Raw genomic sequence first — 57,671 nt, 5'->3', positions numbered from 1 at the left:
AAAGGAATGGCACTTTGCGTACTATCCATACCATAAACCGAACTTAAATAGGCCGGTGTCCAAAATAAATAGAACCACCAAACGCCATCGGTCATAAATTTACCCACAATGAAAGCCCACGTTTGACGGTATTTGAAACATTCTTTTAATGAAAAAGTAGCGTCTTTTTCCCCTTGTGTTTCCACAGGAGCATCAACTTGATCTTGGTTGATATAGGCTAATTCTTCTGCATTTACTTTCGGATGAACTTCCGGTTTTTTGTAGAGAAATATCCATAATCCCATCCAAACAAAACCTAATGCACCAATGATGATAAACGCCATTTCCCATCCTAATGCTTTGGCAATAAAAGGAATGGTTAGTGGTGCTGCTAATGCTCCTACTGTTGCTCCGGCATTAAAAATACTAGTCGATAATGCTCTTTCTTTTTTAGGAAAATATTCCGCCGTAGCTTTAATTGCGGCAGGAAAATTTCCGGCTTCACCGACGGCCAATACAAATCGGGCAAAAATGAATAAGGTGACACTCGTACTAATGACTAACGAAGTATTATTAATTGTACTGATGATTTCTTTTGATTCGGCGAAACCTACAAACCAATTTCCGGTGATGTAACCGGCCGTTGCAATTCCGCAAAAAGCATGTAAAACGGCACCGACAGACCAAATTCCGATTGCCCAAAGAAAACCTTTTTTGGTATCGATCCAGTCCACAAATTTTCCGGCAAACAGCATACTGATGGCGTAAAAAATTGAAAACAATGCAGTGATATTTCCGTAATCATTGTTGTTCCAATGAAATTCAGGCTGAATGAAATCCTTCCACGTAAGTGAAAGCACTTGTCTGTCTAAATAATTAATGGTAGTCGCAAAAAATAATAAACTACAAATGGTCCATCTGAAATTTGTTGCTTTTTTAGAAGTGGTTTCTTGTGTCATAAGGTTTATTTTTTAGGCTAATTGCGTCCTGCAGTATTAATTATTTTATGTTTTAACTGATTTGTTTGATTAGTTTTTCAAACAATTCAGCACAATTTTCTTTTATATTAAAATTGGAATTTTCTTGATTTATTTCAATAAAAACGACTGGTAAATATCTTCTTTTGGAAACATTTACTTCATTTTCGATGTTTTTATTGATAGTTAAAACGATAGCGGCATCAACACTTCCATCGTTTATATCGTCCAAATAATGTCTGATTTTTGAAATTTCTTCAAAAGATTGAAACAACATAATTCGATAACCTTTTTTAGAAGCACATTTTTGAATATCATACAACATTTCACTATAAAGTGCATTATTAATTCTGGGAACAATAATCGCAATGATACTGGATTTGCTACTTCGTAGAGCTAATGCATTTTTATTTGGTCGATAATTCGTCTTAAGAGCAAATTCTTGAATAATCTTTTTGGTATCGACATTAATATCATTCTTATCATTCAACGCTTTTGAAATGGTTGAAATCGAAAAACCGGTTAAATGTGATATTTTTTTTAATGTCGTCATTTTTAAAATTGTTTTTTTTTCCTGTTGAGTGCTTTCGGTCAAATTTCGTTGATGATTACACTCAACAGGGTGTTAAAAAAATTCTATTTTATAGATTGAATTACTTCTAATACTTTTTTGGTTTCAGCTTCAATTGTGGCATAATCTTGGTCGGCCATTAATTGCTTACTGATTAATTTGCTTCCCATTCCAACCGCAGAAACGCCTGCTTTGTACCAACCTGAAATGCTTTCTTTGGTTGTATCCACTCCGCCGGTTGGCATAAATAATAATTTTGGAAAAATATCTTTAATACCACTCAAAAATTCTGGTCCAAGCATATTTCCGGGGAAAAGTTTGATGAATTTAACTCCGGCATTTTCAGCGGCGATAATTTCGGTTGGTGTCATACAACCCGGGCTGTAGAATAAACCCTTTTCAATCAAAAAAGTCGCTACTTCAGGAACAAATCCGGGACTGATAAAGAAATCGGCACCTACATTTAGAAAATCATTTGCCTGATCTAAATTTTTGATAGTTCCAATTCCAAGTAATAAATCCGGCATTTCGGCATTTCGAACTTCAACCATTTTAGCAAAGTTTTTTAAAGCAGCTTCACCACGATTGGTATATTCTACGGCTTTAATTCCTGCTCGATAAATGGCTCTCAATACTTCTATTGTAACGTTTTCATCTGCATTGAAATACAACGGTAAAATACCTTGTTTTACAATCGCTTCAGAAACTTTTTGACTATTACTCATCTTTTAAATTTTTACTTTAAATACTAATTTTTTTATTACATCATCACCAATCATTGGAGCGTGCACATCTTCAGGATAAAATATAACAAATTGATTATCGGTTAATTGAAAAAACATATCCGGTTCGTCATTAAAAAATAAAACATCTTTTTCAGTGCTGTATTCTCCGTTTGGTGTCACACATTTTTCTCTTGGTTTCCAAGCGATTGTTTCTACTCCTTTTGCACAAAATTGGATATCGATATTTTGATTGTGGCATTCAAATTTGGCTAAACTTTCTTCTTTCGTTTTTCCTTTTTTATTGCTAACGATTACTTTCAAACCATCCGTAATTTCAATTGTACCATCTTCTAAAGAAGCAATGTCATTTTCGTTCAAAAACTCAAATGCTTTGGCAAACAACGGATGTAAGCCCGTATATTTTGATGCGTTATTTAATGTATCTACTATCATAATTATCTTGCTACACGGCCTGAAGCATCGCCTCCCATTAATTTTTGAACTTCATCAACTGTAACCAAGTTTGCGTCACCTTTGATCGTGTGTTTCAAACAAGAAGCAGCTACAGCAAAATCCAATGCGTTTTGATCATCATCTGGATACGTTAATAAACCGTAGATTAATCCACCCATAAAACTATCGCCGCCACCTACTCTATCCACAATATCTGTGATTTGGTATTGACGTGTTTGGAGCATTTCTTTTCCATCGTATAAAACTCCCGCCCACGTATTGTGTGAAGCCGAAATTGAACCTCTCAACGTTGTAATTACTTTTTTAGCTCTTGGGAATTTTTCCATCATTTGTTTACAAACAGATAAAAATGCTTCCGCTTTTACATCGTGACCGTGCGTTTGAACTGCTGCTCCATCCGGTTTGATTCCGAAATGCATTTCTGCATCTTCTTCGTTTCCTAAAATAACATCACAGTAAGAAGTTAGTTCTGTCATAATTGCTTCTCTGTCGCCACCGTATTTCCATAATTTAGCTCGGTAATTCAAATCGGTTGAAATGGTAACACCCATTTTACTGGCTACTTTCACAGCTTCTAAACAAACATCGGCAGAACTTTGAGAAATGGCAGGCGTAATTCCGGTCCAATGGAACCAACTTACACCTTGAAAAACTTCTTCCCAATTGATCATTCCTGATTGAATTTCCGCCATCGAAGAATGTGCTCTATCATAAACCACTTTACTTCCTCTACTTACAGCTCCTGTTTCTAAGAAATAAATTCCTAAACGATCGCCACCCCACACAATTTTATCGACACCAACGCCTCTTTTACGCATTTCCATCATGGCACATTGACCAATATCATTTTTTGGTAAACGGGTTACAAAATCAACCGGAATTCCATAATTAGCTAATGAAACAGCTACGTTTGATTCTCCACCACCATATACAACATCAAAATTGTCTGCTTGTGAAAATCTTAAAAATCCTTGTGGTGCTAATCTTAACATTATCTCACCGAATGTTACTACTTTTTTTGACATTATTTTAAAATTTTGTTATTATGTAATTTGTTTCAGGTTTCAGTTTTCAGGTTATCTCGACACTCTTCCGCCGCCGGAACCTCCCATTAATGCTTTAATTTCGTTGACCGTTGCTAAATTGATGTCGCCCGAAATAGAATGCTTTAAACAAGTCGCTGCTGCTGCAAATTCCAATGCGGTTTGATTATCATCCGGCCAAGCAATCATTCCATAAATGATTCCGGCCATAAATGCATCACCGGCACCAATTCGATCAATTATGTGTGAAATATTGTATTTCTGTGAATGCAATAATTCCTTTCCATTCCAAAACGAAGCACTGATTCCGTTTGAAGAAGCATTTGCATCCATTCGTTTGGTGGTTACTATGTTTTTTAATTTTGGAAAAGCGTTCATCCAATTCGAAAAAATTTCTTCTTGGGTATCCTTTTCATTGACTTTTATTCCTAACACTTTTTCCGAATCATCAATTCCGCCTAAAAGTAAATCGCAATGTTTTACTAGATTTGGCATTATTTCGTTGGCATTTTTACCGTATTTCCATAAGGTTGGACGATAATTTAAATCCGCTGAAATGGTCAATCCCATTCGTGAAGCAACAGTTAAAGCTTCTTCACAGATTTCTGCTAATTCAAGTGTTAATGATGGTGTGATACCCGACCAATGAAACCAATCGGAATCTTTGAACGCATCTTCCCAATTAATCATTCCTTTTTTTAAGGTTGAAAACGAGGAATCTTCTCTGTCATACACCACTTTTCCCGGTCTTTCGGACGCACCTTGTTCAAAATAATAGATGCCGAGCCTTTTTCCTTGTATAAACGAAATGGGTTCAACACCAAAAGAACGTAACATACTTAGCGATGATTCGCCTAATTCATTTGGAGGAACAGCCGTAATGAATTTAACTGAAAGTCCAAATTTTGATAACGAGGCAGCAACATTCGCTTCGGCACAACCATAATACAAATCAAACGACCTTGCTTGCGTGAGTCGTAAATGACTTGGCGGTGAAAGCCTGAGTAAAAGTTCTCCAAATGTTACGACTCTGCTCATTTATACTTTTATAAAATCTTCCCGCATTGGGCTAAAAACATCAATTAATAAACCGTCTTCTAAACAAATGACACCGTGTTCCAGGTTTGGAGCAACATAGAACGAATCTCCTTTTTGTAACAACTTGGTTTCATTGTTAATTGTCACTTCAAATTTGCCTTCTGCAATATGAGTGACTTGCGAATGGATGTGATGATGCATCGCACCAATTCCACCCTTTTTAAATTGCACATTGACCATCATTACCGATTGATCGTGTCCAACAATTTGTCGCTCGATATTATTATCAATAGTTTCCCAATTAGTTGATTTATTTTCGAAAAATGCTTTGCTTTTAGCCATTTTCAATTACTTAAAATTAAAATAGTTTTTGGCGTTATTGTAACTAATATCGGCTACCATCTTCCCTATCCATTTCATATCATTTGGCAATTCGCCTCTTTTGATTTCATCGCCTAAAAGATTACATAAAACTCTTCTGAAATATTCATGTCTTGGAAAAGATAAAAAGCTTCTGGAATCGGTTAACATACCAATAAAACAACTGATTAATCCCATATTTGACAAGGCATTCATTTGTTTTGTCATTCCGTCTTTTTGGTCTAAAAACCACCAACCGGAACCAAATTGCACTTTTCCCTTGATGCTTCCATCATTGAAATTTCCAATCATGGTTGCCATAACTTCATTATCGGCAGGATTTAGATTGTATAAAATGGTTTTTGTCAATTTATCTTTAGAATCCAACGCATTCAACAAAGCAGAAAGATTTCTGGCTTGCGAAAAATCGCCAATCGAATCCCAACCTGTATCCGGTCCTAAAACTCGATGCATTCTGGCATTGTTGTTACGCAAAGCTCCCAAATGGAACTGTTGCACCCAACCGTGTTGATTATAATTTTCACACAAAAACAATAAAATGGCTGTTTGGAATTTAGCATCTTCTAAAGTAGAAATCGGTTGATTTTTTCTTCTCTTTTCAAAAATTGAATTGATTTCACTTTCGGTATAATTTTCAAACTGAATTTGATCTAATCCGTGATCGGATAATTGACAACCATTCTCATTAAAATAAGCAATTCTTTTACTTAAAGCATTACATAAATCAGCATACGTATTTATTTCAAAATCAACAACTTTTGATAATGAATCAATATAACTATTATACGTTTCACTTGCAATTAAAATCGCTTTATCAGGTCGGAAAGCAGTACTTACTTTCACTGAAAAATCGCTGTTGGCTAATTGCTTATGGTATGCCAAATCATCCGTTGGATCTTCTGTTGTGCAAACCACTTCGGCGTTCACTTTCTTTAATAAATTCTGACAAGAAAACTCAGAAGTACTTAATTTTTGAGAAGTTTCTTCGTAAATAGCTTCTGCAGACTTTTCATTTAATAATTCATAAATATCAAAATAGCGAGCTAATTCCAAATGCGTCCAATGATACAAAGGATTTCGCATTGTGTACGGAACCGTTTTTGCCCATTGAATGAATTTATCTTTGTCTGAGGCATCTCCGGTAATGAATTTTTCGTTCACACCCAACGTTCGCATAGCTCTCCATTTGTAATGGTCGCCATTAATCCAAACATCGGTAATATTTTTAAATTGATTATTTTCAGCTATTAATTTAGGCGATAAATGATTGTGATAGTCAATAATAGGCTGATTTTTAGAATAGTTATGATACAATTCCTCAGCATATTTATTTTCTAACAAAAAATTATCGTGTATGAATTTCGTACTCATTATACTTGTTTTTTAATCTTCGTTCGATGGTTTTCCGATGGTAGCTAAAATTCCACCATCCACATAAATTATTTGTCCGTTTACAAAATCACTCGCTTTTGACGATAAAAATATTGCTGCTCCCGCCAAATCTTCCGGATCTCCCCAACGTGCTGCTGGAGTACGACTGATGATGAAATCGTTAAACGGATGACCGTCTACTCTAATCGGAGCTGTTTGAGAAGTGGCAAAATAACCCGGACCAATTCCGTTTACTTGAATGTTGTGTTTTGCCCATTCGGTTGCTAAATTTTTAGTGAGCATTTTTAAACCGCCTTTTGCCGCAGCATAAGCCGAAACGCTGTTTCTTCCCAACTCGCTCATCATCGAACAAATGTTGATAATTTTACCTTCTTTGCGTTCAATCATTTGTTTTGCAAGTAATTGCGACATAATGAATGGCCCAACTAAATCCACATCAATCACTTTTCTGAAATCTGCAACCGGCATCGTGATGGCCAATTCTCTTTTGATGATTCCGGCGTTATTCACTAAAATATGAATATCACCTATTTCTTTTGAGATTAGTTCAACGTGTTTAGCGGCATCAATTTCATCGGTTACATCAAATAAATAACCTGTTGCTTGATAGCCTTTGGATTTGTAATACGAAATCGCTTCTTCCATTTTGAATGGCGTGGTTCCGGTGATGATCAATTGAGCACCGGCTTGAGCTAATGCTTCGGCAATGGCCATTCCTAAACCGTGTGTTCCACCGGTTATTAAAGCGTTTTTATGTGTTAAATCGAATAATTTCATCTTATCTTAGTTCGTTTGGTGGACAAATATCCATATCGCTATAATCTAAATTTTCGCCCGCCATTCCCCAAATAAAGGAATAATTGGATGTTCCGGCACCTGAATGAATAGACCATTCCGGCGATAAAACCGCTTGATTATTTTGCATAAAAATGTGACGTGTGTGTTGTGTTTCTCCCATAAAATGAGAAATGGTTTGACCTTCTTCTAAATCAAAATAGAAATAAGCTTCCATTCTGCGGTTGTGTGTGTGAGCCGGCATCGTGTTCCATACATTTCCGGGCAATAATTCGGTTAAACCCATTTGAAGTTGGCAGGTTTGAACAATTTCATTCACAATCAATTTGTTTAAAATTCGTTTGTTAGCCGTTTTTTCTTCGCCTAACTGAATTACAATTGCATTTTCTTTGGTAACTTTTTTGTTTGGGAAATGAGTGTGAGCGGGTGCTGAATTGATATAAAATAAAGCAGGTTTATCTTCATTACTTGAAAAAACAACTTCTTTTGCTCCCATTCCAACATACAAAGCTTCTTTTTTATTTAGTTCAAAAGCTTCTCCATCAACCGTTACCGTTCCTTTTCCGCCTACATTGACAATTCCCAACTCGCGACGATCTAAAAAGTTTTCTGATTTTAAGTACGGAATTGTTTCTAGTTTTAAGTCTTTTGAAACCGGCATAATTCCACCCACAATGTAACGATCGTACATTGAATAGGTTAAATTTATTTCATTTTCTGAGAATAAATTATCAATTAGAAATTGATTTCTGATTTCTTGTGTGTCATATTTTCTAGCATCAATAGGATTTGATGCATATCTAAAACTGAAATTTGTCATACGTATATTTGTTGTAATCGATTACACAAATATAATAATTATTTTTAATAAAACTAAAATATGTATAATTTTTAGAGATAAAAAATAAGATATATGAAAAAAAGTGGACTTAAAACAGCTAAAATCTGATTGTTATAATCAAATCCATAAAAAATCTAACTTAAATTTAGTAGTAGGATTTTCTCAAATCTTCCGTGATGACTTTTTGAAATGAAATGATTTTTTCCGTTAGTAATTATAAACGGAATTTCATCTTTTTTATGAATTTCAATCGAAGTATTTAGTTCTGAGATTTTATTAAATTGAAGATTTCTTAAAGCAATAGTATGCAACATATCGCCTTTTTGAACTGTTTTGGTATAGTATTCCTTTTTATTAAAACAAACAATTCCGGAATCGTAGTCAGTATTTTCTATTTTTAATGGGTAAAATCCACGCAAACCGTCTTCTTGTCGGATGATTTTATAAACGGCTTCCTTCCTACTCCACAAAATCCAAACCATAAGTGTTGGATTTTTTGCAGAAAAAATAAGATTTTGCTCTTTTGTAGTAAATAGTTTATCGAGGCAACCTTTTCGTTGCCAATTGCTTTCTACTCTTGCTAACGCTAAATCGATGACATCATTTCCAATCATTTTTCGGCTAATTTGGTATCGATGATTTCCAACGCTGCTTGAACATTGAGCATTCTTTCCATCGATGCATTGTCAATCACAATATCAAAAGCTTCTTCAATGTCTAAAATAACATCAACCAAATTGGCTGAGTTTATCTTTAAATCATTAATAAAATCTGTGTTTTCATTTAAATTCTCAAAAGCTTCTTGATTTTTAATGTATGGCTTTACAATGTTTTTCAGTTTGAGAATGGTTTCTTCTTTGTTCATTTTCTTTTTTTACGAAGATAAGCAACTTAGCTAAACTTTTTGAAAACAACGCAGGCATTAACATCGCCAAAACCAAAACTAGCTTTTACAGCAATATTGATTTCTTTTTGAAGAAGTTGTTGCGGAATTTTTTCTCTATTAACCAAAGTTTCAATTTCCGGATGCAAATCTTCACAATTAATCGATGGAAAAATAAATCCGTGATGAACTTGCAAAACTGTTGCCACACTTTCAATACTTCCGGAAGCCGAAAGACAATGTCCAATCATTGATTTTAATGAATTAATATATGGGAAATCTGATTTGGATAAATATAAAGCTTTACTCCAATTAAAAATCTCTAAACTATCTTTAGTTGTGGCAGTTAGATGTCCATTTATTGTATCAATTTGATTTGAATTTATATTTGAATTTAGCAACGCATCTTCAATACATTTTTGAACTGCAATTGAGTTTGGAGCGGTCATTGTTCCTTCACCTCGTTGTCCTCCGGAATTGCTGTTTCCACCTAAAACTTCTGCATAAATTGTTGCATTTCTGGCTAAAGCGGATTCTAAATCTTCCAAAATCATTGCTCCTGCTCCACTTCCCGGCACAAATCCGGAAGCACTTGCACTCATTGGTCTAGAGCCTTTTTCAGGTGAATCATTATGTTTGAAAGTACAAACCCGCATTGCATCAAATCCACCCCAAATGTACGGCCCTCTGTCAGAAGTGCTTCCCACCAACATTCGTTTCGCTTGCCCGGAAACAATTCGTTCATACCCCATCAAAATGCTTTCTGTACCGGTTGCACAGGCGGATGAATTGGTTGTTACTTGATTTCCTAAACCTAGTTTGGCCGCCAAATAAGCACTCACGCCACTGTTCATCGTTTGAGCAACAGCTGTACTTCCTAATCTTCTAGTTTGAAAATCGTCAATTTTATAGATGCTTTCCCTGAATTTTTCGATTCCTGAAGTTCCTGATCCAAATATTGTCCCGCTCTCCCAATCGGGATTTTCGTTGTTTTCAATGGATAATCCGGCATCTTTCCAAGCATCTATTCCGGCGATTACTCCATATAAAATTCCGGATGCGTTGAAGTTTTTTAATTCTAATTCTGTAAAATATTCTTTTTTAAGTTCTTCCGCTATTTCAGGTGTTCCCGAAATTTGACAGGAAAACTGTAATCGTACTAATTCTGCATCGTGTTTGATTCCCGAAATTCCGTTTTTGATTGCGTGCAAAAAGTTCTTCACTCCCAAACCATTGGGAGCTACAACGCCTAATCCGGTTATTACGACACGTTTTTTTTGCATTTTATTTTATAATTATTCCTGATAAAGTTCCGCTACAAACTTCTTCTTTTTTGCTGTTCATCATTCGAACTTTGCATTTTAATTTTCCAAAACGGAAATAGACTTTTTCTGAAAAAACGGTGACTTTTTCGTTGGGAAAAACGGGTTTTAAAAATTCAACTTCGGAGGATGAAAAGGCGATTTGCGAAACATCTTCGTTCAAGGTTAGATAAATTCCCAAACAAACCAACCCAATTTGAGCCATAGTTTCGATTAAAATTACACCCGGCGTAATTGGATTATCTTTAAAATGACCTTTATAAAAATCTAACTTTTCATCAAATGTAAATGTTCCTTTTGCTTCATTTTCATCAATTTGAAGCAATTCATCTACAAAAAGAAATGGTTTTTGGTACGGAAGTTTACTTAAAATTAAATCAGTTTCTTTCATTTCAATTTGATTTTAAAGACTTTCACCACCATCTACTTTCACAATTGTACCATTGATCCATTTTGCCTCTTCTTTACAAAGTAGATAAACTACATTGGCCACATCTTCGGGTTCTGTCAATCGTTTAAAAGGATTTCGTTTTATAGCAAATTCTTTAATTTTTTCACTATTCGGAATCAATTGAAGAGATTTTGTATTGGTCACACCCGCTTGAATGCAATTACTTTTGATGCCAAAACCTGCAAATTCATAGGCAATTTGTCTTGAAATGGCTTCCAACGTTGCTTTTGCAGCACTCACAGCTCCGTAATTCGGAATGGGTTTTAGACTTCCTTCACTAGTAAAAGAAATAATTCGGGCATCGTGATGAAATAAATCAGCTTCAAAAACTGCTTTAGTCCAATCGTACAACGAAATTGCCATCGCATTGATAGTTAACAAAAAATCATCGGTTGACAATGAATTTTCGGAAGTCATACTTTTTAAACTTCCTTTTGCAATGCTGTGAATGAGGCATTTTATTTTATTTGAACCAATTTCTATTTTGATTTGATTGATAATTTCTTCTCGCTTTTCTGGTTGTAACGCATCCAAATTAAAACTTAAAAAGGAAATTCCTGTTGATTTTATGATTTCAAATTCTCGTTCAATTTCGGGTAATTCCACTCGAGTATTTCGGTGAATGATGCAAATATTCATTCCGTTTTCGGCTAACTTTTTAGCAGAAGCCAATCCTAATCCGGAACTTCCTCCGAGGATGATTGCCCAAGTATGTTGAAATTCGTTTACCATTCTAATAAAATTCGTTGAGCTGTAAATCCGGGACCGAAACTCAGCATCAAACCTCTTTGACCTAATTTTGGATTTTGTTGCAAAATTCTTTCCAAGACAAATAAAACGGTGGCACTTGACATATTTCCATACAACCGCAAAACTTCTTTGGTGTCGTCGATGTTTTTACCTAAATCTAAAAATAAATCTTCGACTAAATGTACGATTTTTTTCCCACCAGGATGAAAAATTAAATGATCGATATCGGCGATGGATAATTTGTTTTTTTCCAAAAATGGATGAATTATAGCAGGAAAATGTTCGCCAATGGTTTCAGGAACTTCAATATCTAAAACCATTTTTAAACCTTTGTTTGTCAGTTCAAAACCCATCATTTTTTCTTTGTCATAAAAATGATACATGGCTTCGTCAACGATGGTTGGTCCAATTTCATTTTCATAAGAAGACAATAACACGCAGGCCGCTCCATCACCAAAAATCGCAGCACTGACAATGTTTGCCATCGAAAAATCATCCAATTGAAACGTTGCGGTTGGACTTTCAACAGCGATGACAGCGGCTTTTTTATTGGGATTGGCTTTGAGAAAGTTTTTTGCATAAATTAATCCTGAAATACCGCCAACACAACCCATTTCCGTTACCGGAAGTCGAATAATATCTTGTTTTAAATGTAATCGATTAATTAAATAAGCATCGAGAGACGGAATCATAATTCCGGTGCAACTAACGGTAATGATATAATCTAACTCTTCAGGTTTCCAATTGGCTTGACGAAAGGCTTTTTGCAAAACTTGTTCGCCTAAAACAATCATTTCGCGGGAATAAATGGCATTTCGTTCTTCAAATGAAGTGAGTGAAAATACTTCTTCCGGATTCATGATAGAATAGCGTTTGTCAACATTGGCACCTTCAAATATCTTTTTTACTTTTCTAACAAAACGATCGTCTTGACCTGCTAACCAACTATCTAAAAATGGCAGTATTTCTGAAGTTTCACGAGAATATTGAGGAAGTTGTTTGGCAACTGTTTTTATTTTGACGGGCATAATTTATTTTTTATTTCCAAATAATCCATTGGTAACGAAACGCCCATTTCCATTGAATTATTTGTTTTGAAGCGTTAATTTTTTTTGAAAAAGCTATTAATTCTTCCTTTTTGAATCCTTTTAAAATAGAAAGCAAACCGTCTTTTTTGGGCATTTCTTTTAATTGAAAGACAAAACAAACCAATTGAAATAAGTGATAGGCAATGGAACTTCGATGCAAATCATTAATTACAATTCCCAACTTACTTTTTACCAAATAATCTTGTAAAATCATATTAATTTCGTCATCACTAAAATGATGTAATGTTAAGGTAAATAGAGTAATATCTATTTTTACTTCATTAATTTGTTTATGTAAAATATTTTCCTGGATATAGCTGATATTTGTAAATTCTTCCGATAAATTTATGGCTTCTTTAATTGTGAAAGCGTTCGCATCAATCCCAATTAAATCAAATTGATATCCGTTTAAAAGTCCGAATTTTGCAATTTCACGCAACATATCACCATTTCCGCAACCAACATCATAAATGGTAATTGGTTTGGATTTATTGACTGATTTCAGTAATTCTTTTACGCCGTTAATGGTTATTTTATTACCGCCTAACTTTTGATTAATAAATACAATGGTTTGTAAAGCAGTGGTTAATTCATTTCCCTCCATAGAAAAATCATCCATTAATTCTTCTTCTCTGTTGCGAAATTTAGTGTTTACAAACATTATTGAATTGGCTTTCCGTGTGTTTTTTGAATTAGGAAAGGTAGTAATTTTGGGAAGATTATCAGCCATTTCATCATCATTTTACTCAGAACTGGATTGAGTAATAATTTTGAGAGCATTTTTCCCATTTGAATGCGTGATTTAAAATGGAAAATCCACTGATTGGTGTAGTTTATTTCTAATTCCTTGCGATTTATTTTCCCATTTAGAAACTCAATTGTGCATTCGCTGGCTATTTTGGCACTGTGAATTGCCATCGCCATTCCGTTTCCACACAGCGGATGAATTAATCCGGCGGTGTCCCCGAGCATCAAAATATGGTTTTCAACTTGTTTTTTGCTTTCGAAAGAAACTTGACTAATGGTTAATGGTTTTTCAAAAAGCATTTCTGAATTGGCTAAGATGGCTTTTAGTTTTGGGTTTTGATTTAATACCTTCAATTGAAAATCGGAAATAGCTTTGTATTTTTTAAATGATTCATATTTAGTTAGATAACAAATATTAATAATGTCATTCTCCACTTTTGAAACACCGCAATAACCACCTTCAAAATTGTGTAATTCGACTAAATCATTCGGGAAATTTCCCTTGTAATGAGCTTTTACGGCTAACCAAGGGGATTTTTTTTGAATAAAATTACGTTTGAGTTTGCTGTCTAAATTTGATCGTTTTCCAAAAGCTCCTAAAACTACTTTGGCTTGAATAGTATCGTTATTTTCGGTTTGAATGGTAAATGAATCGTTTGAAAAATCAATCTCATTTACTTGTTGATGAATGATTTGACAACCGGATTCTTTGGCTTTTTCATAAAGATAACCATCTAACCGATAGCGACTTATCCCGAATCCACCCAAAGGTAGATGGGCTGAAATTGATTTTCCCGATGAAATAGAAATAGTCGTTTTATCAATTGAAGTTGGATTTAACGTAGAAATATCCAAACCTAATAGCTTGAAATAAGGCAAAACTTCGTTTGAAATAAATTCGCCACAGACTTTATGCTTTGGATAGGTGTTTTTTTCAAATAAGAGAACAGGCTTTCCCGCTTTCGCTAAATGAATTGCCGCAGTTAATCCGGCGAGACCGCCACCGATGATTGCTATTTGGGGAGTTGAGTTCATTTGAGCTAAATTAGCATAAACAATTTATTTTTTTGTTTTTTATATTAAAAATCGCTTGTAAAAATTGTATTAAATTTTAAGCAACCCACGGTTTAAACCTTGAGATAAGTTGGAATCGTGGTATAAATTCCGTTTTTTTCAATGCAAACAACCTACGGTTTTAACCATGGGATAAGTTGGAATCGTGGTATTTCTCTACACAAACATCCCACGGTTAAAACCGTGGGTTAAGTTGGAATCGTGGTATAAATAAGTTGCAAACGTAGATTATAAAAAGAACAAGAGCGACAAAACTCAAACGTGGAGTGTCGCTCTCGTCAACCTAACCAATAAATAAACAAACTTTATATAAACAACTAAAATTTAGTTGACAATGTATTTTTCGTAGTCTTTGGTGTGAACTCTTGCTTTTAAATCGTGAAGCAAATTATACAAACCAAAGAACGTTCTGTTAATGTATAAAAAGTGTTTTGAACCTCTGTTGCCGTTCATTTTTCGCAATTGCGTATCTTTCGAGAACTCCTCACCCATTTTGGCAATGTTTCCAAAGAATTCTTCATCCGAAAAATCAAAGAAATCTCCGTGAAACGGTTGCGTAAACAAACTCAACAACTGATGAAACAACTTGGTGAAATACTCAATTTCTTTCGGCGAATCATCGGTTCGTAATATTTCTAATTCAAACAACTTTTCATTAAACAATTTTGGGTTTCCAATTACTTCCGGTCTTGCCAATTCAAAATACGGCACATAAAACTCTTCCGGAACTTGTTTGATGCAACCAAAATCAATCGCAATTAAATTCGCTTCATCATCAATCAAAAAATTTCCCGGATGCGGATCGGCGTGTACTTGTTTTAAATGATGCATCTGGTACATATAAAAATCCCATAACGCTTGTCCTAATTTGTCACCTTTTTCTCGATCTGAATTGTGAGCCGTAAACTCCGATAAATGTTCGCCATCCATCCAATCCATTGTTAAGATTCGCTTCGACGACAATTCTTCATAATATTTCGGAAATCTCAAATTCGGAATCATCGCACATGCTTCGGCAATGAATTTTCCTTGCTTGAGCTCCAAATCATAATCCGTTTCTTCCATTAATTTATGCTCAACCTCCTTGAAATACTTCTCCGAGTCTTTTCCTTGGAGGTTGAACATTTTAATAGCAAAAGGTTTCACAATTGCCAAGTCTGAACTAATACTTTCCGCTACGCCCGGATATTGAATTTTCACAGCAAGATTTTTCCCATCCTTTGCGGCTTTGTGCACCTGACCGATGCTGGCCGCATTAATTGAATCAGGCGTAAACGAATCGTATAGTTGTTCAGGATATTTTCCCAAATAATTTTTAAATGTCTTTCTCACCAACGGAGCACTCAACGGCGGTACCGAAAATTGTGCCAGCGAGAACTTCTCTACATACGCTCTTGGCATAATGTTTTTCTCCATGCTCAGCATTTGAGCCACTTTCAACGCACTTCCTTTCAGGTTTTTGAGTCCGTCATAAATATCCTCTGCATTGTTTTCGTTCAATTTATCTTTTGTCAAACTCGGATTCACCACTTTTTCGCCATAATAGGCAATGTAGTTTCCTCCTACTTTCAAACCGGTTTTCACCAATTGTCCGGCACGTTCAATTTTATTGGTTGGTATTTTGTCTAGTGTTTTCATATTTTTTTTGGGCGTGTTCCGCCGAAGGCGAACGGGCTATCCGCTGCATCCCGATAGCTATCGGGATCGCTACAACTTCGCAAGCTACGTTGTTGCTGTGGGCTTCCTGCCTGCCGGCAGGCAGGTCCGCTTCTATCCCTCACGCGAATGAGTGCTGTTAATTAAATTTTTCTTTCCAAACAAATTTTCCCAGATCCAATAAACTATCCAATGGAGTGGTATCTAACACATCAAAAGTAGCTTTCACTGCTTTTTCAATCATCACATCTGTTTTTTCAAATCCTTTTGAAGTATCATCCAACCAAAATTTCAATATAAATAAGAACTCTACCCAAGCACCTTCAACATAAAGCGGTTTTGCAATCTTATTGACTTTAAAATCCTCCTCCGAAGTCTGCGTGTCTATCATATCTACGATAAAACTTTTAAAATGGTTTCGAAACGTTTTCAATTGTTGTAAATTTTTCAACATATTCTTTTCTTCCTTCAATGAAAACACGACATAACTTCTGTTTAATGTCAGTATTTCAATCAACGAAAAATAAAGTGTCAATAATTTATTCTTATTCGAATAGGTCAAATAATTTTCATCCGACTCGATTGTGTTTTTAACATTGTCAAAAAATTTCACCCAGATATCTTGCTTCAAAGCATCAAGCGAACCATAAAAAGCATAAAAATCACTTTCTACAATCTTATTATCTTGACAAAACAGATATACATTTTTAGGTTCAGCATTGTGTTGCAATACCTGATCCATATAAATACTTATAATTTCATCGTCGGTAATTGGCTTTTTCTTTGCTGCTGCTTTCTTGGTTGCTGTCATTATTGGTATAATTTATTGATTGTAAAGATACTGCTTTGTTTAACTTTTTTCAAAATTATTTAAACAAAATATTTGTTAAAGTTTTTTCAAAAAAAAAGACCATCTTTTCAGATGGTCTTTTGAATATTTTTATGAGAAATTAGTTTTTCACTTCTTGCTCAGCTTCTTGAATCATTTTTTCGTTAGCTGTAATCGTAAATTCCACACGACGGTTTTTACTTCTACCTTCTACAGTTTCATTTGTAGCAATTGGGTCGTTTGGTCCCATTCCTTTTGTTTTAAAACGAGCAGAGGCTAAACCTTTACCAACTAAATAACTTCTTACAGATGCGGCACGATCTTCAGACAATTTTTGATTGAATTCTAATCTACCAGTACTGTCAGTATATCCGTAAACAACAATATCTGTGTCTGCATAACTTTGTAAAACAGGAACAATCTTATCTAAATTTGCTTTGGCCGTAGCAGTTAACACTGATTTAGACGTTTCAAAATTCACTGAATTTTCACCTAAAACCAATACAATACCTTCTTCAACTCTGTTAACTTCTGCACCCGGTAAAGCTTGTTCAATTTCTCTGGCTTGCTTATCCATTTTGTTACCGATAACACCACCGGCTGCACCACCAACAACACCACCTATCACAGCACCAAGAGCTGTGTTTCCGCCTTTTCCAAGGTTATTTCCTAAAATTCCACCAATCACTGCTCCGGCTGCAACACCAATACCTGCACCTCTTTGGGTATTATTGGTATTTTTTGCTGCTTCACAACCTGTAAAAAGAGTTCCTAAAGCGAATGATGCAACGATACTTAATGATACTATTTTTTTCATATTCTATACTATTATATTAATTAATTTACTTTTTGAAATTGATAAACTACGTCCGTCATCGAATTTCCTACACTTATTCTATCCACTAATTGAAAAGAATTTTCAGTTTGATTGGCTACTTTAAGCACATAACCCTCTCTTACTTTCTTTGCTTTTTCGCCAGCATCTAAAATTTTCATGACAAAATTTCCATCCTTATTTACAAACCAAGTAATTGGCGAACTAAAAGCCGGACAACCCGCTTTTGTTAGAGCCATGTCACCTTTATTGTTGTTAGAGACAAATTTCCATGTGCTTCCCACAAAACATTGTGAGTCGGCAAGATCAAACGAGTTCACTTTAATGTATTCTGACCCGGGATAATTTACGGATGCAATTATCCAATTTCCTTTCATGCCTGCTTCTGTTTTGTTATCCAACTTCGTGGCAGTGTTTGTTTTACAGGACAAAAACAACACGGACAACATACTGATATAAATAATTTTTTTCATTTTTTACTAATTTAAATGTTAGCCTTGCAAAGATAGAGCCAATTTTGTTAAATAAAATTATATAATTTCCACTTTTTTGTCGAATTTATTCTACGTCAATTTGTCATATCTTCACAAATGGTATTGCTTTTGCTTATTCAGAAACCAATAATGTTTAACTTAAAATTCAAAATATGACAACCGGAAAAATTAATGTTTCTGTAGAAAACATCTTTCCTTTAATTAAAAAGTTTTTATACAGTGATCACGAAATTTTTCTTCGTGAATTGGTGTCTAATGCCACAGATGCTACTTTAAAATTAAAACACCTAACCAGCATTGGGGAAGCCAAAGTGGAATATGGCAATCCAAAAATTGAAGTAAAAATCGATAAAGAAAACAAAAAGTTACACATTATCGATCAAGGTTTAGGAATGACAGCCGAAGAAGTTGAAAAATACATCAACCAAGTGGCTTTTTCAGGTGCCGAAGAATTTTTAGAAAAATACAAAGATTCTGCCAAAGATTCAGGTATCATCGGACACTTCGGACTTGGATTTTATTCTGCTTTTATGGTGGCTTCCAAAGTGGAAATCATCACAAAATCATTCAAAGACGAACCGGCCGCACATTGGACGTGTGACGGAAGTCCGGAATTTACCTTAGTTCCAAGCGATAAAACCGAACGTGGAACAGAAATCATCCTTCATATTGCTGAAGATTCATTAGAATTTTTAGAAGAATTTAAAATCCGTGAATTGTTGAAAAAGTACAACAAATTCATGCCGGTGTCAATTAAATTTGGAACTAAAAAAGAAACGCTTCCAAAACCGGAAGACGCTCCTGAAGATTACAAAGCAGAAGAAATTGAAGTTGATAACATCATCAACAACCCAACTCCGGCTTGGACAAAAGCTCCAACAGAGTTAAAAGATGAGGATTATAAAGAATTTTACCGAGAATTGTATCCTATGCAATTTGAAGATCCGTTGTTCAGCATTCATTTGAACGTGGATTATCCGTTTAATTTGACCGGAATTTTATATTTCCCAAAAATGTCTGCGGATTTACAAATTCAAAAAGACAAAATTCAATTATACCAAAATCAGGTTTATGTAACGGATAATGTAGAAGGAATTGTTCCGGAATTTTTGGTTATGCTTCGCGGAGTAATTGATTCGCCGGATATTCCGTTGAATGTTTCGCGTTCGTATTTGCAATCGGATGGAAATGTGAAGAAGATTTCAAACTACATTACCAGAAAAGTAGCAGATAAATTGAAATCCTTATTCAACGAAAACCGTGAAGATTTTGAACAAAAATGGAACGACATCAAAATTGTTTTGGAATACGGAATGCTTTCAGAGGACAAATTCTATGAAAAAGCCGGAGATTTTGTATTGTATCCAACGGTTGATGATAAATTTTTCACTTTAGCAGAATTAAAAGAAAAACTGGCAACCAATCAAACCGACAAAAACGGAAAATTGGTGGTTTTATATGCTTCCAACAAAGAAGCTCAACACGGCTATATTGACATTGCAAGAGAAAAAGGATACGAAGTATTGTTATTAGATAGCCCGATTGTATCACATTTGATTCAAAAATTAGAAGCTGACAATGAAAACTTGACGTTTGTTCGTGTCGATTCGGATCACATTGACAAATTGATTCAGAAAGATGAAACGCAGATTTCAAAATTATCGGAAGAAGAATCGACTAAACTGAAAACAGTTTTAGAAGAATTGGTTCCAAAAGCGACTTACACCGTTCAATTGGAAGCAATGGATAGCAATGCTGCCCCGTTTATGATTACGCAACCGGAATTTATGCGACGAATGAAAGAAATGAGTCAGTCCGGCGGTGGCGGAATGTTCGGTATGGGTAACTTTCCGGAAATGTATAATTTGGTGGTAAATACCAATTCCAATTTAGCCACAACCATTCTTTCAACTGAAGATAAATCGGCTCAAGAACATTTGGTCAAACAAGCGATGGACCTAGCCAAAATCTCGCAAGGATTATTGAAAGGCGAGGAATTGACGGCTTTTGTGAAGAGGAGTTTTGAGATGATTAAATAGTATTAAGACTGGAAGTATTAAGACTTAACCTGTGAGTGAAAACTTGCAGGTTTTTTTGTGAAACAAATTTACCTTTGTCAAAGTTTTGAACTTTGACAAAGGTTTAGAAAATAATTACATTTGAAAATAACTTAATACAAACAAATGAATCTACTAAAAAAATTAGACCTTCTTTTAGCAGACTTGGGAAACCCAGCAGCCATTAAAAGAAACCATATTGATACCGTAACAGAAAGTAAAATAGAAAATGTAAAAGGCGAAAAAATTGCTTCTTCAATTAATGGTGGCATTTGGGCAGAAGTTAATGAACTTTCAGAATACAGTTTTCTCGACATAATCGTTGTTGGCAATAGGAAGATGAAAACATTTGAAGGTTGCGAAATAATCTTTCAAAGTGCTGAAAAAGAGTTAAAACTTATTTCTGATACTAAAGAAATAGAATCAAACTACTCAAATGTTTCCAACCGATTTATAACTGAAATTAGTTTCGACATTACCAACTTGAACATTGATTATATTTTAGAAAGAAAAGCAGAAATAGCAACTTTAAACTAAAAAAAGAAGTTGAAATTTTTAAAATTATCAAATAAATTTAAACCTATAAATCACTCCATCTCTCCCAAATAAACACTCCAAACCTCTTTTTGATTTTCGCCAAACGATTTTAAATTTTCAGAGAAATAAACCTTTTGTTTAATTTCAATAATCATGATTTGTTTGTTTCGTTCGATTTCTAAATAATAGTGATTGATCCAATAATCATTGAAAAATTGAACTTTTTCATTGGTTTTTTTTGTTTGGAATCGAATACTTTTTTCATTTTCCAGAAGATTCAGAAATTGAGTAAGTGTAATTTTTTCTTTTTTAGAGGAAAGAAAATTTACAACAGTAACGTCCTTTTCTTTAAAAAGAGTAAAAATAGTCGTTTTAATTTCATTCTTTAAATCACTGGAAATTGTTGGATTTGTTAATAGTTGAGTATATTCATAAAAATCATTCACTTTTGCAAATGAACTTTCCTGATAGGCATTCAATACTTCCATAGAAAAATTTGCTTTCATACTTTTTTTAGAAAAACCAGCATCTTGAGCTTTTCCAAAAATGGAAATAAAGAACAATCCGATAAGTAAATAATTGATTTTCATACTTATTCTTGTTTTATCCGAATGAATTGAATTTGATTTTCTGAATTATTTTTAATGTCTAAAATCCGCATTTTTTTGATGGTTGAAGTTGGAATTACTAATTTCTGTGAAAATTCTTTTTTATTATAGTATTCGGCTCCTAAATTGTTGGGTAACATCACGATAACTTCTAAATCATCCGATAAAATCTTTTGCAATTGTTCTTTTCGGGTTTGCCAATCTTTGATATCTGATTGCATAAATGCTTTGAGCATCAAGGCATAATCATCGGGCTGCATCAAAAGAATTTGAGTTTCCGTGTTTGATTTGACTATTTCCACTTCCTTTTTTTTGTAAAATGGACTTTCTACACTGATTTTAGTTTCCGGTGAAACGGATTCAATTGTCGCTTTTCCATCTTCTACTTTTACCGGAATTTTCTTATTATCATCAATTTGATAAACTTTCACATCTTCATCAGCTATTTTCTCTTGTGTAAATTCATCTTGAATTTCAATGGTTTTTGAATTTGTTGCCGTTTTATTCATCCAAAAGAAAATAAAAAGAATAATCATCAATCCTACTCCTATTATCCAAAAATGATTTTGTTGCCTTTTATTATTTTGAATGGGTACAATTTCTTTCCTATTTATAAAAACAAACTCATTCCAACCTGAAAATCCGCAAAATTGACATAAAATATCCAACATGTCTTTTCTTGGCAGTTTTTCATTGGTTTCGGGTTTCAAATGCGTATAAATCCATTTTTCACTGATGCGTTGTTTCTGTTTTTCATCAATTAAATCAATCAAATTCTGAATGTCTTGCGAACTGAATTGCTTCCAATTGTCTTGAAAATAAGGATAATGCTTTTGATAGGTCAATAGCACTTCGTTTTTCAATAATTGAAATAATTGTGGTTCGTTCATCATAAAATTGAATTCGAAAATAAAAATACGCTTTTAATTCGATACTGTAAAACTACTGTAAATGTTTAGAAAACCAATTACAATCAGTTGAAAGTTGTTTTGCCAATCCTTTTTTAGAATGTCAAACTACTATTGCACCATAAACTTTTAAATCATAAAAAAATGAGAACAATTCTTTTTATCTCTTGTCTATTTTCAATTGTAATGGTGCAAGCTCAGGGTTCAAATGAGCTTTATGGAAATGCACAACGTACTAACTCGTCATTTCATTTGAACAATAGCGAACACCAGCGTGTTACCCAAACCAAAAACGAAGCGGTTTATCGTATTAAGATTTTAAATAACGTAAAAACCGATGCTTATATGGTGACTTTCGGACTCAATCAAGAAGCTTCAAGTGTAAAGGAATGCAACGCAAAAATTAATCTACGAATTCAAGGTTTTAAAGCAGCTGCCAAGAAATTGGGAGTCAAAGAAGACGGAATTTATATTGATTTTATTACTCAAAATAAAATATATGATTACGAATCAGAAAGCCAAGGTTCGCAAGTAAAAGTGAATCAGGTGGATGCCGGTTATGAAATTAAAAAGAATATTATTCTGCGGTTTTCCACTCAAATTTCGTTTGATGATTTAGTGGAAAAAGCTTCTGATTTTGGAATTTATAACATTATTAAAGTCGATTATATTAATTTGAATGCTGATAAAATCTATGAGCAAATGTTTGAAGAAGCTCAAAAATTAGTTCAAATTAGAAAAAATCAAATGGGTAAATATATTGATGAAGGTGCAGAAGATGTTCCGACTATTCAAGTTAGTTTTGCGGCTTTATCACCAATTTCACAATACAAAAGTTTTCAAGCGTTTGAGTCATCTGAACTTAATTATTCTAATAATTCTCGTTACAATGACAAGCAACTGATTAGAAAGGAAGAACGCAAAAGCAAAACATTCTATTATGATGGTTTAAATCCACAAGGTTATGATAAAATTATGAATGCTGATTCGCCTGTGGTTGGTATGCAATATGTGATGGAAATGACAATGACGTATCGGAAAAAGCAGTAAATACAAAACTCTCCTTTAATTGGGAGAGTTTTCTCTTTTGCTTAATTCTTCTTTAATACTTTTTATTTGTTTTGATAATGTAATTATTATAGGTAAAAAAGCGATTGGTAAAATTGTAAAAATTGGACTTCCCATTTTTATATTCAAAAATATTCCACTAATCAACATAATGCCCATTGCTACTAAAATTAGAATAGAATATGATTTTAGCTTCTTTTCTTTTGTTTTAAGTTGGTCTGTTGTGAGTTTGGATAAATCTTTTTCTTGCATAGAAATTTTATTTATTTTATTAGAAACAAGACTTTGAAAATATTAATTAACGATGAATTTTTTAGTCAAAATTTCATTATCAGTTGTTATTTTTAGAATATACATTCCGTTGCTAAGTTCATTAACATCAATAGTATTGTTAGTCGTTAAATTATCCGAAGCAACTATTTTTCCCATTACATCAATAATTGAATAATTTAATACCACGCCATCATAATTAACTTTTAAAAAATCCCTAGTTGGATTAGGTGAGATTGAAAATGTAGTAGTTATATTTTCATTTACACCTAAAACTCCATATTTGCTAACTGCAAATATGGAATTATCACATTCAAATTCCAAAATATATTCTGATGGTAATGGCAGATTATCAACGATTCCTGTTACTGTATTTACTACTTTCAAATGGCGGTCACCAACAGCATCCACACCTACAAAAATATATGAATTGGTTTCTTGGTCAAATGTTTTATTGCCCATTTCATATCCTGGAGTGTCAACCATATCAACTATTGTTGACACAGTGGCGTCGAGAGGATTTAATATACCAATTTTCACCGAGAATGGTGTTCCAAATTCATATGAATCATTAGACATGGTGTATATTTTATTCGTTTTGTTGCTAAATTCTAATCCATAAAAATCAACAAATATTGAATCCGGAATTGGCAGTATTGTATAAGAAAAAGGTTGAGAATTTACATTTACAGTAACTAGTTCTTTAATGCCATCTTCTTTTAATACAGTGAAATAAAATATTTTTAGATTAGAATCAAAACAGGAAGAATCATGGTAATAACTTCTAAACGAATCAAAATTTATAACACCTAAAGTAGTAATGGCTTGTGTAGAAGGATTAAACATCTTAAATTCAGGATTGTTAGGGTCTGTAAAATCATAACTATAAACTAGACCACTCTCCATATCAACTTCACTTCCACCATTGTATATGCTACTTTGCGGAGAAACAGTTACTATTTGAGAATTGGTATCATAACTAAAAAGTTTATTTTGATATTCACCTGAATCATACTGAATTGCATTGACATAGAATTTTCCGCTTCTAACATCAAAAGTTGAAGTTCCCATGTAAACGGATTGAATTGTGGAATGTGTGCTGATATCATATGCAGTGGAACCGGCACTCCACTTAACAATATCCAATTCATTATTTTCTGTTATATTAAAACCAATCAATTTTATTTCCTGAGCATTTATGATCAAAAAATTGCTTAGCAAAATACAAATTGTAATAAATAATTTAAGGTAATTTTTGGTTTCCATAATAATATGATTTACAGGATTATAAATCAAATTTAAGTACATAATTTAACATTCTAGATTAAACAGAAGTTAAATGTCATAAAATATAAAATAGTAGAATAAAACAATTTTGATAAAAAATTTGGGCTTATCGAATATACTAAGAAATTCAATAAGCCCAAGATAATTTAAGTAACTATTATTTACAATTTCCCTTCCTTAATTTCCTCCACTATTTCAGGATTTAATAACGTAGTAATATCACCAAAATTAGAATAATCTCCTTCCGCAATTTTACGTAAAATTCGTCTCATGATTTTTCCGCTTCTTGTTTTTGGTAAACCGGAAACAAATTGAATTTTATCTAGTTTAGCAATTGGCCCAATTTGATCGGAAATTTGTTGATTGATTTCTTTGCGGAGATTTTCTTTATCTCGGGTTTCTCCTATTTCTTTCAAAATCACAAAACCATATAACGCATTTCCTTTTACATCATGAGGGAAACCAACAATTGCACTTTCAGCCACAGCCGGATGTTCGTTGATTGAATCTTCAATTGGTGCTGTTCCTAAATTATGACCTGAAACAATGATAACATCGTCAACTCGACCGGTGATTCGGTAATAACCAACTTCATCACGCAAAGCTCCATCACCTGTGAAATATTTTCCAGGGAAAGCCGAAAAATAAGTCTCTTTATACCGTTCATGGTCACCCCAAATGGTTCGAGCCATTGCCGGCCATGGGAATTTTATACATAAACTTCCGGTGACTTGATTGCCTTCGATTTCATTACGCAATTCATCCATCAAAACAGGTTGAATTCCAGGTAGTGGTAAGGATGCATACGTTGGTTTTGTTGGGGTTACAAATGGAATGGGCGAAATCATGATACCACCGGTTTCGGTTTGCCACCAGGTATCGACTAATGGGCATCGCTTTCCTCCTACGTGGTCGTTGTACCAATGCCAAGCTTCTTCATTAATCGGCTCACCAACAGATCCAATTACTTTTAACGATTTTAATGGAAAACGTTGTACAAAATCAATATTTTCTTTGGCTAACGCACGAATGGCGGTTGGAGCAGTATAGAATTGGGTGATTTTGTGTTTTTCAATTACTTCCCAAAAACGACTATAATCCGGATATGATGGAACTCCTTCGAAAATTACAGTTGTTGCTCCGTTTAACAACGGTCCGTATAAAATATAAGAATGACCGGTTATCCAACCAATGTCGGCTGTACACCAATAGACATCATTTTCTTCATAATTGAATACGTTTTTAAAAGTATAAGCTGTGTAAACCATGTAGCCAGCTGTAGTATGCAACATTCCTTTTGGTTTTCCGGTTGAACCGGAAGTGTAAAGAATGAATAAGGGATCTTCTGCATCCATAATTTCGGCTACGTTATTCGGAACGGCATCATCTAAAAGTGGTTGTAGCCAAAGATCACGACCATGCTTCATACTGATGGTTTCATTGGTTCTTTTCACAACCAGAACTCTTTCTACAGAAGGTGTTTTTTCTAACGCTTCGTCGATAATTCCTTTTAAATCGATGGTTTTATTTCCTCTAAATCCGCCATCAGAAGTGATGACCATTTTACATTCGCTATCGTTAATTCGTGTTGACACTGCCGAAGCAGAAAACCCTGCAAATACCACTGAATGTATAGCTCCAATTCTGGCACATGCTAAAACAGAAACAGCCAATTCCGGAATCATCGGCAAATAAATACAAACTCGATCTCCTTTTTTAATCCCTTGATCTCTAAGCACATTTGCCATTTTGGCTACTCTTGCATATAAATCATTATAAGTAATATGTTGAGCTTCTTCGTCTGGATTATTTGGTTCAAAAATAATGGCGGTTTTATCACCCCTTCGAGCCAAATGACGGTCAATGCAATTTTTAGTGATATTAACTTTTGCATCCACAAACCACTTGAATTTTGCTTCTTGCATATCAAATTCAAATACTTTGTCCCATTTTTGATACCAGGTGAAATTTTCATCAGCTATTCGGTCCCAAAATTTTCGGGGTTCACGAACCGATTTTTTATACATTTTGAAATAATTCTCGAGGTCATGTATTTTATAGTAACTCATGATGTTCTGTTTTTTGGTCTAATTTTTATGTAAAAATAACGAATCTAATCGTTCATTGCAATGTATCTTTGCTAAAAAGATATAGGTAAAATTGCATTAATGATTTTATTTTTGCTTTGAAACTGCATATTTTTCAATAACTTCAATTATTTCATCAATGATTAGTTCGTCGTCTATGGTTGATGGAATTTGAAATTCAATTTTATCAACGATATTTCGTAATAATTTACGTAATATTTTTCCTGAACGCGTTTTGGGTAATCTTTGTACAATCATCACATTTCGCAAACAAGCTACTGCTCCGATTTGGTCACGAATTAAATGAACAATTTCGTATTCCAATTGAAAATGTTCTGTTTCATTTCCGGTTTTCATTACAACCATAGCAAGAGGAATTTGACCTCTTAATTCATCATTCACACCAATCACAGCACATTCTGCCACAGCCGGGTGCGATGCTACAATTTCTTCCATTTCAGCTGTTGATAATCGATGACCTGCTACATTGATGACATCATCTACTCTTCCTGTTATAAAAATATAATCTTCTGCATCTTTAAATCCGCCATCACCGGAGAAATAATACCCCGGAAATTTTGATAAATAACCTATTTTAAATCGTTCACTATCATTCCATAAATCGAGCATCGTTCCCGGTGGTAACGGTAATTTTATAACAACAAAACCTTCTTCGTTGGCACCAACTTCTTCCCCATTATCATTTAAAATACGAATGTCATATCCAGATACCGCTTTTCCGGCAGATCCGGGTTTAATTGGCAGAAACTCCACTCCCATCATATTGGCAATCATCGGCCAACCTGATTCTGTTTGCCACCAGTGGTCGATCGCGGGAACCGGAATGTGTTGATTATACCATTCTAATGTCGCTACATCACAACGTTCTCCAGCCAAAAATTGGGTTTTTAAACTTGATAAATCATATTCTTTGATAAATAATCCATCCGGATCTTCTTTTTTGATGGCTCGAATGGCAGTTGGAGCAGTAAACATTACATTAACTTTATGTTCGGCAATCACTCTCCAAAATGTAGAAGCATCCGGCGTTTTAATTGGTTTTCCTTCAAAAATGATGGTTGTATTTCTGTTGATTAGCGGACCATAAACAATATAACTATGTCCAACCACCCATCCTACATCGGAAGCTGCCCAAAAAATATCATCGGGTTTGACTCCGTAAACATATTGCATTGAAAATTTAAGTGCCGTAGCATAACCTCCTGTATCTCTTACAATTCCTTTAGGTTTGCCGGTTGTTCCGGATGTGTATAAAACATAAAGCGGATGTGTTGATTCTACTGAAACGCAATCAGTTTCTTCCGAACCATAAACTAACGCATCATAATCCACATCGTATTTTTTGAATGGAACTCTAGCCCCTAATTTTCGATTAAAAACCACTACTTTTTTAGGTTTGTGATTGGCTAATTCGATTGCTTCATCAACTAACGGTTTGTAGGCAATTAATCTGTCAACTTCAATTCCGGAAGAAGCTGTTAAAATGATTCTTGGTTTGCAATCATCAATTCGGATAGCCAATTCGTGAGGAGCAAATCCGCCAAAAACTACGGAATGTGTCACTCCTATTCTTGCACAAGCTAACATCGCAAAAGCAGCTTGTGGAATCATTGGCATATAAATTACTGCAGTTTCGCCTTTTTTTATGCCTAATGAAAGTAAACCTCCGGCTAATTTGGCAACTTGGGTTTTGACTTCATTATACGTATATTTTTTTACGGTTTGTGTAACCGGAGAATCATAAATAATAGCTATTTGTTCACCAAAACCGTCTTCAATGTGTTTATCTAATGCTAAATAACATGCATTTAATTCGCCATCAGCATACCATTGTGGATAGTCATTTTTATCCTTTGATAAAATGGTTTCGGCTGTTTTAAACCAAGAAATTAAATTGGCTTGCTCTTTCCAAAATAATTCCGGATTGTCAAGACTTTTTTGATAAAATTCGTTGTATTGCATTGTAGTTGTTGTTATTTTATTAGAAGTTCATTCACTTGATCTACCAATTTTTTGATTGAAAATGGCTTGGTCATGTAGGCATCTGCACCCAATTGCATTCCTTTCTCAATATCGCTTTCTTTGTTTTTGGCCGATAGAAAAATGACTTTGCAATTGGTAAGTTTTTCATTCTTTTTAACCGATTCAATCGTGGCATAACCATCTACATTGGGCATCATAATATCGAGAATGATTAAATCCGGTTGTTCGTTTTTTAAAATATCCAACGCTTCCTGACCGTCACGAGCGATGAAAACTTCAAAATTGTTTTTCTTAAACGTATATTCCAACGACATGATAATGTTGGGTTCGTCATCTACTAATAAAATCTTTTTCATGAGTTTTATTTATTTTTGGGAAGGATGAAAGAGAATGTCACGCCATTTTGAACATTTTCTGCCCAGATTTTACCTTTATGAGCTTCGATGATTTGTTTGCAAATAGCTAATCCTAATCCGCTTCCGATTGGTTTTTTTATATTTTGATTGTTTGATTGATAAAATTTGTCGAAAATGGTCTCCAAATCATTTGAATTTACTCCTTTTCCGTTGTTAAAAACATTTATTTTGATGAAATCTTCCTTATTTAAAACGGTGATAATAATCAATCCTTGCTTTTCATCCGTAAACTTTATGGCATTGGAAACCAAATTGGTTATAACTTGAATGATTCGTTCTTCATCATATTCTATAATAACTTTTGATTGATTTTCATCAAATTCCACATGAATCTTTTTGTTCGAAATCAGTTGTTGTAAAGGTGAAAGTGATCTGGAAATGGTTTGAATAATGTTTCCTTGACTAGGATAAATTTTCTGTTTTCCGGTTTCAAATTTTTCTAAATCCAAAATTTTATCAATTAATCTATTCAAACGATCGGATTCGGTGATAATATTTTGAAGAAATTGCTTTTTAAGTTCTTCCGGAATTTCGTCATCGTCATGCAAAATTTCGCTCGCTGCCCGAATGGCGGTTATTGGTGTTCGTAGTTCATGCGTAACGGTATCTAAAAAATCATCTTTTTGTTTATCTTTTAATACTAAAGTTTCATTTGCTTTTTTCAGTTGCGATGAAAGTTCCTTTAACTCATTGGATGTTTCTGTCAGTTTTTTATTGATGATAAGATTTTCTTTCGATTCTTCTAAAATTTTCAACACTTCAGGTAAACTGATTTTATCTTCTTTGGTTACACTTTCAATTAATATTTTGGCAGAAGCAGTTCCGATGTGACCGGTTAATAGGTTTTCGGCAAATTTGATTAATCGAGCATCTGCCATCAAATCATCCGGAGCAATATTATACTTCATTTTGAAAATGGAAAGTGCTCGATTGGTTCGTTCTTCACCTAAAAAACGCTTCAACACTTTTTGAATATCAGACACATAAGCAGTTCCTTTCCAAACAAAAGCATTTTCATGGTTGTTGATGTATTTATCAATATCTACGAACATTTCGGCATAATTTCGTTCGCGGTAATCACCTTTAAAACTTACAGAGACAAATAGATAAACCAAACTATTGAACAACAAACTCCAAAAAAGTGCATGTGGAATAGGTTCTAGATAATCTAATCCAAACAATTGAAATGGTTGTAAAAAAGTATAACCAAAGAAACCTTCTTTAAAAAAGTTACTTTCGGGATTGATAGAACTCATTAAAAACGGTAGCATAATCGTGTAAAAACAAATTAGCATTCCTACTATTATTCCCGCTACTGCTCCGTTAAGTGAACCTCTTTTCCAAAAAATAGCACCAAAAAAAGCCGGTCCGAGTTGAGCTACAATTACAAACGAAATCATTCCGACGGATACCAACGAAAAATCCATGATGAAAAATCGGTAGTAGATGAAGGCTAAAATGATCAGTAAAAAAATACCAATTCTTCTAATATTTACGATGCGTTCGCTATTGCTTTCCTGGTTGTCTTTTTGTAAGGAACCTAATAATCCATACGGAATTAAAAGATTGTTACTCAACATAGTAGAAAGTGTAATCGATGAAACAACAATCATTGAAATGGCCGCTGAAAATCCTCCTAAAAAGACCAAAACCGTCATAAATGTGTTGTCAAACAGTTGCGGAATTAAGAGCGAAAACATATCCGGATTTACATCTTTACCTTCAAACAAAATATTTCCACCCCACGCAATCGGATAAACGAACAAATTGAATAACAAAAGATACAGTGGAAATAACCAAATGGCTGTTCGAATGTGTTTTTCACGGTTATTTTCTACGATTGACATGTGAAATTGTCGTGGTAATAAAAAAATCGAAAAAAAGGATAAAACAATGAGCATCATCCAATTCATTCCGCCTTCTAAACCATGAATTGTATTTCTTTCTTCAAAACTTTCCATTAATGATGCTTTGGCATAAATGGCATCAAAACCATCAAAAACGTAAAAAGTGACATACAATCCTAAAATAATAAAAAAGAACAATTTTAACACCGATTCCATCGCAACAGCAGTCACAATTCCTTTTCGTTTTTCGGATGCATCCACATAACGTGTTCCGTAAAAGGAAGCAAAAAGAGCTAAAACTAAGGCAACATAGGTTGAAGTATCTAAAAAAACATTCGTAGTTTCCGGTGAATTGGTTACAATATGAAATGTTTCAGAAATTGCTTTGAGTTGTAATCCCACATAAGGCAAAATCGCTATTAGTGAAATGATCGTAACTAAAGCTCCCAGAAATCGACTATTTCCATAACGAAGCGAAATAAAATCGGCTATACTTGAGATTTTATTAACTCTAGAAATGCGAATTATTTTTCTTAGAATAACAATCCAAGCCGGAAAAGCAATCACTGGTCCGAGATAAATCGGAATAAAATTTAAACCTGAATTTGCAGCCACACCAATACTTCCGTAGTACGTCCAGGTTGTGCAATAAACAGCCAGTGAGAGTGAATAAACATAGGGATTATTTGTCCATTTTGAGTTCCCTTTTCGTTCTGCCCATTGAGCAATAAAAAAAAGTAATCCGAGATAAAGCAGCAATATGACTAATAAAAATCCGCTATTCATTGTATTTTTTTAAAAAGTAAAATGAAATGATAATTGACAATGTCCAAACCGAAAAAATGTAAAAATAGATGATTGGAATTCCAAAAATAGCTTCAGATTTGTTGAAAAGTAATAGTATTGGAAAGTTGAATGCCATCCATAACAACAAACTAATAATCACAAATTTTTGAAGATGTCTTTTTTTCATTTTTAGTTTTTCATTTGAATCACGAACTCTGCTCTTGAAATTCAAAAGCAGAGAAAGTAATTTTATCTAAAGATAATTCTTTTATTAATGTCCGGTTGCCTCACCAGCTCCTGATGGAATTCTGATGTTTTCCACAATATCCTGAACATCTTGTGGTGGCTCGGGTGTAAATCTGTTAACTATCAATGCTACTGCGAAATTGGCAATCATGGCTACTGTTCCAAAGCCTTCCGGTGAAATGCCAAACCACCAATTTGGTTTTAACGAATCTACCATTTCTTTTCCACCATCGAAGATACCGAATTTGAATTTCAGCATGTAATAAATCATTAATAACATTCCAACAACCATTCCGCTGATAGCTCCCTCTTTATTCATTTTCTTGTAAAAAATGCCTAAAATAATAGCCGGAAAGAACGAAGCGGCAGCCAAACCAAATGCCAGTGCAACGACAGCTGCCACAAATCCAGGCGGATTAATTCCGAAATAACCAGCGATACAAACCGCAACCGCAGCAGAACCACGAGCAGCCCAAAGTTCATTTTTTTCTGAAATGTTTGGGTTAATCATTTTCTTAATTAAATCGTGCGAAACAGAAGAAGAAATTACTAATAACAATCCGGCAGCAGTAGATAACGCAGCTGCTAAAGCTCCGGCAGCTACTAAAGCAATTACCCAATTTGGTAAATTTGCAATTTCAGGATTAGCCAAAACCATGATATCGTTATCAATTTTTAATTCGTTGGCTTCTTTATCAGCCACATATTGAATTTTTCCATCTGCATTTTTATCATCAAAGGTTAACAAACCTGTTTTCTCCCAATTCATAAACCATTGCGGCATAGAACTATATTCTTTATCACTTACCGTTTGAATTAAGTTTGCTTTTGCAAAAACCGCCACCGCAGGAGCTGTCGTATAAAGAATTGCAATCAATAGCAAAGCCCATCCGGCAGATTTACGGGCATCCTTCACTTTTTTAACGGTGAAAAAACGAACAATAACGTGAGGTAATCCGGCAGTTCCAACCATTAAAGCTAACGTGATGGCAAATACATCAATCATTGACTTTGAACCACTGGTATATTCATCAAAACCCAATTCGGTTTGAAGTCCGTTTAATTTATCTAGCAAATAAGTTCCTGAACCATCAGCCATAGTATCGCCCATTCCTAATTGCGGAATTGGATTACCTGTCATTTGAATCGAAATAAAAATCGCAGGAACCATGAAAGCAAAAATCAAAACACAATATTGTGCTACTTGTGTGTAGGTGATTCCTTTCATTCCTCCTAAAACGGCATAGAAAAGAACGATTACCATACCAATAATAACACCGGTATTAATATCTACTTCCAAAAATCTTGAGAATACTACACCTACTCCTCTCATTTGTCCGGCTACATACGTAAACGAAACAATCAAAGCACAAAAAACAGCTACTGAACGAGCAGTTTTTGAATAGTAGCGATCACCAATGAAATCAGGCACAGTGAATTTTCCGAATTTTCTCAAATAAGGAGCTAATAATAAGGCCAGTAAAACATAACCGCCAGTCCATCCCATTAAGTAAACAGCACCATCATATCCCGCAAAGGAAATAATACCTGCCATGGAGATGAATGAAGCAGCTGACATCCAATCTGCAGCTGTTGCCATTCCATTAGCCAAAGGTGAAACGCCACCACCGGCAACATAAAATTCTTTTGTTGATCCGGCACGTGACCAGATTGCAATTCCGATATAAAGAGCAAAGGTGGCTCCTACTATAATATATGTCCAAGTTTGTACATCCATTTTGATTATTTTTTTGAGTTGCTTAGATACTGAGCAGCTGAGTTATTTGAATTTTTTATTTCGATTTATTTTAACAGAAAACCGATAACCGACAACAGAAAACTATTCCTCGCCGTATCCGTATTTTTTGTCAAGTTTGTTCATTAGTCTAACATACACAAAAATCAAAATCACAAAAACATAAATTGATCCTTGTTGTGCGAACCAAAATCCGAGAGGAAATCCTCCGATTTTAATACTGTCTAAAGCGTCTTTAAATAAAATTCCTGCACCGTAGGAAACTAAAAACCAGATGGACAAAAGAATAAGAAGATATCTTAAATTCTCTTTCCAGTAGGCGGTTGCATTGGCTTGATTACTCATAGTTAAATTTGTTTTTAAGGTTAGATTTATAGATAAACCATGGCTTGAAGCGTGATTGTTCCCGTTTTGCTTTCGCCAAATTTTTCATTTTTATATTCCAAAGTTAGTTTAGAATTATGTCCGTTTAAGTAGAGGTTTGTACCCACACCGAATACATTTCTATTATCATCCACCGCATCATAGCTGTTGGTTGCATAGGATAAATACGGTTGAATTTTTGTCAATTTTTCCGAATGAAACATATAACCGGCATGACCGTAAATGAAGCTTCCGGTTCCATAGACATTAAACAAATAATTCTTTCCGTAATTGTTGTTTTGATAAGTTGCATACGCCGTAATTGCCCCTTTTTTATCACCAAGTGGTGCATCATAAAAAGCGTCAACAGCAAAAATGGATACATCTTCTCCAATATTGGTTGTGCCATCATTGTAAACACTTCCCTTTGGATGAAGAAAAAATCCGGCACCTACATTGAACACTTTTTTGGTACCTAGATAAGACCCAACTCTAAAAGGTAGAAAATTGCTTTCTGTATCAAAAAAGCCATACTCAAAATAACCTGCATAATTCATTCCTGACTCTTTTGAACCTAACACTCTTCTTCCTGCGTAAATTGTGGTATTTACATTGTCTTCTGTAACTCGAGTATCTAAACTGTTAGTCATTGATTCATTAATTGAAACTCGGTATTGAAATTTACCAAAACTACCTTTTGCATAAACACCTTGATGACGTGCAAACTGATCTGATAAACCTAACGTTGACCAAGATTGACGATTATTGTCTAACGTCATAAAATTTAAAGTTCCTTGACTATTTAATCGCGAAATTCCGTTCCAGTAATGTAAACCTGAACCAATGGCGTGGTTTTTTCCTAAACTATATTGCACCCAAAAATCATGAAAAAATAGTTGTGAACTCTCGCCTTTTCCTGTTGGTGACATGTTATCGGCATTCAATGAATTTAAACCAAAATGAGTTAACACTAAGAATTTTGGTGTAATTTGAGCATAGGTTAAAATCCGTGCTCTTCGAGTAGAAAACTCAATTGCTTTTTTATCTTCGGGCAGATTGTCATTATATTGACCCCACATTTGCCCCCAAGCAATAACACGCATGTATTTTGAACCTTCTTCGTTTAGGTTAAATTTCATTCCGCCTCCATAATCGGGAGAACCTTGCGAAAAAGCGTTAAGAAAGCAAAACGTTGTCATGAGAAGTAAGACTGCTTTTTTCATTAATTATAAATTTGGATTTGGTTAGAAGAATTTGTTTTTCTGAGTACCAAATTGAAATTTTATAAGTGAGAAAAAAATTCAGTTATATATTTTTGTAAATTAGTATAGTTAATCTTTGAAACGTTCCCATTTTATAAGCATAAATTTATCGCCTAATTCAGTAATAATCATCCCTGCACCTTTGAGCTGGTCTTTGTTTTTTAAGAATTCTACTAATTCTAAATGATTATAAATCTTATAAGTAGGATGATAATCGGTGTGAGCAGGTTTTTTGATTTTAAACTCTTTAACCCAATTGCTAACAGTCACATGTGAAACCCCGATAATACGTTCAATTTCGCGGTAACTCAACCCTTCCAAATACAATTGAAGTGCTTTGGTAACATAATAATCATCTATCTTTTTACCTAACTTGTTGACCGTAAAGTAATAATTGCATTTTTTGCATAAATACCTTTGTCTGTCTTTGATGATACCGCTTTTAACAATCTGATTGTTTTGGCATTTCGGACACGCTAAAATCTCCATATATAAAAAATTTGCATAAATATATTAAATTAGCAATAATATAAAAACATATTCTATAATTTATTTTAGAAAAATTTACGAAGTGCTTAATTTTATTGGCTAAAAATTATATTCTTCATAATTATAGCGAAATTATAATAAAACAGTAAATTATAATAAGTTATACCATTTTCATCTAAAAAAGATAAATTTTAGCGTAAGACATAAGTAAATATTCATGCTATTTTCTTTAATTTGTAGAAACAACAATCAACTTATGCAATTTAATACCAATGAAACAGATCCTTCTGTTTTATATAAATTATTAACCGGAACAATCATCCCCAGACCAATTGGATGGATTTCGACTGTAGATTCAAACGGAATCAACAACCTCGCTCCTTTTTCTTATTTCAATATGGTTTCTCACAACCCGCCTTGCGTGATGTTTTCGACAGCAAGAGACAATGACAAAAACAAAGATACCTTGAATAACGTGTTGCAAAACGGACAGTTTGTGGTGAATCTGGCAACGTTAGATGTTGTAGAGCAAATGAATGCCACTTCAGCTACGGTTGCATCCGATGTTGATGAATTTGAATTGGCTAACCTTACTCCTATTGATTCTGTTTTCATCAAACCCAAACGTGTAAAAGAAAGTCCGATTCATTTAGAATGCGAAATGATTCATCATTATTTTATGGATAATAATGAAGGTGGCGGTGCTTGCATCGTTATCGGAAAAATAAAAACCATCCATATTGATGATAGTATTTTAATGGAAAACAATCGAATTAACTTAGATGTTTATAAGCCTGTGGCTCGTTTGGCAGGTTCAAATTACAGTACGTTGGGAGAACTTTTTTCGATTAAAAGAGCTTAATTATCCAAATAATTATATTCAGTTAAAAAATATAAAATCAGTGTAAATCGGTGATATCCGTGTCTAAATAAAAATGAAAAAAATAACAGTAATCGGTGGCGGCCCTGGTGGACTCTACTTTTCCATATTAACCAAAAAAGCAATACCTCATTGCCAAATCGATGTTTACGAACGCAACAAACCAGAAGACAGTTTTGGTTTTGGCGTAGTTTTCTCCGATGAAACATTAAGCGAATTTTTAATGCGAGATTTAAAATCGTATGAACTAATTCGCAGTGAATTTGCCTATTGGGATGATATTATCGTCGCTCGTGACGGACAAACCGTTAACAGTTCCGGAAACGGATTTTGTGGTTGTTCCCGAAAAACGTTACTAAAATTATTGCATCAACGTTGTCGTGAAGAAGGTGTCAACCTACATTTTGAACAGAATGTAGAAGATTTAAGCCAGTTTGCTGATTCAGATATTATTGTAGCGTGCGATGGCATTGGAAGTGCCATTCGAACGCAATTTGCCACAGAATTCGGAACCAAAATCGAACTTAAAAAGAATAGATTTGTTTGGTTAGGTTCGACTAAACCGTTGGATGCTTTTACCTATTTCTTTAGAACAACTCCTTTCGGAACCATCGTAGCACACACCTATCAATACGAAGAAGGAATGAGCACCTGGATTTTTGAATGTTCCGAAGAAACTTGGCAAAACATCGGTTTTGAAGTCACCAACGAAGAAGATACCATTCAAAAAATTGCTGAAATTTTCAAAGAAGAATTGGATGGACATTCACTCATTTCTAACAAATCGCATTGGCGACAATTTCCGCACGTAACCAATGAAAAGTGGTCTCACAACAATATAGTTTTGTTAGGTGATGCGAAAGCAACTGCTCACTACTCTATTGGTTCAGGAACAAAATTAGCGATGGATTCAGCGATTGGTCTTTCCGATGCTGTGATTGCAAATCCTACCAATGTTGAAGCTGCATTCGAACAATATGACAAATCCAGAAGAAATACGGTGGAAATGATTCAGTATGCCGCTTTGGTCTCGTTGGATTGGTTTGAAAATATGGATCGTCACATTCAACATCCGTTCTATCAATTTGCTTTTGGTTGTATGACGCGTTCCAAAAAAGTGACGTTTGAAAATCTTCAAATTCGGGATAAATCGTTTACAGATAAGGTTTTGAATGAATTTTTTGAAACTCCAAACTCCCAACTCTCAACTCCCAACTCAAAATCTGCTGCTTTTTCTACTTTTAAATTAAGAGAATTAGAATTACCAAACCGAATTGTAATGTCTCCGATGGGACAATATTCAGCTGAAAATGGTTTAATTAATAACTGGCATTTAGTTCATTACGGAAGTCGAGCAACCGGTGGCGTTGGATTGATTTTAACTGAAATGACTGCTGTTTCATCAACCGGACGTATAACTTTAGGTTGTGCAGGTATTTATAATGAAAATCAAATAGTTGAATGGAGAAAAGTTACTGATTTCATTCATCAAAACACACAAACAAAAATCGGAATTCAACTCGGACATTCCGGAAGAAAAGGAGCAATTAAAAAACCTTGGGAAGGCCAAAATGAACCGATTGATAAGGCTTGGGAATTACTTTCCGCCTCTCATATTCCATTCAATTCCAAAATGGCAACGCCGAAGGAAATGACTTTTGAAGATATGGATAAAGTTACTGCTGAATTTATCCAAGCTACAAATAATGCTGAACAAGCAGATTTTGATATGATAGAATTACAAGCTCATCACGGATTTTTATTAGCTTCGTTTTTATCGCCTTTGACAAATATTCGTAGTGATGAATTTGGAGGAAGTATTGAAAACCGAATCAAATTTCCACTACGAGTATTCACAGAAATGCGAAACGTTTTTCCGCAACAAAAACCCATGTCGATTCGAATATCCGCTTCTGACTGGGCGGAAAACGGTATTTCAGAAGAAGATGTGATTTATATCGCCAATGCTTTCAAGTCAGCCGGAGCAGATATCATCAACGTTTCAACCGGAAATACCGTTGAACATCAAAAACCTCAAATGGGAAGAATGTGGCAAACACCTTTTTCGGATTTGGTTCGAAATAGGGTTGATATTCCAACGATTACAGCAGGTTATATCCAAGACATTGATCAAATCAACACCATCATTTTAAACGGTAGAGCTGATTTAGTGGCATTGGGTCGACCATTATTAGCCGATGCGAATTTTGTTAGAAACGCTCAAGCGTACGAAAATGTGCAGACAAATGACGTTCCGGTTCAATATAAAATGGGAAGTTATCATTTATATCCGTTGAAAGCAGCTGAACGGAAGCAAGTTGAAGGAATGAAAAAAGCTTTGAAACCAAAAAGCAACAAAAAGAATTAATTTTAAAAATTTGATTACTAATAAAATATCTAAGCCATAAAAAATGAAAGAAAAAAAATCTAAAATAGATGTTCAAGGTTTTGAAATTGCCGTTGTAAACCAGAGTAATAACGATTATATTTCATTAACAGATATCGCCAAACAAAAAAATGCAGAATCCACAGGATTAGTTATTGCACATTGGTTGAGTACTAAATTTACTATTGAATTCATGGGTCTATGGGAACAAATGCATAACAAAAATTTTAATGTTACTGAATTCCGTAACATTAAAAATGAAGCGGGTAGTAATGGATTTATTCTCTCTTCTAAACAATGGATAGATAAAACAAATGCAATAGGTTTAACTTCAAGTGCAGGTAGATACGGAGGAACGTTTGCTCACAAAGACATTGCTTTTGAATTCGCTTCATGGATTTCGGCAGAATTCAAGTTGTATCTGATTAAGGAATTTCAACGATTAAAGGAAGAAGAAAACAGTAGATTATCATTGGAATGGAAATTAAACAGAACTTTATCAATGTTAAATTATAGAATTCATACAGACGCCATTAAAGAACACATCATTCCAAAGAATATAACTAAAGATCAAGCAAACTTTGTTTATGCCTCAGAAGCAGATGTATTAAATGTCGCTTTATTTGGAAAAACAGCAAAACAATGGCGTGAAGAAAACAAAAGCTCTGAAGGAAATATTCGTGATTATGCAACGATTGAACAATTGTTAGTTTTGGCAAATATTGAAAGTATGAATGCTGAATTTATTAGAATGGAAATTCCTCAAAAAGAACGATTATTGAAACTTAATCAAATAGCGATTTTACAACTAAAATCAATTACAACTAACGATTTATTTACTAAATTGAAAGAATAGATGAAACACTACACCGATAACTTCGCTCACGAATCCCTACCAAGCATCGACTTGCAACCTACCTATTTACAAGGTTTGCATGAAAATGAAATGCTCAATTGTGTCGAACGTCTTTTAGATACTCACATCAAAAACGGAAGCGGAAATGTACCTTGTCTTCGTACTTTCAAAAAAACGTGGACTTATCAGGATTTATTTGAGAAAGCCAATCAAATTGCTAATGTTTTAGTGGATGATTTAGGTTTACAATCCGGAAATCGTGTGTTGATTCGTTCTGCCAATAACCCAATGATGGTGGCGTTGTGGTTCGGAATTCTGAAAGCTGGCGGAATTGTAGTGGCTACGATGCCATTATTACGTTCAAAAGAACTAAAAACAATCATTGAATGTGCCGAAATATCGCACGTGTTTTGTGACATCGCTTTAGAAAATGAAATGGATTTGGTGGATTCCGATTTTCTGAAAAGAATCTGCAAATTCTGTGGTTCAGAAAGTGGCACTTCCGAATTGGAAAATTTGATGATTAATAAATACAAAACCTTTACTAATTTTCATACTAAATCAGATAGTGTTGCTTTGATTGGTTTTACTTCCGGAACGACTGGATTACCCAAAATGACGGCTCATTATCATAAAGATATTTTGAATATTTGCGAAGCATTTCCAACATATTCTCTTCATCCAACCGCAAATGATATATTTACCGGAAGTCCGCCCATTGGTTTTACCTTTGGTTTAGGTGGATTGGTTTTATTTCCGTTGTATTTTGGTGCTTCCACATTTTTAATAGAAAAACCAACGCCGGATGTTTTATTGCAAGCCATTCAGGAACATAAAATCACGATTTGTTTTACCGCTCCAACCGCTTGGCGAATTATTACGACTAAAGTCAATGAATACGACATTTCAAGCCTACGCAAATGTGTCTCTGCCGGAGAAACATTGCCGTTAAAAGTTTGGGAAGATTGGTACAACGCCACCGGATTAAAAATCATTGACGGCATTGGAGCAACCGAAATGTTGCATATTTTCATTTCATCCAATGAAGAGAATATGAAACCCGGATCAACCGGTTTGGCTATAACAGGTTATGAAGCGAAAATCATTGATGCTAATGGAAATGATGTTTCAGTCAACGAACCCGGACGATTAGCTGTTCGAGGAATCACAGGTTGCAAATACCTAAATCGAATAGAAAAACAGCAAGAATATGTTGAAAATGGCTGGAATATTACCGGAGATATTTTTAAACAAGACGAAGACGGTTACTTTTGGTTTGTGGGCCGAGGTGATGATATGATCATTTCTTCCGGCTATAATATTGCAGCAATTGAAGTAGAATCCGTACTTTTAACCCACGAAGAAATTCTGGAATGTGCTGTGGTTGGTTTGCCCGATGATGAACGTGGGATGTTAGTTTGTGCTCATATTGTTCTAAAAGATGCATCTAAAGCAACGGATAATATGAAAAACCATATTCAACACTGGTTCAAAGAAGTAGCGGCTCCGTATAAATATCCAAGAGTGATATATTTTGCGGAAAATTTGCCTAAGACAGAGACAGGGAAAATTCAGAGGTTTAAGTTGAAGTAGGAAGTATTAAGATGGGAGTATTAAGTAGTAAGACTTTTATTATGCTAAAAAAGATATATTTTGTAACCTCAATTTTATTCTTTGTTTTGATTCTTAATTCTTGTAATTTTCACAGGAAAAGTGAAATTGATGTGATTTTTGAACAAACTAAAAAAATAGAGATTTTGGCTTATTTGGATAGAAATCAATGGGAAAAAGAAGATAACCCAAAGTATTATAGCCCAGTAAATTATATAAAGGATAAAAAAATTGATATAAAGGAAAAGTATTTAAAAAATCGAATTGTTTTAAATTCAACTCAAATCAATAAACTGAAAAATGAATTAATAAATTCCGAAGTTGAAAATTGGGAAGCAGCCTGTTATGATCCAAGACACGCTATTATATTTTATAATAATAAAAATGAAGTTTTTGGTTATGTTGAGTTGTGTTTTGATTGTAATGGCAGTTATTATTCTCCAAATATGGAAATTATAAGCAAACTTGCTCTAAGACAAGAAAAACTCTTTAAAGAATTTGGAATAACTTATTTTAATGAATAAAAATTAGTAATATATTCAATAAACAAGAAAAAAATAAATTCGTGAGAATTAGTGAAATTCGTGGCAAAAAAAAGACAACAATGAAAAATACTTTCACCAAACAAGAAAAAATAAAATTCAAACACATTGACTACGCAGGAATCGTGTTCTATCCAAGATTTTTGGAAATGCTCAATGATTTAGTAGAAGATTGGTTTGAAGAAGCTCTCGACAGACCGTTTTCTAAAATGCACGAAACCAACGGCATTCCAACAGTTGATTTGAAAATTCAATTCAAAAATCCCGCTCGATTGGGAGAAGTTCTGACCAAAAAATTATGGGTAAAAGACATTGGTTTTGCTTCTGTTTTATGCGGTTTTCAATTCGTTAATGAAAAAGAAGTAACTGTTTTAGAAGGCGAAGTAACGCTCGTCAACGTAAAAATCGCAGAAGACCGAGAAAAAATTAAAGCAGATGGTTTTTCGGAGGAAATGAAGGAGAAGATTTCAAAATATAAACTATAAATCAAGCGATAAATTAAAAATGTTTGAATTAAATTTCATAAAGTTTAAATCCTCCTTAATAAAAATTTAACTCTTGTTCAGCAAGAGTTTTTTTATTAAAAATGTTTCTTTGTTTATAAAATAAAGTTATGCCAACTACCAAAGAATTTAACGACATTCAAATCGACCGAATCATCGAAATGGCTTGGGAAGACAGAACTCCGTTTGAAGCAATCACTTTTCAATTCGGGATTTCTGAACAGCAAACCATCGAAATAATGCGAAAAGAAATGAAATCCTCTAGTTTTAAAATGTGGCGTGAACGTGTGCAAGGCAGAACAACTAAGCACGCTAAATTGCGTGAAAGCGGAATTGATCGATTCAAATGCACTTTGCAGAGACAAATTACGCATAACAAAATCTCCAAAAGATAATACATTCAAATTCAATCAAAAAGAAATACTTTTTCTATTATTCATTTCTTTATAGATCTTTCAAAATCAACTTTATTCATTAATTTATTAATTTTATTTAATATTTAATTAATTTTATTTATTATTGCATTAAATATATTTAATTAATGAAACCGAAACTACCAATCCATTGTCCAAGTTGTGAAAATTCTCTTTCTGTTTCTCAACTAAGTTGTGAACATTGCAAAACACTTGTTTCCGGTAATTATGGTCTGCCATTACTAATGCAATTGTCGGATGAAGAACAACATTTCATTATGCAATTCTTTCTATCAAGTGGGAGTTTAAAAGAAATGGCAATTCAAATGGGCAACAGTTATCCTACAGTTAGAAATAAATTAGATGATATTATCAGTAAAATCAAAACACTTCAAAACAAATAACCTATGAAAGAGAAATTACTTTTTTCGGAAAAACAAAAGTTTAATCAACTGTGGCTATGGATAATTCTGATTATAGCAAATATAATTGGAGCAATCACTTTTTATCGTGAACTTGTGCAATCCACACAAGAAAATCAAAAATTAGTACTATTTTATTTTTTACTATTGGTTTTAGTTTCAATTTTGGTTTATTCGATCACACTTACAACAAAAATTACCGAAAAAGAAATCAGAATTCAATTTTTTCCATTTCACTTAAAAGAACGAATTTACTTATTTTCAGATTTAGATAAAGCAGAAGTAGTTCAATATAACCCGCTTTTAGATTATGGTGGCTGGGGCGTTCGCTACGGTATCAAAGGAAAAGCTTTTAATATCAGAGGAAATAAAGGTTTAAAAATAACATTTAAGTCCAATAAAAAACGATTAATTGGAACACAAAAACCGGAAGAATTAAAAAAAATAATCGACTCAATCTTTTCTCAAAATGATGAAAATAATTAACCCTTTTGAAACCTATTCTGAAAAAAAGTTGGCCCTTTTTGGTCTATTTGCTTTGTTAATTGGGTCATTAATAGGTTCGCTATTTAATGGTCGTTTTGATGGGATTATTGATTTACATTTTGTAGAATCAATTTTATTTCTTCAAGTGTTGTCGGACAACATCATCAATACCATTTTATTAACGCTAATGCTTTATTTCTTAGGCAAATTTATCAATTCAAAAACTCGGTTAATTGATTTGTTGACAACCACACTAATCGCCAGAGTTCCATTCTATATTCTACCCGTATTCAACTTAAATAATCAAATGGACAAAGTTGGAAAGCGAGTGATTGAGATGGCTGCAAATCAAAGTACCGAATCGTTTTTATTATCCGATACAGCACTACTACTCATCTTTACAATTTTTTCTATACTAGCCTTAGTTTGGTTTTCATTGCTTAGTTGGAATGGTTTCAAAACAGCCACCAATTCAAAAGAAAAAAAGCACATTATTTATTTTATAATTGTGGTTATAATCACCGAAATAATTTCCAAAATCGTATTCTCACAACTTTAATCTTTCATCAAATGAAAAAAATGGTAGTACTATCGTTTCTAATTGTTTCATTAAATTTATTTTCCCAAGACATTAGCGGAAAATGGTATGGCAAAATTAGCGTTATGGGAACCGAACTCCATTTTGGTTTTGATTTCGCATTAGCTAATTCAGCATACAGTGGAACAATGGATATTCCGCAACAAAATGCAAAAGGAATTCCGCTTTCCTCCGTAACTTTTGAAGATAAAACACTCGTTTTTAAATTCGATCAAGCAAATTTTTCCTATTCCGGAAAACTGAATGATTCTAATGAATTTGAAGGTGTTTTTTCTCAAAATGGTCAAAATTTACCTTTAAAATTAAGCCGAACGCAAACCGAAGTTAAAAAAGTAAAACGGCCTCAAGAACCAAAACCGCCATTTAATTATGAAATTGAGGAAGTAACTTTTGTCAATGAAAAAGATAAGATTACATTAGGCGGAACACTAACTTCTCCCAAATTGGATAATTTCCCGGTTGTGATTTTAATTTCAGGAAGCGGTCAACAAGACCGAAATTCTGAAATTCTTGGACACAAACCGTTTTGGGTAATCGCTGATTATTTAACTAAAAATGGCATCGGTGTTTTACGAATTGACGACAGAGGTATTGGACAATCCGGCGGAGATCCTACTACTTCTACATCGCATGATTTTGCCACGGATATTGAAGCGGCTGTGTCATTCATCAAAACAAAAAAAGGGGTCAATCCAAAAAAAATTGGTCTAATTGGTCACAGCGAAGGTGGAATGATTGCACCAATTGTTGCTTCCAAAGACAAAAACATCAACTTTATTGTGCTTCTCGCCGCTCCCGGAATTCCGTGTGACGAATTGCTTATGGAACAAACTTATTTAATTGCAAAAGTGAGTGGAGCCTCCGAAGTTGAAATTGCTGAAGCACAAAAAAACAACAAACTAATTTACGATTTGGTAAAAAGCAATAAAACCTATAATGATCTAAAATCTGATTTAGAAAACGTTTTTATAAATATATTTAAGAATGATCCGTCATTTGCAAATTTGAGTGAAACCGATAAAAATCAAATGATTAGTCAGCAAATTGAAAGTGTTTCCTATCCTTGGTTTAGAAATTTTGTACGATTTAAACCGGAAGAATATTTAAAAAAAGTAAAATGTCCGGTTTTGGTACTTAATGGTGAGAACGACCTACAAGTTCCACCAAAATCAAATATGACCGGAATTAAAAATGCCTTGGATAAAGCCGGAAACAAAAAAGTAACCTTAAAAGAATATCCAAAATTAAATCATCTTTTTCAAGAAAGTGTAACCGGTTCAACTGATGAATATGGATCGATTGAACAAAGCTTCTCACCCACTGTTTTAATTGATATTAAAGACTGGATTCTCATTCAAACAAAATAATTTTAGTAAATACTTAACAATAAACGCTTTTCAATAAGGCGTTTTTTGTTGTTATTTGTAACGAATTAGGTCTTTTGACTACTTATCGCTTAAATTAAACATTCATGAGAAAATCATTTTTATCGCTTGTGCTTTCAAGCGTGTTTTTATTACTAACTAGCAGTGTAGCTTTTGCACAAAACAAAATCAACGAAATTCATGTTGCTCTTGATTTAGTAAAAATCAACAACGACAGGGTTTCAGTAAAAATTACGCCACCAAAAATCAAAACTGACGAAACCACTTTTTTCCTTCCTAAAATTGTTCCCGGAACCTATTCTGAAGATGATTATGGAAGATATGTTGATAATTTTAAAGCCTACGATGCCAAAGGAAAAGAACTTTCTGTTGCCAAAATGGATGAAAATTCGTGGGTAATTAAAAACGCAAAAAAGTTAGCCTACGTTAGTTACTTAATAAATGACACTTACGATTCTGAAACAGGCACCGAATTTGGTCAAGGCGATATTTTTTCTCCAGCAGGAACCAACATTTTAGAAGGTGAAAATTTCGTGATAAATACTCATGCTTTTGTGGGTTATTTTAAAGATTTGAACGAACTTCCGTATCAATTAACCATTACTAAAGCAACTCATTTGCACGGTGCTTCAGCTATGGTAGATTTGGATAAAAGCGATGCGGTTGATGTTTTTAAAGCTTCAAGATATGCTGAATTGGCCGACAATCCAATCATGTATACCAAAGAGAAAAGTGCTTCCTTTATGGTAGATGATATGGAGATCATCATCAGTGTTCATTCGCCAAACGGAATGTACACGGCAGAAGATTTTAAGCCCGCAATGGAAACAATGATGAAAGCTCAAAAGAAATTCTTAGGACCGATTAACAACACAAAAAAATATGCCATTCTTCTATATTTATCTGATTATGAAAAAGAAGATGCCAAAGGTTTTGGAGCGTTAGAACACAATACTTCCACTGTTGTTGTTTTTCCGGAAGCCATGGATGCAGAACAATTAAACCAAAGTATGGTAGATGTGGTTTCGCATGAGTTTTTTCATATTGTAACACCATTGAGTGTTCATTCTAAAGAAATTCATTTTTTTGATTTCAACACACCTAAAATGTCACAACATTTGTGGATGTATGAAGGAATAACAGAGTATTTTGCCAACTTGTTTCAAGTCAATCAAGGTTTAATAGATGAAACAGAATTTTATCAAAGAATGGCAGGAAAAATAACCAATTCGCAACGCTTTGATGATACGATGCCCTTCACAAAAATGAGTGCCGAAGTATTGAAAAAAGAGTTCAAAGATTCCTATTTAAACGTATATGAAAAAGGAGCATTAATTGCCATGTGTTTAGATATTAAATTACGTGAATTAAGCAATGGTGAACGTGGAATTTTAGATTTAATGCAAAAACTTTCCAAAGAATACGGTAACGAAAAACCATTTGAAGACAGCGAATTGTTCAACAAAATAGTTTCTGTTACATTTCCTGAAATCAGAACATTTTTAGATACGTATGTTGGAGGTACAACACCTTTAAATTATGAAGAATTTTTTGCTAAAGTTGGCGTGAGTAAAACTAAAATTCAAGTGCCGGGTAATATTTTCTTAAAAGGTCAATCGCCTTACATTACAGTAAATCCAACCACCAAAGAAATCATCGTTCTTCCGGGAATTGAATTAAATGACTTCATGAAATCAATGGGATTACAAGGTGGTGACATCATTGTTTCAATTAATGACACAAAATACAATCTTGACAATATCTACGATATGATTATCGGAAGCATGTCTTGGCAAGAAAATGACCCAATCACTTTTGTAATCAAAAGAGAGGATAAAGAACTGACTTTAAAAGGAACCATGAAAGTTCCAATGGATGAAATGGACGGTTATCAAGCCACAGACGAATCTAAAAAGGCACTTCGCGAAGCTTGGCTAAGAGGTTAAAATTAAAAAATAGTTTATATGAATCCCTGAATCGAAATTTTCAGGGATTTTTTTTGGTAAAAAAAGAAAAGAACACTGATTTGCAAAATTAGAGAAATATTAAAAAAATAGATTTTGCAAATTTTAAGAATTTCTAAAATCTGTGTTCTAATAATTTAATTCGTGAATTCGAGGCTCACTTTTACAACTTACTCAAAAAAACACCCAAGAATTTTCAAAAAATCCCTATTTTGCACCCAAATTACAACGAATGAAAAACGCACCTTACATTACAGACGATACCATCGTTTTTGGATTATTAATGCTTTTGTTAGCATTTGTCTTTTACACCTCTTCCATCAAAGAAGGTTTTTGGAAAAAATTCTATGTTATTTTTCCGTCGTTATTAATGTGTTATTTGCTTCCTTCAATATTTAGTTCGCTAAATATCATTTCACCGGAATGGAGCGAAGTTGCTGAAAATGGAGAAACTGTTACTAAAAAATCATCCATCTACTTTGTAGCCAGTCGCTATTTATTACCCGCTGCATTAGTTTTAATGACATTGAGCATTGATTTAAAAGCCATGTTCAAATTAGGACCAAAAGCACTAATCATGTTTTTTACCGGAACAATTGGTGTTATCATTGGCGGACCAATTGCCATATTAATTGTGTCTATCTTTTCTCCAGAAACTGTTGGCGGAGCAGGTTTCGATGCCGTTTGGCGTGGACTTTCCACATTAGCCGGAAGTTGGATTGGCGGTGGTGCAAACCAAGCTGCTATGCTCGAAGTATTTAAATACAACCAAGAAAAATACGGTGCGATGGTGTTAGTTGACATTGTCGTAGCTAACATTTGGATGGCAGTTCTCCTATTTGGAATTGGAAGAAAAGAAAAAATCGACAAGTGGTTAAAAGCCGATAACAGTTCAATTGAAGAATTAAAAAATAAAGTTTCAACCTATGCCGCAAGCGTGACCAGAAACCCAAGCCTTACCGATTTAATGATTATTTTAGGAATCGCTTTCACGGCAGTCGGACTTTCACACTGGGGAAGTAACACTATTTCTGATATCTTAAAAGCCAATTTCGAAGCCGTAAACGACCCTACCACCTTTGTTTCTACGTTTGGCGACCGCTTCTTTTGGATGGTAACATTTGCTACCGCACTCGGTATCATCTTTTCATTTACTAAACTCAAACAATATGAAGGAGCCGGTGCCAGCAAAATCGGTAGTGTATTCATTTACATTCTAGTCGCATCCATCGGAATGAAAATGGATTTAGGTTCCGTTCTCAGCAATCCCGGACTATTAGTCGTGGGATTGATTTGGATGGCAATCCACGTACTTCTACTCATCATCGTAGCAAAAATAATTAAAGCTCCGTTTTTCTTCCTCGCTGTGGGAAGTAAGGCCAATATTGGCGGAGCAGCATCGGCACCCATTATCGCCTCGGCATTTCATCCATCATTGGCAAGCGTGGGCGTTTTACTGGCTGTTTTTGGCTACGTAGTTGGAACCTACGGTGCTTTACTTTGTGCCTATCTAATGGAAATTTCAGCACCAATTCAATAAATTAACAAAAATCGATTAAATAAAAAAATGAAAAAAACCGTATTGCTTTTCGTAGCATTCAGTCTGTTTATCGCTTGTAAAAAAGAAGAAACCATAGGCGATGCCAACCTCCACATTACAGGAAATGTAAAAGGAATTAAACAAGGAAAATTATACATCCAAATGCTTCAAGATTCCACTTTAGTAGTGGTAGATTCCATCATATTTGATGGGAAATCAGAATTTGAAAGCCATTTAAAAATCGATTCGCCGGAAATGCTATACTTATTTTTAGATCGCGGACAATCGAATTCGTTAGACAATAATTTAGTGGTTTTTGCCGAGCCGGGAAACCTTTCTATCGATACTTCGTTAGAAACCTTCTATGCCAATGCAGTAGTAAAAGGCTCCAAAAACCATGACCTTTTTCAAGATTTCTTAAAAATCAATTCCAGATTTACCAACGAGCAACTGGTATTGTTAGAAAAAGAAATCAAAGCCAAACAAGAAAACAACCAATCCAGGTTAGACAGTATTAAGGTGGCAAACGAAAAACTCATCAAACGCAAATATTTATACACCATCAATTTTGCCCTTAATCAAAAAGAGCACGAAGTGAGTCCGTATGTTGCATTATCAGAAATTCACGATGCTCAACTAAAATATTTAGACACCATTCATAACTCGATGTCACCCAAAGTAGCCGACTCCAAATACGGTAAAATGCTAACCAAATTCATCCAAGAACGACGAAAAATAGAACAATAATAAAACATAGATTTAAAAATAAAGAAAGAGAAAGCAGAAATGTTTTCTCTTTCTTTTATTACCAAAACTTGAAACTTAAAACCTAAAACTCCAAACTATCCACTCCTTACTAAAAGCTTGGGCGTGCCCCTCCGCAAGCTCCGGGTCGGGCTTTTCGCTGCATCCCGATAGATATCGGGATCGTACCAAAGGTTGGTTTTTGTCGGGTTGTGCTCGGCTTCTTTGGTCGCCGGCACAACCCGCAAAAACGCAAACCTTTCTCCTGCGGGCTTTCCACTTCAATCCCTCACCAAATTCAGTGCATCAAAGCATTTCAAAACAAATTAAATACCACAAAAGTACAAGTTTTCAGTCGCAGTCTCCCTTAATCTTGTCATCTCGTAGAACACTAGCGAAAGTAAACTGTCGAAGCAGTCCTTCTCTGATTTCCCTGCTTTCTGTGAGAAAAATATCTTTCGTCTCAGTTCTCAACTTTTTAATCATTCAAAAATTCTTGCCTTTCTTTCTTTTTAGCAAAAGCAATTAAACATTACGTAGCAATCCCTTTCTGTTTTCTTAGTATATAATCATCCTAAACTTTCTGCCTGCTTTACTTTGCGGCAGTGAGGGAACATTTTTACCTTAAAAAAAGTCCAAAAACCAAAAAAAGCCCGTAAAATAAGGACTTTATAATGTGACCCAGTCAGAATTCAAACCAACGGACTTCCTTATTAAAAATTGGTATGCTCTATCTATTCTAAAAAAAAACACATAAACCATTACGTTTAAAAACAAAAAAAGCCCGTAAAATACGGACTTTATAATGTGACCCAGTCAGGATTCGAACCTGAGACCTACTGCTTAGAAGGCAGTTGCTCTATCCAGCTGAGCTACTGGGCCATTGGTCGGGGTGGCAGGATTCGAACCTGCGGCCTCCTGCTCCCAAAGCAGGCGCGATAACCGGGCTACGCTACACCCCGAAAAAAAGCGGAGAGACAGGGACTCGAACCCTGGCGACAGTTACCCGTCGACAGATTAGCAATCTGCTCCGTTACCACTCCGGCACCTCTCCTATTCTGCAAAGAACTTAACTTTTTTGCGGTTGCAAATGTAGCTTTTCATTCTTTAGTTTACAAGTATTTATAATGTTTTTTTAATATTTTTTTTGCTTTAGTTTAAAATCACTTAAAAGTCAATTACATAGCCAAATTATAAAAAAATATAATTGTATGACTTTACAAAATAATAGTAAATTCGAAATTCCAACTAATTGCCTTAAAAATTATAAAAAATATAATTTATATGCTAAAAATAGCCGCAAAATAGTTAATTTCGCAACATAAACAAACGCAAACTTAGTTATGAATAAAAAAGTAGTTATCGTATCAGCAGTTAGAACACCTATTGGTAGTTTCATGGGAGGTTTATCCACTATAACTGCATCACAATTAGGAGCAATTGCCATTCAAGGTGCATTAGCAAAAATAAATTTAGATCCAAAACATATTGATGAAGTATTAATGGGTAACGTGGTGCAAGCCGGAGTTGGTCAAGCACCTGCAAGACAAGCTGCTATTTTAGCCGGATTACCAAATACAGTTCCGTGTACAACTGTTAATAAGGTTTGTGCTTCGGGAATGAAAGCGGTTATGCAAGGTGCACAAGCTATTCAAGCTGGTGATGCCGATGTTGTGGTTGCCGGTGGTATGGAAAACATGAGTTTAATTCCGCATTACGTTCATTTACGTAATGGTTATAAATTTGGTCCAACTACAATGGTAGACGGCATGCAAAAAGATGGTTTAACTGATGCATATGACAATAATGCCATGGGTGTTAGTGCCGATTTGTGTGCGTCTGAATATAAAATATCAAGAGAAGAACAAGATGCTTTCGCAGTTCAATCCTATGAACGTGCAGCAAAAGCATGGTCTGAAGGAAAATTTGACTCGGAAATCGTTCCGGTAGCTGTTCCACAAAGAAGAGGTGAACCAATAATTGTTTCTAAAGATGAAGAATTTACAAATGTCAAATTAGATAAAATACCAAGTCTTAATCCTGCTTTCACTAAAGAAGGAACAGTGACAGCTGCAAATGCTTCCACCATAAACGACGGTGCAGCGGCTTTAATTTTAATGAGTGAAGAAAAAGCACTTTCGTTGGGATTAAAACCATTAGCGTACATTAAAAGCTATGCAGATGCAGCACATGAACCTAAATGGTTTACAACAGCTCCTGCAAAAGCATTACCTAAAGCGTTAGACAAAGCCGGGCTTTCAATTAATGACGTTGATTTTTTTGAATTTAATGAAGCGTTCTCTGTTGTTGGATTGGCCAACGCAAAAATACTTGGTCTTGATAGTTCAAAAATGAACGTAAATGGTGGTGCTGTATCATTAGGTCATCCGCTGGGTTGTTCAGGTGCAAGAATTATTGTTACTTTGCTAAATGTATTACAACAAAACAATGCAAAACTTGGGGCTGCTGCAATTTGCAACGGTGGCGGTGGTGCATCGGCAATTGTAATCGAAAGAGCATAATCAAGAAACATTAATTTTCATGTACGGAATCTGCAATTTAGCCATCATTCCACTTAGAATTGAACCAAATGATCGAAGTGAACAAGTTTCGCAAGTCTTGTTTGGTGAACATTTTGAAATACTCGAACAACTAAAACAATGGTTTAAAATTCGTTTGCAGTATGATAATTATGAAGGTTGGATTGATTCCAAACAATGTCAGATTATTTCTGAAAGTGATTTTATTGAAATTTCTAATAGTGCTTTGATTTTAAATCATGACTTGGTGGAATATGTAACAACTAAAGATGATTCGCTAATTCCAATTCCAATAGGTGCTTCGGTATCGTTTTTGAATTTTGAAGGAATTAATAAAAACAACTTTGAGTTTGAAGGGTTAAAAGTCACCGGAATAAAGCCAAAAAGTGACTTGATTAAAACCGCTTTTATGTATTTAAATGCACCTTATCTTTGGGGAGGAAAAACACCTTTTGGTATTGATTGTTCGGGTTTCACACAAATGGTTTATAAACTAAACGGATATAAGCTTCTACGCGATGCATCACAACAATCAACACAAGGAGAAGCGTTAAGTTTTATTGAAGAAAGTGAACCGGGCGACTTAGCTTTTTTTGATAATGAAGAAGGTAGAATTATTCATGTTGGTATTATTATGAATGACAATTACATTATTCACGCCAGTGGAAAAGTTAGAATTGACCGATTAGATCATTTAGGAATTTACAATGCAGAAACCAATCGACATACGCACAAATTGAGAGTTATTAAAAAGATTATTTAGTTTTTGGAGTGTTTTTCTACTTCATTCTCTATCTCAAAAAAAGACCTTTAAAAAATAAATCCATCAATCCCAAATTCCGTATGGTTTTGGGATTTTTGATTTTCAATTTAACAATCAACTCCTTTTCACTTATCTTTACCACTCAATTTTAAACATGATTCCTACTCTACTTTCATCGCCTTTGCAAGGTTTCACCGATTTCAGATTTCGGAATGCGTTTCATCAGTATTTTGGTGGCATCGATACGTTTTATGCTCCGTACATTCGATTGGATGGAAAACTGGTGATTAAGAATTCGTACCAACGCGATTTGCAACCCGAAAACAATAAAGTATCCGAATTAATTCCGCAAGTGATGACCAATGATGCCGATGAGTTTTTGTTTGTCGTAAAATACATTCAAGAGTTGGGTTACAAAGAACTTAACTGGAATTTAGGTTGTCCCTACCCGATGGTGACCAAAAAAGGAATGGGTTCCGGGTTAATTTGCGAACCTCAACGAATAGACCATATTTTAAATCGTGTGCACAACGAAACCGATGTGATTGTTTCAATGAAAATGCGAATGGGTTATGAACGTCCCGAAGAAATTCTAGATGTATTCCCGATTTTGGATAAGTACCCGATTAAAAACATTGCCATTCACGCTAGAATTGGTAAGCAATTGTACAACGGCGGTGTAAATTTAGAAGCCTTTCAACGCTGCACCGAAAACACCAAACACAAATTATACTACAACGGCGACATCACTTCGGTTGCCAAGTTGAGAGAAATGCAAGAACGTTTCCCGAGTATTGATCATTTCATGATTGGTCGTGGTTTAATTGCCGACCCGTTTTTGCCGAGCATGATTAAAAACAACACGTCAGAATATCCTGCCGATCGCTGGCAAATCTTCAAAGAATTTCATGACACGATTTACCAAGAATACGATGCCGCCCTTTCCGGCCCAACACCTATCAAAATGAAAATGTTGGGTTTTTGGGAGTATTTTTCTGCTTCGTTCTCCAACCCACAAAAGACGTTGAAAAAGATTAAGAAGGCTCAAAATCCAAGAAGTTATGTGGAAGCGGTGAAGGAGATTTTTGGTGGGGAGAGGTAAAATTTGTCAGATTTTTATCTAATAATCATTTTTTATTATATTTGACATGAATTAAGTTTACTATATAATCCATTCAAAATACAAAATCATGAATATAACTAAAGAAAGAATTTTACAAGCCATTCAAGAATCTGAATACATTTTAACATCAACTCACAATAAGCTCTGTCTTCCAATTATCAACAGAATTTATAAAAAAATGATAAACGGAATAAAATTTGACGACATCAAAGTATGTGACTCAACAATTATTGACGGACATCATCGGTATATAAGTTCTATTTTAGCTAATATGAAATTGGAAGAAGCTAAATCTTCAAAAACGAGTGCAACAATTGAATACGATTGGTTAGATATCGAATTTGTTGAAGAAGAATGGGACACCAAAGATAAAATACTAAGATTAAATGAGTTAGACGCTCTTTACAACAACATTTCTTTGGAAAAAATTATTGAACTAACAAAATAATTATAGTATTTTTGTATCATGTTATTATATTTAGACATAGATGGAGTTATGGTACCTGCCAATTCATGGCGAAAACCCGAAATTTTAGAAGACGGTTTCCCTGCGTTCAGTTCAAATGCCGTTCGGTCGCTTGATAGAATTATTGCTAGTTCAAGTGCTAATATTGTATTGACAACTTCTCACAAATACAAATACACGTTAAAAGAATGGAACAATATTTTTAAACGAAGAAATATCAACGTAAATAAAATTACGCGACTTCCAAAGAATCCGAATCATTTGAATCGAAAAGATGAACTTTTAAGTTGGTTTACCACCAAAAATTTAAGCGAAAATTTCATTATCATAGACGATGATAAATCTTTAAATGGTTTACCCGATTTTTTAAAAAGCAAATTAATACAAACGAGTGGTTCTGTTGGCTTAACAGAAAGTCTAGCCGATGAAGCGTTGGATAAAATTAAAATGTATTAAAATTATACTTTCACAATATGAAAAGTTAATTGGAGATTATTTCAATTAACTTTTTTTATTGGTAGACAATGCTGGTTTTTTAAGAATACTTCTCCACTTCCTTCTCCAACCCACAAAAGACGTTGAAAAAGATTAAAAAAGCTCAGAATCCGAGAAGTTATGTGGAAGCGGTGAAGGAGATTTTTGGTGGGGAGAATTAAATTATTTTTGGTTATATTTGAAGGAATATTGATGATTTATTTGAACAATAAAATAATTTTGGAAACAAACGTATTGTTTTTTCAGACTGAGATATAAATTTATTACAATATTAAAAGAAATATTAGAAAAACTATAAACAAAGTATATGAAATATAAAGATAAATGGCAATTATTGCTTGGAGAGATGAGATTCCGAGAAAAATCACCAACTATTCCTTCAGATGGAAGAAATCCATTTGAAAATGATTATGGCAGATTAATTTCTAGTGCTCCAATTAGAAGATTACAAGATAAAACTCAAGTTTTTCCTTTGGAAAAAAGTGACTTTATAAGGACTCGATTAACACATTCTTTGGAAGTTTCATACATTGCTAGTTCAATCGGTCAAAGTATTGAAAAAATATTGTTAGATAAAAAGGACATAACAATTAATGAAAAGGGATTGTTGAGTTCCTTATTAAGAGTTTCTGGTTTAATTCATGATTTAGGAAATCCTCCTTTTGGACATTTTGGTGAAGAAGCTGTTCAAAAATTCTTTATAGATTATTTTATAAAAAAAGAAAAAGAAGGGAAAGGACATCTTCTCAATGAATTAGAAAAATCGGATTTTAGAAATTTTGATGGTAATGTTCAAACTTTAAGGATTTTATCTAAATTATATTATTTTGGAGATGAATTTGGCTATAATCTTACATATTCTAGTCTTTCCTCAATAATTAAATATCCTTCTAATTCGGTTGAAGGAAATAAAGGAAAATCAAGTTCGGAAATTGCAAAAAAGAAATTTGGTTATTTTGTTACAGAAAGGGAAACTTACAATGAATTAAACAAACATCTTAAAACTAATAATAGAAGAAGCCCAATAGTTTATTTATTAGAAGCCGCAGATGACATCGCTTATAGTGCAGCTGATATTGAAGATGGTATTAAGTTGGGAATAATTAATATTTTTGATGTTAGAGATATATTTCTCAAGAATCTTACTGTAAATAAAGATAGTGTAATTGCTAAAATTGATGAGCTGATTAAACTGTATTCTGAAAAAAACTTAAATAAATCTATAATAATTCAGAAGTTTAGAATTCATACTCAAAGAATTATGATTGAAGAAATAATAAATTCTTTTGTCGATAAATATGATGAAATAATAAATGGAGAATTAGAAGAAGAAATTATAGATATTTCAAAAGCTGCTGATATAAGAAAGGCTTATAAAAGATTACAATATAAAGTTTTTGATGACAAAAATATTGTTAAGAAAGAAATTGCAGGTTGGGAAGCTATATATGGTTTATTGAAAATATTCACTAAAGCTTCAGAAAGTCCAGATTTTAAACCCGAAGGAAACACTTATGAATCAAGATTATATAAAATGATTTCTTTGAGTCATAGAATCGTTTTTGAAGAAGTTGAAAGTTATGAAAATGAAGAATACAAAAAGCTTCAATTAATTGTT

General features: G+C 34.1%; 58 protein-coding genes and 3 tRNA genes (2 of these 61 running past the window's edge). 23 read left to right on the top strand and 38 right to left on the bottom strand.

Annotated elements, in window-relative coordinates:
• From M0M57_RS14555 to M0M57_RS14450, 22 genes are all read right to left on the bottom strand, one after another.
• On the bottom strand, positions 1-938 hold the 5' portion of the coding sequence (locus M0M57_RS14555; RefSeq protein ID WP_248433792.1) for an MFS transporter. The gene continues 595 nt to the left of window position 1, outside the view; the window shows 938 of its 1,533 coding nt (coding positions 1-938); its start codon is at positions 936-938; its stop codon lies off the left edge, out of view.
• A gap of 52 nt (positions 939-990) precedes the next feature.
• A complete protein-coding gene (locus tag M0M57_RS14550) occupies positions 991-1,509 on the bottom strand; it encodes a LacI family DNA-binding transcriptional regulator (protein ID WP_248433790.1) in 519 nt (172 codons plus the stop codon).
• Positions 1,510-1,592: 83 nt separating this feature from the next.
• A complete protein-coding gene (locus M0M57_RS14545; protein ID WP_248433789.1) occupies positions 1,593-2,252 on the bottom strand; it encodes a beta/alpha barrel domain-containing protein in 660 nt (219 codons plus the stop codon).
• Between the two features lie 3 nt (positions 2,253-2,255).
• Entirely contained in the window at positions 2,256-2,705 is a 450-nt protein-coding gene (locus tag M0M57_RS14540) for a YhcH/YjgK/YiaL family protein (protein ID WP_248433788.1), read from the bottom strand.
• 2 nt (positions 2,706-2,707) lie between these two features.
• Complete coding sequence (locus M0M57_RS14535; protein ID WP_248433787.1) at positions 2,708-3,751, bottom strand: sugar kinase; 1,044 nt, start codon at positions 3,749-3,751, stop codon at positions 2,708-2,710.
• A gap of 51 nt (positions 3,752-3,802) precedes the next feature.
• Positions 3,803-4,807 carry a sugar kinase gene (locus tag M0M57_RS14530; protein ID WP_248433786.1) on the bottom strand — a complete coding sequence of 335 codons (1,005 nt, stop codon included), beginning with the start codon at positions 4,805-4,807 and terminating at the stop codon, positions 3,803-3,805.
• Positions 4,808-5,149 carry a cupin domain-containing protein gene (locus tag M0M57_RS14525; protein WP_248433785.1) on the bottom strand — a complete coding sequence of 114 codons (342 nt, stop codon included), beginning with the start codon at positions 5,147-5,149 and terminating at the stop codon, positions 4,808-4,810.
• A 6-nt stretch (positions 5,150-5,155) separates the two neighbouring features.
• Positions 5,156-6,559 carry a glucuronate isomerase gene (gene uxaC, locus M0M57_RS14520; RefSeq protein ID WP_248433784.1) on the bottom strand — a complete coding sequence of 468 codons (1,404 nt, stop codon included), beginning with the start codon at positions 6,557-6,559 and terminating at the stop codon, positions 5,156-5,158.
• 12 nt (positions 6,560-6,571) lie between these two features.
• Positions 6,572-7,357: a gluconate 5-dehydrogenase gene (locus tag M0M57_RS14515; RefSeq protein ID WP_248433783.1), complete on the bottom strand. Its 786-nt coding sequence runs from the start codon at positions 7,355-7,357 to the stop codon at positions 6,572-6,574.
• Between the two features lies 1 nt (position 7,358).
• On the bottom strand, positions 7,359-8,195 hold the full coding sequence (gene kduI / locus M0M57_RS14510; protein ID WP_248433781.1) for a 5-dehydro-4-deoxy-D-glucuronate isomerase: 837 nt from the start codon (positions 8,193-8,195) through the stop codon (positions 7,359-7,361).
• A gap of 155 nt (positions 8,196-8,350) precedes the next feature.
• Complete coding sequence (locus tag M0M57_RS14505; RefSeq protein ID WP_248433780.1) at positions 8,351-8,830, bottom strand: 4'-phosphopantetheinyl transferase family protein; 480 nt, start codon at positions 8,828-8,830, stop codon at positions 8,351-8,353.
• The gene (locus M0M57_RS14500) at positions 8,827-9,081 is read right to left on the bottom strand and encodes an acyl carrier protein (RefSeq protein WP_248433779.1); all 255 of its coding nucleotides are present in this window, start codon (positions 9,079-9,081) and stop codon (positions 8,827-8,829) included. Before M0M57_RS14500 ends, M0M57_RS14505 begins: the two co-directional genes overlap by 4 nt.
• Before the next feature lie 26 nt (positions 9,082-9,107).
• Positions 9,108-10,382, bottom strand: a complete 1,275-nt coding sequence (locus tag M0M57_RS14495) for a beta-ketoacyl-[acyl-carrier-protein] synthase family protein (RefSeq protein WP_248433778.1) — start codon at positions 10,380-10,382, stop codon at positions 9,108-9,110.
• A gap of 1 nt (position 10,383) precedes the next feature.
• Positions 10,384-10,812, bottom strand: coding sequence for a 3-hydroxyacyl-ACP dehydratase FabZ family protein (locus M0M57_RS14490; protein ID WP_248433777.1), 429 nt, complete (start codon positions 10,810-10,812; stop codon positions 10,384-10,386).
• Between the two features lie 12 nt (positions 10,813-10,824).
• Positions 10,825-11,604, bottom strand: coding sequence for an SDR family oxidoreductase (locus M0M57_RS14485; RefSeq protein WP_248433776.1), 780 nt, complete (start codon positions 11,602-11,604; stop codon positions 10,825-10,827).
• Entirely contained in the window at positions 11,598-12,650 is a 1,053-nt protein-coding gene (locus tag M0M57_RS14480; protein WP_248433775.1) for a type III polyketide synthase, read from the bottom strand. The genes M0M57_RS14485 and M0M57_RS14480 overlap by 7 nt, the downstream gene beginning before the upstream one ends.
• A gap of 10 nt (positions 12,651-12,660) precedes the next feature.
• Positions 12,661-13,371, bottom strand: coding sequence for a methyltransferase domain-containing protein (locus M0M57_RS14475; RefSeq protein ID WP_248433774.1), 711 nt, complete (start codon positions 13,369-13,371; stop codon positions 12,661-12,663).
• Entirely contained in the window at positions 13,371-14,492 is a 1,122-nt protein-coding gene (locus M0M57_RS14470) for an NAD(P)/FAD-dependent oxidoreductase (RefSeq protein ID WP_248433773.1), read from the bottom strand. Before M0M57_RS14470 ends, M0M57_RS14475 begins: the two co-directional genes overlap by 1 nt.
• Before the next feature lie 363 nt (positions 14,493-14,855).
• Complete coding sequence (locus M0M57_RS14465) at positions 14,856-16,169, bottom strand: ABC1 kinase family protein (RefSeq protein ID WP_248433771.1); 1,314 nt, start codon at positions 16,167-16,169, stop codon at positions 14,856-14,858.
• Positions 16,170-16,326: 157 nt separating this feature from the next.
• Positions 16,327-16,998, bottom strand: a complete 672-nt coding sequence (locus tag M0M57_RS14460; RefSeq protein ID WP_248433770.1) for a TetR family transcriptional regulator C-terminal domain-containing protein — start codon at positions 16,996-16,998, stop codon at positions 16,327-16,329.
• Positions 16,999-17,137: 139 nt separating this feature from the next.
• Entirely contained in the window at positions 17,138-17,833 is a 696-nt protein-coding gene (locus M0M57_RS14455; protein WP_248433769.1) for an OmpA family protein, read from the bottom strand.
• 20 nt (positions 17,834-17,853) lie between these two features.
• Positions 17,854-18,324 carry a lipocalin family protein gene (locus M0M57_RS14450; protein WP_248433768.1) on the bottom strand — a complete coding sequence of 157 codons (471 nt, stop codon included), beginning with the start codon at positions 18,322-18,324 and terminating at the stop codon, positions 17,854-17,856.
• A gap of 173 nt (positions 18,325-18,497) precedes the next feature.
• Here M0M57_RS14450 and htpG point away from each other — a divergent pair, with 173 nt between their 5' ends.
• A complete protein-coding gene (gene htpG, locus M0M57_RS14445) occupies positions 18,498-20,384 on the top strand; it encodes a molecular chaperone HtpG (RefSeq protein WP_248433767.1) in 1,887 nt (628 codons plus the stop codon).
• A 144-nt stretch (positions 20,385-20,528) separates the two neighbouring features.
• Positions 20,529-20,939 carry a hypothetical protein gene (locus tag M0M57_RS14440; protein WP_248433765.1) on the top strand — a complete coding sequence of 137 codons (411 nt, stop codon included), beginning with the start codon at positions 20,529-20,531 and terminating at the stop codon, positions 20,937-20,939.
• A gap of 50 nt (positions 20,940-20,989) precedes the next feature.
• Here the strand turns inward: M0M57_RS14440 and M0M57_RS14435 are convergent, their stop codons facing one another.
• Positions 20,990-21,529, bottom strand: coding sequence for a hypothetical protein (locus tag M0M57_RS14435; RefSeq protein WP_248433763.1), 540 nt, complete (start codon positions 21,527-21,529; stop codon positions 20,990-20,992).
• Between the two features lie 2 nt (positions 21,530-21,531).
• Positions 21,532-22,440, bottom strand: coding sequence for a hypothetical protein (locus M0M57_RS14430; protein ID WP_248433761.1), 909 nt, complete (start codon positions 22,438-22,440; stop codon positions 21,532-21,534).
• 159 nt (positions 22,441-22,599) lie between these two features.
• Here M0M57_RS14430 and M0M57_RS14425 point away from each other — a divergent pair, with 159 nt between their 5' ends.
• On the top strand, positions 22,600-23,505 hold the full coding sequence (locus M0M57_RS14425; RefSeq protein WP_248433759.1) for an SIMPL domain-containing protein: 906 nt from the start codon (positions 22,600-22,602) through the stop codon (positions 23,503-23,505).
• 15 nt (positions 23,506-23,520) lie between these two features.
• Here the strand turns inward: M0M57_RS14425 and M0M57_RS14420 are convergent, their stop codons facing one another.
• The 11 genes from M0M57_RS14420 to M0M57_RS14370 form a co-directional block, all read right to left on the bottom strand.
• Positions 23,521-23,775 (bottom strand): 6TM ABC transporter family protein, encoded by a 255-nt coding sequence (locus M0M57_RS14420; RefSeq protein ID WP_248433757.1) that lies wholly within the window; start codon positions 23,773-23,775, stop codon positions 23,521-23,523.
• A gap of 42 nt (positions 23,776-23,817) precedes the next feature.
• Positions 23,818-25,059 carry a T9SS type A sorting domain-containing protein gene (locus M0M57_RS14415; protein WP_248433756.1) on the bottom strand — a complete coding sequence of 414 codons (1,242 nt, stop codon included), beginning with the start codon at positions 25,057-25,059 and terminating at the stop codon, positions 23,818-23,820.
• A gap of 182 nt (positions 25,060-25,241) precedes the next feature.
• Entirely contained in the window at positions 25,242-27,149 is a 1,908-nt protein-coding gene (acs, locus tag M0M57_RS14410; protein ID WP_248433754.1) for an acetate--CoA ligase, read from the bottom strand.
• Between the two features lie 105 nt (positions 27,150-27,254).
• Positions 27,255-29,150 carry an acetate--CoA ligase gene (locus M0M57_RS14405; RefSeq protein ID WP_248433753.1) on the bottom strand — a complete coding sequence of 632 codons (1,896 nt, stop codon included), beginning with the start codon at positions 29,148-29,150 and terminating at the stop codon, positions 27,255-27,257.
• A gap of 11 nt (positions 29,151-29,161) precedes the next feature.
• A complete protein-coding gene (locus tag M0M57_RS14400; protein WP_248433752.1) occupies positions 29,162-29,527 on the bottom strand; it encodes a response regulator transcription factor in 366 nt (121 codons plus the stop codon).
• 5 nt (positions 29,528-29,532) lie between these two features.
• Entirely contained in the window at positions 29,533-32,220 is a 2,688-nt protein-coding gene (locus tag M0M57_RS14395) for an ATP-binding protein (RefSeq protein ID WP_248433751.1), read from the bottom strand.
• Positions 32,213-32,407: a hypothetical protein gene (locus tag M0M57_RS14390; RefSeq protein WP_248433750.1), complete on the bottom strand. Its 195-nt coding sequence runs from the start codon at positions 32,405-32,407 to the stop codon at positions 32,213-32,215. Before M0M57_RS14390 ends, M0M57_RS14395 begins: the two co-directional genes overlap by 8 nt.
• Positions 32,408-32,491: 84 nt before the next feature.
• Complete coding sequence (locus M0M57_RS14385; protein WP_248433749.1) at positions 32,492-34,204, bottom strand: sodium:solute symporter family protein; 1,713 nt, start codon at positions 34,202-34,204, stop codon at positions 32,492-32,494.
• A 102-nt stretch (positions 34,205-34,306) separates the two neighbouring features.
• Positions 34,307-34,567, bottom strand: a complete 261-nt coding sequence (locus tag M0M57_RS14380) for a DUF4212 domain-containing protein (protein WP_248433748.1) — start codon at positions 34,565-34,567, stop codon at positions 34,307-34,309.
• A gap of 26 nt (positions 34,568-34,593) precedes the next feature.
• Positions 34,594-35,808 (bottom strand): hypothetical protein, encoded by a 1,215-nt coding sequence (locus M0M57_RS14375; RefSeq protein ID WP_248433747.1) that lies wholly within the window; start codon positions 35,806-35,808, stop codon positions 34,594-34,596.
• Positions 35,809-35,916: 108 nt separating this feature from the next.
• Positions 35,917-36,336 carry an IS1/IS1595 family N-terminal zinc-binding domain-containing protein gene (locus tag M0M57_RS14370; protein WP_026709909.1) on the bottom strand — a complete coding sequence of 140 codons (420 nt, stop codon included), beginning with the start codon at positions 36,334-36,336 and terminating at the stop codon, positions 35,917-35,919.
• Between the two features lie 256 nt (positions 36,337-36,592).
• Here M0M57_RS14370 and M0M57_RS14365 point away from each other — a divergent pair, with 256 nt between their 5' ends.
• The 14 genes from M0M57_RS14365 (at position 36,593) to M0M57_RS14300 (ending at position 50,669) form a co-directional block, all read left to right on the top strand.
• Positions 36,593-37,198, top strand: coding sequence for a flavin reductase family protein (locus tag M0M57_RS14365; protein ID WP_248433746.1), 606 nt, complete (start codon positions 36,593-36,595; stop codon positions 37,196-37,198).
• Positions 37,199-37,271: 73 nt separating this feature from the next.
• Positions 37,272-39,584 carry an oxidoreductase gene (locus M0M57_RS14360; RefSeq protein ID WP_248433745.1) on the top strand — a complete coding sequence of 771 codons (2,313 nt, stop codon included), beginning with the start codon at positions 37,272-37,274 and terminating at the stop codon, positions 39,582-39,584.
• A gap of 43 nt (positions 39,585-39,627) precedes the next feature.
• Positions 39,628-40,458 (top strand): KilA-N domain-containing protein, encoded by an 831-nt coding sequence (locus M0M57_RS14355; protein ID WP_248433744.1) that lies wholly within the window; start codon positions 39,628-39,630, stop codon positions 40,456-40,458.
• On the top strand, positions 40,459-42,051 hold the full coding sequence (locus tag M0M57_RS14350) for an AMP-binding protein (protein ID WP_248433743.1): 1,593 nt from the start codon (positions 40,459-40,461) through the stop codon (positions 42,049-42,051). It begins immediately after the preceding gene.
• Between the two features lie 11 nt (positions 42,052-42,062).
• On the top strand, positions 42,063-42,593 hold the full coding sequence (locus M0M57_RS14345; RefSeq protein WP_248433741.1) for a hypothetical protein: 531 nt from the start codon (positions 42,063-42,065) through the stop codon (positions 42,591-42,593).
• Positions 42,594-42,673: 80 nt separating this feature from the next.
• Positions 42,674-43,096: an acyl-CoA thioesterase gene (locus M0M57_RS14340; RefSeq protein ID WP_248433740.1), complete on the top strand. Its 423-nt coding sequence runs from the start codon at positions 42,674-42,676 to the stop codon at positions 43,094-43,096.
• 128 nt (positions 43,097-43,224) lie between these two features.
• The gene (locus M0M57_RS14335; protein ID WP_248433739.1) at positions 43,225-43,509 is read left to right on the top strand and encodes a TIGR03643 family protein; all 285 of its coding nucleotides are present in this window, start codon (positions 43,225-43,227) and stop codon (positions 43,507-43,509) included.
• Between the two features lie 146 nt (positions 43,510-43,655).
• Positions 43,656-43,931 (top strand): DUF2089 family protein, encoded by a 276-nt coding sequence (locus M0M57_RS14330; protein ID WP_248433738.1) that lies wholly within the window; start codon positions 43,656-43,658, stop codon positions 43,929-43,931.
• A gap of 3 nt (positions 43,932-43,934) precedes the next feature.
• Positions 43,935-44,435, top strand: a complete 501-nt coding sequence (locus M0M57_RS14325; RefSeq protein WP_248433737.1) for a hypothetical protein — start codon at positions 43,935-43,937, stop codon at positions 44,433-44,435.
• Positions 44,419-44,994 (top strand): YIP1 family protein, encoded by a 576-nt coding sequence (locus M0M57_RS14320; protein ID WP_248433736.1) that lies wholly within the window; start codon positions 44,419-44,421, stop codon positions 44,992-44,994. The genes M0M57_RS14325 and M0M57_RS14320 overlap by 17 nt, the downstream gene beginning before the upstream one ends.
• Positions 44,995-45,005: 11 nt before the next feature.
• Positions 45,006-46,400, top strand: coding sequence for an alpha/beta hydrolase family protein (locus tag M0M57_RS14315; protein WP_248433734.1), 1,395 nt, complete (start codon positions 45,006-45,008; stop codon positions 46,398-46,400).
• 104 nt (positions 46,401-46,504) lie between these two features.
• Positions 46,505-48,364, top strand: a complete 1,860-nt coding sequence (locus M0M57_RS14310) for a M61 family metallopeptidase (RefSeq protein WP_248433733.1) — start codon at positions 46,505-46,507, stop codon at positions 48,362-48,364.
• A 250-nt stretch (positions 48,365-48,614) separates the two neighbouring features.
• The gene (locus M0M57_RS14305) at positions 48,615-49,922 is read left to right on the top strand and encodes a DUF819 family protein (protein ID WP_248433731.1); all 1,308 of its coding nucleotides are present in this window, start codon (positions 48,615-48,617) and stop codon (positions 49,920-49,922) included.
• Positions 49,923-49,949: 27 nt separating this feature from the next.
• The gene (locus M0M57_RS14300; protein WP_248433730.1) at positions 49,950-50,669 is read left to right on the top strand and encodes a DUF4369 domain-containing protein; all 720 of its coding nucleotides are present in this window, start codon (positions 49,950-49,952) and stop codon (positions 50,667-50,669) included.
• 805 nt (positions 50,670-51,474) lie between these two features.
• On the opposite strand, the gene M0M57_RS14295 is transcribed toward M0M57_RS14300, so the two are convergent.
• The 3 genes from M0M57_RS14295 to M0M57_RS14285 all read right to left on the bottom strand — a co-directional run bounded on the left by M0M57_RS14295 (position 51,475) and on the right by M0M57_RS14285 (position 51,720).
• Positions 51,475-51,548: transfer RNA gene (locus M0M57_RS14295), tRNA-Arg, on the bottom strand.
• Positions 51,549-51,550: 2 nt separating this feature from the next.
• A tRNA-Pro gene (locus tag M0M57_RS14290) sits at positions 51,551-51,628 on the bottom strand.
• An 8-nt stretch (positions 51,629-51,636) separates the two neighbouring features.
• Positions 51,637-51,720, bottom strand: a tRNA-Ser gene (locus tag M0M57_RS14285).
• Between the two features lie 289 nt (positions 51,721-52,009).
• On the opposite strand from M0M57_RS14285, the gene M0M57_RS14280 reads away from it, so the two are divergent.
• The 6 genes from M0M57_RS14280 to dgt all read left to right on the top strand — a co-directional run.
• Positions 52,010-53,188: an acetyl-CoA C-acyltransferase gene (locus M0M57_RS14280; RefSeq protein ID WP_248433729.1), complete on the top strand. Its 1,179-nt coding sequence runs from the start codon at positions 52,010-52,012 to the stop codon at positions 53,186-53,188.
• Positions 53,189-53,207: 19 nt separating this feature from the next.
• On the top strand, positions 53,208-53,969 hold the full coding sequence (locus M0M57_RS14275; RefSeq protein WP_248433728.1) for a C40 family peptidase: 762 nt from the start codon (positions 53,208-53,210) through the stop codon (positions 53,967-53,969).
• Between the two features lie 154 nt (positions 53,970-54,123).
• Positions 54,124-55,071 carry a tRNA dihydrouridine synthase gene (locus tag M0M57_RS14270; RefSeq protein WP_248433727.1) on the top strand — a complete coding sequence of 316 codons (948 nt, stop codon included), beginning with the start codon at positions 54,124-54,126 and terminating at the stop codon, positions 55,069-55,071.
• Between the two features lie 88 nt (positions 55,072-55,159).
• The gene (locus M0M57_RS14265) at positions 55,160-55,540 is read left to right on the top strand and encodes a hypothetical protein (RefSeq protein WP_248433726.1); all 381 of its coding nucleotides are present in this window, start codon (positions 55,160-55,162) and stop codon (positions 55,538-55,540) included.
• A gap of 18 nt (positions 55,541-55,558) precedes the next feature.
• On the top strand, positions 55,559-56,014 hold the full coding sequence (locus tag M0M57_RS14260; RefSeq protein WP_248433725.1) for an HAD domain-containing protein: 456 nt from the start codon (positions 55,559-55,561) through the stop codon (positions 56,012-56,014).
• 346 nt (positions 56,015-56,360) lie between these two features.
• Positions 56,361-57,671 carry the 5' portion of a dGTP triphosphohydrolase gene (gene dgt, locus M0M57_RS14250; protein ID WP_248433724.1) on the top strand. 72 nt of this gene lie beyond the right edge of the window, so only the first 1,311 of its 1,383 coding nucleotides appear in the window; it begins with the start codon at positions 56,361-56,363; its stop codon lies off the right edge, out of view.

Source organism: Flavobacterium azooxidireducens, assembly GCF_023195775.1.
Lineage (GTDB): Bacteria > Bacteroidota > Bacteroidia > Flavobacteriales > Flavobacteriaceae > Flavobacterium > Flavobacterium azooxidireducens.
The sequence above is the reverse complement of the archived record's forward strand: the minus strand, read 5'-3'. Positions and strand labels throughout refer to the sequence as shown.

Coding starts and splice junctions, on each gene's coding strand:
- M0M57_RS14550 (WP_248433790.1), bottom strand. CDS start 1,509: ATGACGACATTAAAAAAAATATCACATTTAACCGGTTTTTCGATTTCA.
- M0M57_RS14545 (WP_248433789.1), bottom strand. CDS start 2,252: ATGAGTAATAGTCAAAAAGTTTCTGAAGCGATTGTAAAACAAGGTATT.
- M0M57_RS14540 (WP_248433788.1), bottom strand. CDS start 2,705: ATGATAGTAGATACATTAAATAACGCATCAAAATATACGGGCTTACAT.
- M0M57_RS14535 (WP_248433787.1), bottom strand. CDS start 3,751: ATGTCAAAAAAAGTAGTAACATTCGGTGAGATAATGTTAAGATTAGCA.
- M0M57_RS14530 (WP_248433786.1), bottom strand. CDS start 4,807: ATGAGCAGAGTCGTAACATTTGGAGAACTTTTACTCAGGCTTTCACCG.
- M0M57_RS14525 (WP_248433785.1), bottom strand. CDS start 5,149: ATGGCTAAAAGCAAAGCATTTTTCGAAAATAAATCAACTAATTGGGAA.
- uxaC (WP_248433784.1), bottom strand. CDS start 6,559: ATGAGTACGAAATTCATACACGATAATTTTTTGTTAGAAAATAAATAT.
- M0M57_RS14515 (WP_248433783.1), bottom strand. CDS start 7,357: ATGAAATTATTCGATTTAACACATAAAAACGCTTTAATAACCGGTGGA.
- kduI (WP_248433781.1), bottom strand. CDS start 8,195: ATGACAAATTTCAGTTTTAGATATGCATCAAATCCTATTGATGCTAGA.
- M0M57_RS14505 (WP_248433780.1), bottom strand. CDS start 8,830: ATGATTGGAAATGATGTCATCGATTTAGCGTTAGCAAGAGTAGAAAGC.
- M0M57_RS14500 (WP_248433779.1), bottom strand. CDS start 9,081: ATGAACAAAGAAGAAACCATTCTCAAACTGAAAAACATTGTAAAGCCA.
- M0M57_RS14495 (WP_248433778.1), bottom strand. CDS start 10,382: ATGCAAAAAAAACGTGTCGTAATAACCGGATTAGGCGTTGTAGCTCCC.
- M0M57_RS14490 (WP_248433777.1), bottom strand. CDS start 10,812: ATGAAAGAAACTGATTTAATTTTAAGTAAACTTCCGTACCAAAAACCA.
- M0M57_RS14485 (WP_248433776.1), bottom strand. CDS start 11,604: ATGGTAAACGAATTTCAACATACTTGGGCAATCATCCTCGGAGGAAGT.
- M0M57_RS14480 (WP_248433775.1), bottom strand. CDS start 12,650: ATGCCCGTCAAAATAAAAACAGTTGCCAAACAACTTCCTCAATATTCT.
- M0M57_RS14475 (WP_248433774.1), bottom strand. CDS start 13,371: ATGTTTGTAAACACTAAATTTCGCAACAGAGAAGAAGAATTAATGGAT.
- M0M57_RS14470 (WP_248433773.1), bottom strand. CDS start 14,492: ATGAACTCAACTCCCCAAATAGCAATCATCGGTGGCGGTCTCGCCGGA.
- M0M57_RS14465 (WP_248433771.1), bottom strand. CDS start 16,169: ATGAAAACACTAGACAAAATACCAACCAATAAAATTGAACGTGCCGGA.
- M0M57_RS14460 (WP_248433770.1), bottom strand. CDS start 16,998: ATGACAGCAACCAAGAAAGCAGCAGCAAAGAAAAAGCCAATTACCGAC.
- M0M57_RS14455 (WP_248433769.1), bottom strand. CDS start 17,833: ATGAAAAAAATAGTATCATTAAGTATCGTTGCATCATTCGCTTTAGGA.
- M0M57_RS14450 (WP_248433768.1), bottom strand. CDS start 18,324: ATGAAAAAAATTATTTATATCAGTATGTTGTCCGTGTTGTTTTTGTCC.
- htpG (WP_248433767.1), top strand. CDS start 18,498: ATGACAACCGGAAAAATTAATGTTTCTGTAGAAAACATCTTTCCTTTA.
- M0M57_RS14440 (WP_248433765.1), top strand. CDS start 20,529: ATGAATCTACTAAAAAAATTAGACCTTCTTTTAGCAGACTTGGGAAAC.
- M0M57_RS14435 (WP_248433763.1), bottom strand. CDS start 21,529: ATGAAAATCAATTATTTACTTATCGGATTGTTCTTTATTTCCATTTTT.
- M0M57_RS14430 (WP_248433761.1), bottom strand. CDS start 22,440: ATGATGAACGAACCACAATTATTTCAATTATTGAAAAACGAAGTGCTA.
- M0M57_RS14425 (WP_248433759.1), top strand. CDS start 22,600: ATGAGAACAATTCTTTTTATCTCTTGTCTATTTTCAATTGTAATGGTG.
- M0M57_RS14420 (WP_248433757.1), bottom strand. CDS start 23,775: ATGCAAGAAAAAGATTTATCCAAACTCACAACAGACCAACTTAAAACA.
- M0M57_RS14415 (WP_248433756.1), bottom strand. CDS start 25,059: ATGGAAACCAAAAATTACCTTAAATTATTTATTACAATTTGTATTTTG.
- acs (WP_248433754.1), bottom strand. CDS start 27,149: ATGAGTTACTATAAAATACATGACCTCGAGAATTATTTCAAAATGTAT.
- M0M57_RS14405 (WP_248433753.1), bottom strand. CDS start 29,150: ATGCAATACAACGAATTTTATCAAAAAAGTCTTGACAATCCGGAATTA.
- M0M57_RS14400 (WP_248433752.1), bottom strand. CDS start 29,527: ATGAAAAAGATTTTATTAGTAGATGACGAACCCAACATTATCATGTCG.
- M0M57_RS14395 (WP_248433751.1), bottom strand. CDS start 32,220: ATGAATAGCGGATTTTTATTAGTCATATTGCTGCTTTATCTCGGATTA.
- M0M57_RS14390 (WP_248433750.1), bottom strand. CDS start 32,407: ATGAAAAAAAGACATCTTCAAAAATTTGTGATTATTAGTTTGTTGTTA.
- M0M57_RS14385 (WP_248433749.1), bottom strand. CDS start 34,204: ATGGATGTACAAACTTGGACATATATTATAGTAGGAGCCACCTTTGCT.
- M0M57_RS14380 (WP_248433748.1), bottom strand. CDS start 34,567: ATGAGTAATCAAGCCAATGCAACCGCCTACTGGAAAGAGAATTTAAGA.
- M0M57_RS14375 (WP_248433747.1), bottom strand. CDS start 35,808: ATGAAAAAAGCAGTCTTACTTCTCATGACAACGTTTTGCTTTCTTAAC.
- M0M57_RS14370 (WP_026709909.1), bottom strand. CDS start 36,336: ATGGAGATTTTAGCGTGTCCGAAATGCCAAAACAATCAGATTGTTAAA.
- M0M57_RS14365 (WP_248433746.1), top strand. CDS start 36,593: ATGCAATTTAATACCAATGAAACAGATCCTTCTGTTTTATATAAATTA.
- M0M57_RS14360 (WP_248433745.1), top strand. CDS start 37,272: ATGAAAAAAATAACAGTAATCGGTGGCGGCCCTGGTGGACTCTACTTT.
- M0M57_RS14355 (WP_248433744.1), top strand. CDS start 39,628: ATGAAAGAAAAAAAATCTAAAATAGATGTTCAAGGTTTTGAAATTGCC.
- M0M57_RS14350 (WP_248433743.1), top strand. CDS start 40,459: ATGAAACACTACACCGATAACTTCGCTCACGAATCCCTACCAAGCATC.
- M0M57_RS14345 (WP_248433741.1), top strand. CDS start 42,063: ATGGGAGTATTAAGTAGTAAGACTTTTATTATGCTAAAAAAGATATAT.
- M0M57_RS14340 (WP_248433740.1), top strand. CDS start 42,674: ATGAAAAATACTTTCACCAAACAAGAAAAAATAAAATTCAAACACATT.
- M0M57_RS14335 (WP_248433739.1), top strand. CDS start 43,225: ATGCCAACTACCAAAGAATTTAACGACATTCAAATCGACCGAATCATC.
- M0M57_RS14330 (WP_248433738.1), top strand. CDS start 43,656: ATGAAACCGAAACTACCAATCCATTGTCCAAGTTGTGAAAATTCTCTT.
- M0M57_RS14325 (WP_248433737.1), top strand. CDS start 43,935: ATGAAAGAGAAATTACTTTTTTCGGAAAAACAAAAGTTTAATCAACTG.
- M0M57_RS14320 (WP_248433736.1), top strand. CDS start 44,419: ATGATGAAAATAATTAACCCTTTTGAAACCTATTCTGAAAAAAAGTTG.
- M0M57_RS14315 (WP_248433734.1), top strand. CDS start 45,006: ATGAAAAAAATGGTAGTACTATCGTTTCTAATTGTTTCATTAAATTTA.
- M0M57_RS14310 (WP_248433733.1), top strand. CDS start 46,505: ATGAGAAAATCATTTTTATCGCTTGTGCTTTCAAGCGTGTTTTTATTA.
- M0M57_RS14305 (WP_248433731.1), top strand. CDS start 48,615: ATGAAAAACGCACCTTACATTACAGACGATACCATCGTTTTTGGATTA.
- M0M57_RS14300 (WP_248433730.1), top strand. CDS start 49,950: ATGAAAAAAACCGTATTGCTTTTCGTAGCATTCAGTCTGTTTATCGCT.
- M0M57_RS14280 (WP_248433729.1), top strand. CDS start 52,010: ATGAATAAAAAAGTAGTTATCGTATCAGCAGTTAGAACACCTATTGGT.
- M0M57_RS14275 (WP_248433728.1), top strand. CDS start 53,208: ATGTACGGAATCTGCAATTTAGCCATCATTCCACTTAGAATTGAACCA.
- M0M57_RS14270 (WP_248433727.1), top strand. CDS start 54,124: ATGATTCCTACTCTACTTTCATCGCCTTTGCAAGGTTTCACCGATTTC.
- M0M57_RS14265 (WP_248433726.1), top strand. CDS start 55,160: ATGAATATAACTAAAGAAAGAATTTTACAAGCCATTCAAGAATCTGAA.
- M0M57_RS14260 (WP_248433725.1), top strand. CDS start 55,559: ATGTTATTATATTTAGACATAGATGGAGTTATGGTACCTGCCAATTCA.